Below are 57,671 nucleotides of genomic sequence, written 5' to 3'. Positions count from 1 at the left end.
GTATCGGCAAAAGACGTGAGCGACGTGCGTAAAACACTGGCGCACTGACGTTTTGAGTGGCAAGTCAGACAGCAAAACGGCCTTCCGAAAGGGAGGCCGTTTTTTTATCAGTTTTAAATATCAGTTTAAATATCAGGTTAAACAGTGCAAGGGATTAACCCGTTGTCGGATCAGAACATCAGCACCATCCACGGATAGCCGATGAGCATCAGGCCGCCGAGGAAGATAGCGCCGAAGATGGTGCCCAGACGCCAGTAATCTTTCGTCGGCAGGTAGCCGCTGCCGTAGTAAATCGGGCTCGGGCCGGTACCGTAAGGGGTGATGATGCCCATCACACCCAGCGAGGTCACCATCATCAGGCAGTAAACCGGCATGTTGATGCCGGGGATCGCCGCCGCAATGGTCAGCATCGCTGGTAACAGGGCGGTGGTGTGTGCGGTGGTACTGGCAAACAGATAGTGCAACAGGAAGAAGGCAATCAGCAGCATGACGGCGGCGACCTGCGGGTCGAAACCGTCGAGCAGTTGCCCGCCTTCTTTACCCAGCCAGGCGATAAAGCCAACGCGGGCCAGACCATCCGCCAGCGCGACCAGCGTGGCAAACCAGGCGAAAGTATTCCAGGCCGGTTTGTTGCTGATAATGTCGTTCCAGTTCAGCACGCCGGTCCACAACATCAGCACCACCACCAGCAGCGCGGCCAGCGCCGGTTCGATCCAGGCGGCGGCGAAAATCCACATCAGCAGCGCAGAACAGACGAAGACCAGCAGCAGGATTTCGTTACGCGACAGCTTGCCGAGTTTTTCCAGTTCACTTTTGGCCCAGCGCGGCACTTCATCATTGATCTTCACTTCCGGCGGATAGAACCAGTAAGCCAGTAACGGCATGGTGAGGATCAGCAAAACGCCGAGCGGCAGGAAGGCGAGGAACCACATGCCCCAGGAGATTTCGAATCCGGTAATGCTTTTCACCAGCGCCAGCGCCAGCAGGTTTGGCGCCAGCGCCGACAGGAACATCGAGCTGGTAATACAGGCGGCGGTAATCGCGACCCACATCAGGTAGGAACCGATTTTACGGGCGCTCGGGTCATTGGGTTTGGAGCCGTATAGCGGCGGCAGGTTGGCGATGATCGGGTAGATGGTCCCGCCGCTGCGCGCCGTGTTGGACGGCGTGAACGGTGCCAGCAGCAGATCGGCGAAGGTGATGGCATAACCCAGCGTCAGGCTGCGACGGCCAAGGTATTTCACCAGAATCAGCGCCAGACGGCGGCCAAACTGGGTCTTGTCATAGCCTGCGGCGAACATAAATGCGCCGAAGATCAGCCAGACCGTGGAGTTACCAAAACCGCTCACCGCCCATTTAAACGACTCGCTCGCCATCTTAAATTTAGGATCGGCGATTTCCGCCGGGCTGAACAACAGCCACTGGCTGAACAGGGCGATCACCACCACACCGGTCAGGCCGATCACCGCGCCAGGCAGGGGTTCAAAAATCAGCCCCACAATGACCCCGACAAAGATGGCAAAGAAATGCCAGGCATACGGCTGAAGGCCGGAAGGTACTGGTGTGAGCAGCAGGATAATTGCCACCAGCACCGGAAGGAACAGCATGATCAAACGTTTTTTCACTCCGGCAGAGGCAGGAGCGGCCTTTGCGGGGTCATTCAAAGTGGATGTGGGTTTCATAGTTTTTTCTGCCAGTTATTGAAAGTGAGCATCGCGCCCCCGGATATCTATGATGTTTTTTACGCTTGCGTTTGGGTAATAAATGACTGCTGTGGATATTTCACGATGACAGTTGAAATACATTAATGTTTCTTCGTGAACAGGGAGACGTAATACTCTCATTCAGGCGTTATGGCACCCGGCGGATATTATCCTCAGCCAGAATGACGCCCGGATGAATTCCTATTTAACTTAGTAGCATTACATTGTGTAAGGTTATTATTTTGATCAGAAAACCTGCTCTATGAAATGTAGAGTAAATTTTGGCAAAAGCCAAACTGAGGGCATAACCTGCTGATTTTGTTCGTGGGTTTTTCCATGTTAATCAAAAGTTGATTTTTGTCAACTCATGGTTAACAATTGGAGGGGATATTCGCATTAACGCTGGGTAATTAAACAACTCCCGTCCATCAGACCTTTTACATCACATTATTTCTGCTATATGAGCAGAAAGCAGCAAAGCATTTCTATATTTATCACCTGCACCGGATAACTTATTTTAGCGGTAAGTCATTCGCCCACGAAAAGAAATCCAGGCGTTTACATTTTGGAGTTGATTACAATGAATAAGCTCACCCCGGTTCTTAAACCGCTCACGTTGCCCAACGGCGCTGTGCTGAAAAACCGTTTACTGATGGCACCGATGACCACCTGTACCGGCTTCTACGACGGCACGGTGACCAGTGAGCTGGTCGAGTATTACCGCGATCGCGCTGGCAGCATCGGCACTATCATCGTTGAGTGTTGCTTCATTGATCGTCTGGGACCGGCGTTTCCCGGCGCGATTGCCATCGACAGCGACAACAAAATCGCCGGTCTGAAAAAAATCGCCGACGCCATCAAATCAAAAGGCTCTAAAGCCATTTTGCAAATTTATCACGGCGGCAGAATGGTGGAGCCGGAGCTTATCGGCGGCAGAACGCCCGTCGCACCCAGCGCCATCGCCGCGCCGCGTGAAGGCGCGACCACGCCTAAAGAGCTGTCCGGTGAAGAAGTTGATGTGATGATCACCAAATTTGGTGATGCGGTGAACCGCGCCATCAAAGCCGGTTTCGACGGCGTGGAGATCCACGGCGCCAACACTTACCTGATCCAGCAGTTTTACTCGCCAAACTCCAACCAGCGCACCGACAAATGGGGCGGCGACCGCGATAAGCGCGCCACATTCCCGCTGGAAGTGCTCGAGATCACCCACAAAATGGCGAAGCGCTTCGCCGACGACAACTTCATTATCGGTTACCGTTTCTCGCCGGAAGAGCTGGAAGTGCCCGGCATCCGGTTTGACGACACTATGTATTTGCTGGAAAAACTGGCTGCGCGCGGGCTGGACTACGTGCATTTCTCCGTCGGCCAGTTGCTGCGTCCTTCTATCGTAGACACCACCGACCCGACACCGCTCATCACCAAATACCGCGCCATGCGTTCTGAAACGCTGGCAAAAGTGCCGGTGATTGGTGTTGGCGGCGTGGTTAACAAAGCGGATGCGGAGAAAGGGCTGGAGTACGGTTTTGATCTGGTCGCGGTAGGCAAAGCGTGCATCGCCTATCCGGACTGGGCCGACCGCATTATCAACAACGATCATCTGGAACTGTTCATCGACAGCAACAAACGCGAGGCGCTGAACATTCCTGAGCCGTTGTGGCGCTTCTCACTGGTTGACGCCATGATCCGCGACACCAGCGTGACAGGCCGTAAATATAAAGCCGGCGTATATCAGGAAAAAGTGGAAGCCGAAGCGCTGAAGCTGAAAATCAGCGTTACGCTCGATACCGACCGTATTACCGATATTACTCTGGTGAAAGATGACACCCTCGACGTCGATTTCACCACCACCTTTGAACAGTTGCGCACACGTATTCTGGTTGCCAACAGCCCGCACGTTGATGCCATCACCGGCGCGACCACCCAGAGTGAGGCGCTGAAAAAAGCCGTTTCCCGCGCCTTAACCACCTCCAGCAAAGAGCACGTGATTGAAGAAGGCGGTAACCCTCAGGCACCGCAGAACTTCGATGTGGTGATTGTCGGCAGCGGCGGCGCAGGTCTGGCGGCCGCCATTCAGGCGCATGATGAAGGCGCGCATGTCGTCATTATCGAAAAAATGCCTACCATCGGGGGCAACACCATTAAAGCCTCTGTGGGCATGAACGCGGCAGAAACCCGGTTCCAGAAACTCAAAGGCATCGAGGACAGCAAAGAGCTGTTCTATGACGAAACCCTGAAAGGCGGCAAGTTCAAGAACAACCCGGAACTGCTCAGGGAGTTCGTTGAGCTGGCACCGGAAGCCATCGAGTGGCTGGCGGCGAAAGAGATCGAGCTGAACGATATCACCATCACCGGCGGCATGAGCATTGACCGTACCCACCGTCCGCAGGATCGCTCCGCCGTCGGCGGCTTCCTGATCAGCGGTCTGGTGAAAAACGTCAATAAGCGCGATATCGAAGTGCTGCTCGAAACCTCTGTGGCGGAAATCCTGTATGAAAACGGCGCAGTGACCGGCGTGAAAGTGGTGGATGAATACAACGACAGCCGTATTCTGAACGCCAAAAGCGTGATTGTGGCGACCGGCGGTTTCAGTGCTAACCGCGAAATGGTGGTGAAATATCGCCCTGAGCTGGACGGCTTTGTGACCACTAACCACAAAGGCGCCACCGGCAGCGGCATCGCCATGCTGCAAAAAATCGGGGCGGATACCGTCGATATGGGCGAGATCCAGATCCACCCGACCGTTGAACAAACCACGTCATACCTGATTTCTGAATCCATTCGCGGCGGCGGGGCGATCCTGGTGAGCCAGGCGGGCAAGCGTTTCTACAATGAAATGGAAACCCGCGACAAAGTGTCGGCGGAAATCATCGCGCTGCCGGAGAAAAGCGCGTGGGTGATCTTTGATGAACAGGTACGGGCAAACAACAAAGCGGCTGACGAGTATATCGCCAAAGGCTTTGTACTCAGCGCGCCGACGCCGGAAGAACTGGCGGTGAAGCTGAACATGAACCCGCATGATCTGGCCGAAACGCTGGAACGTTACAATCTGTTCGTGGTGGCCAAAAAAGACGAAGATTTTGGGCGTACCACTGCGCTGCGTCATCCGCTTAATCAGGGGCCATTCTTTGCCATCCGCATCGCGCCGGGCGTGCATCATACGATGGGCGGCGTGGTCATCAACACTGACACGGCGGTGCTTGATAGCCAGAAACAGCCGATTACCGGCGCCTGGGCGGCCGGTGAAGTGGCGGGCGGTATCCACGGTGCAAACCGCATCGGCGGTAACGCGGTGGCCGATATTATCATCTTCGGTATTCTGGCGGGACGTAACGCGGCCGCGCTGGCGCGGGGATAAATTCATAAGGTGAACAATGAAAAACCACGCTTCGGCGTGGTTTTTTTATGACGGGGCAAAATGCCTGTGCCTGCCGCAGAAACAAAAACGTCCACCCGGAAGGGCGGACGTTTTCAGACGTTCCGGGCGTTTATCTTAACCGATTAACGGTAGACCAGACCCACGATGGACGCCGACAGCAGGCTGACCAGCGTCGCGCCGACCAGCAGGCGGAAAGCAGCACGGGCCACCATGTTGCCCTGAACTTCTTCGATACTTTTCACCGCACCGGCAATAATACCGACGGTAGAAATGTTAGCGAAAGACACCAGGAAGACGGACAGGATCGCCACGGTACGGGGCTCGAGATGCGCAATCAGATCTTTCATCTGCAACATCGCCACGAATTCGTTGGCGACGATTTTCGTCCCCATGATGCTGCCTGCGGTGAGGGAGTCCTGGCTGACAATGCCGGTTAACCAGGCGATCGGGTAGAACAGATAACCGATGATGTCCTGGAAGCTCTTACCAAAACCGCCCATGAAGATGGCATTGATCATCGCCAGCAGGGCGTTGAAACCCACCAGCATGGCCGCCACGATCATCGCCATTTTGAAGCCCGCCATGATGTACTCGCCCAGCATTTCTACGAAGCTGTGTTTCGGTACATTGAGTTTAGGCATTTCGTTATCGGCTTCATCGGAATACGGGTTCACCACCTGTAAAACGGCAAAAGTGGACAGCATATTCAGGATCAGCGAAAGCATCACATAACGCGGCTCAAGCAGGGTCATGTAAGAACCGACAATGGACATGGACACGGTGGAAATGGCGGTCGCCGATAATGTATACATGCGGCGTTCATTCAGGTGCGGAACAATATCTTTAATAGCGATAAAGTTTTCAGACTGACCGACCAATAAAGAACTCACGGCATTAAAAGATTCCAGGCGTGGCATTCCGTTAATCTTAGATAACAGATAACCGATCCCTTTAATCATTAGCGGTAATATACGCAGGTGCTGGAGAATACCAATCAGCGCGGAAATAAAGATGATTGGACATAATACGAATAAGAAGAAGCTGAACTGATTATCATTAACCAGACCGCCGAAGACGAAATCAGTCCCTACACGCGCGTAGCTCATCAGGTTAGTGAACACGCCGGAGAGGCCTGAAATCAGGTAAACGCCCGCCTGGCTGTACAGCAGAACCCAGGCCAGCACGATTTCGATCACCAAAATTTGCACGACGTAGCGCAGCTTAACACCGCGTTTGTTGTAGCTAATCAACCAGCCAATACCGAATATCATTATAAGGCTAAGTAAAAAATGCAATATATTTGACGTCATCGAGATTCCAATGGATGTGAGTGGTGTTTTAAAGCGCGAACTATAACAGCAACCTCACAAAACTCATTCTATTTTTTCATTCCGTTGCGCACAGGTAATCGATTGCGTTCAAAAAAGAAACAATCGGCGTCGGCTATTTAAAATAACGCACCGAAGTGGTGAGATTTTTATTACCACGCACTCATTTGGTGACAGGAATTATATTATGCGGTGCAATTTTCCCTGAAATACTGCCGGCACATCGCGGGGCTGGCCTTCTTATTTTACCGGCATATCAGCGTGCCGGGCGCTTTCGGGGATCAGCCAAACGCAGCGTTTAATGCTTTGATAAAACTGCGTATTTTTACCGTCTGCCGTAAGCCGGGTGATGTCAGAACGTGCATCGGGCGTGAAGGGCATGCGTAATCTGGCAGCACCTGAATCAGCCGTCCGGCACTGATTTCACCTCTTAATACGTCTTCCGGCCCCTGCGTCACGCCATAGCCTTTGATTGCGGCGTGCAAAAGCGCCCGCCAGTCGTTGGACCTGAAGCGGCCTTCAGGGTGAACTTCCCAGGTTTTTCCGTCTTTTAAAAACAGCCAGCGGCAGGGCGATTGCGGCGACCAGACGCCGTACACCAGGCAGGCGTGAAGTGCCAGGGCATCCGGCGTCGCCGGGGTGCCGTGCTGTGCGAGATATTCCGGCGAGGCGCAGGCAATCAGGCGGTAAGGGCGCAGGGGATGGGCAATCAGCGGGCTGTCTTGCAGTTCACCGATGCGCACAATCACCTCATAACCCTCCTCGATCGGATCCACCCGGCGATCGGTCAGCGTCAGCTCGACTTGTGTGCCGGGATACTGATCCAGATATTGCGTAATAAAAGGCGCCAGCATGGAGGCGCCAAACGTCACCGGAGCATTGACGCGGATAATACCGGAGGGGGTGGCCTTCATTTCCATCGCGATGGCATCTGCTGCCTCGGCCTCCGCGAGCACGATTTTACAGCGTTCATAATAACTGCGGCCAATGTCCGTCAGGCTCTGGCGACGGGTAGTGCGATTGAGCAGCGTGGTCCCCAGTCGCAACTCCAGCCGGGAAATATGCTTCGCCACCATCTGCGGGGAGAGGCGCAATGCCTCCGCCGCCGAAGCGAACGAACCCAGCTCAGCGGCTTTGACGAAAACATTCATGCTGGTCAGTCGGTCCAAGATTCACTCCTGTTTGTTGTTTGTCTGTGCCGATAATGAGTATTTATCAACTCCGGGTGTCGAATTATTCTTAACCTTCTGACCAACAATTGAAAGGTGAAATCATGAAAATCGGCATTATCGGCGCAGGGTTCGTGGGACGTGCGGTGGCAAAACTGGCGATCAAGGCCGGCCATCAGGTCATGCTCAGTAATTCACGGGGGCCACAGACGTTGTTCAGTCTCAGGCCGATGCTCGGATGCGAAATTGGCACAACCACGCAAGCCGCGCTCTTTGGTGACATTGTGGTGATTGCCGTGCCGCTGACCGCCATCGGGCAACTTCCGGCGGAGGAGCTTGCGGGGAAATCACTCATTGATGCCGTGAATTATTATCCTGAACGCGACGGGCAGGTGCCTGAACTTGATTCGCAGTCCACGACGACCAGTGAATATCTGCACAGTTTTCTGCCACTTTCACACATCACCAAGGCCTTCAACGCCATTCAGATGACGGATCTTGAAAGCGACGGTCTGCCTGCCGGTGACCCGGCACGTCGCGCATTGCCGCTGGCCGGTGACGATGAGGCAACGAAACGTCTGGTCGCCGGGCTTTACGATGAATTTGGTTTTGACGCCTTCGATGCAGGTGCACTTTCCGAAGGCTGGCGCTTTCAGCGCGGCATGCCATGTTATTGCGTGCGGATGACTACAACGGAACTGAAAAAAGCCATAGAGAATGCGCAGCGGCCAGAGGCGGTTTAACGGGGAATGAGGGAGAGTGTGCCGGGCAGGCAGTGGTGTGCGTTGTTATTACCGGGGTTCTTAATTCATTAGCTTAATAAAAATCCACGCCCAGACGTGGATTTTTATTTTCAACCTGTGCTCTGGTTTACTTAATTTCAGTCACGAAGTTTTCACGGCTGCGACGGACTTTTTTCAGGTTTACCAGCCAGTCACCTTCGTTGGCACGGTATCCCAGCGGCAGCATGACGACGCTGCGTAAGTTCTTCGATTTCAGATCGAGGATTTCATCAACGACGGTAGGATCAAACCCTTCCATCGGCGTGGCGTCGACTTCTTCAAACGCGGCGGCGATAAGCGCAGCACCCAGCCCGATGTATGCCTGACGGGCAGCAGCCTGATAGTTGGCTTCGGTTCCACGATCGGCGACGATGCCCAACAGCATCTGACGATAGTTTTCCCACCCTTCATTTTTGAAACCACGGATGTCATTGGTCAGATCGAACATCATATTCACCCGCTCTGCGGTGATATCGTCCCACGCCGCAAACACCAGCAGGTGAGAACAGTCGGTGACCTGCGCCTGATCCCAGGCCACGTTTCTGATTTTTGCGCGGATATCCGGGTTGGTCACCACGAAGAGTTCAAAGGGTTGCAGCCCGCTTGAGGTTGGCGCCAGGCGCACGGCTTCTACGATACGGTCGATTTTTTCGTCAGAGACACTTTTCGTCGCATCAAATTTTTTGGTCGCGTAGCGCCATTCCAGTCTTTCGTTTAAGGTCGTCATCTTGTTTTCCTGAAGGATAAATGCAGAAGCAGTGCGTTGATACGATGGGGGTTTCAGTCTCCCAGCGCGTGGAAGATAATCGCATGATCCGATGGCGAAATTTTATGAATTTGAGCCCTGCGGCGGTAACACCGGGTAAACCGTATTCTCTTCCTAAGCTGCTGAATAATGTCGCGCTAATTCACTGTGCCCCTTTACATTGACCCCAGGTGGGTCTGTTTAATTTTCAATGTCTGTTGTTACAATGAGATGAATTATCCCGTTAATAACGCATGGGTAATTTATCTGAAAGAACGGCGGATTTTCTTTTGTGATAATGGATATTGTCACCCGCTGAAGTGAGCTATTTATTTCAAAAAGTTGATGAGTTTACCACGGCGTTTTGCTTTCAATTTTATGTAGCTTGCTTCCTTTTAGATGCGGCCTGAACGCGGCTCTTGTGTTGAATAATATCGAATGATCGTCTAAACGTTTAAGTGCAGGTTAAGCGCTATTTGAGTCTTAATACAAAACAAAGGTGAGTTATGGTTAATAATACGCAACAGGATATCTCTGACGATCTTTCTGCGTTCGTTGGAACCCATTTCGTATATACCTATGATAATGGGTGGAAATATGAATGGTACGCACGTAACGATAATACCTGCGATTACCGTATTCATCAGGGGCTGGTGGGTGGCCGTTGGGTAACCAATCAAAAGATGAATGCCGTGCAGTTCGCGCCGGGGATTTACAAGGTTGACTGGCACGAGCCGACAGGAACTTGCGTCAGCTTGCTGTTTGATCTGCAAAGAGAAATTGTTCATGGCACCATCTTCTTCCCGCAATGGATCGCAGGTGAAGGTCAGCATCCGGAAAAAACCATCTGCTATCAGAATGAATTTATTGAAGATATGCACAGATTCCGTGATGAAGGCCCGGCATATCCTTACGTCGTTATCCCGGAATTTGCCACGGTGACCTACATGAAAAATGAAGGGCCTGATAACGATGCCGTTATCAACATGCCACCGGGGCAAATGCCTGCCGATTTCTTTGATGGCAAATAATTTCCCCAACCAAACGTTTGGATATGTCATCTTCTGAACGTCAGAGTGACTCAGCAGCCTTTCGCACTGTCTGAGCGGGCATTACCGTCCTGTACGGAAATGCCCGGCTAATTGAATTTACGTCCTCAAAATCCAGTACACATACTATTTCCCTTCCGCAGACGGGTATGACCTAAATAATAATGTGTGCGGGTTCCTTGTCCCTTATTTGGCATTTCCCGGAAGAGGGCTTCTTCGTATTCAGGCCGCAGAATGGCAACAGAAAAATCTTATTCTACACAATGTAATGAATATGTTTTTTGCCATGATAAGGGGAGATCTCAATTCTGGTTTCCACCCGAAAAACATCCCGCAGAAGTGACTCTGTCAGTATTTCATCCGGTGTTCCTCTGGCAACAATTTCGCCTTGTTGCATAACAATCAGTGCATCGCAAAACATCGACGCATGGTTGAGATCGTGGATAGCAACAAGGCTGGTCACCGGTAATTCGCTGATCAATTTCATCAGCTGAATCTGGTGGTGAATATCCAGATGATTTGTCGGTTCATCCAGCAGAATTTCGGTGGGTGACTGCGCCAGTGCTCTGGCGATGTGCACGCGCTGACGCTCGCCCCCGGACAGACTCTGCCAGCCCTGATCACTGTGATCCAGCATACCCACTCTATCCAGTGCGCCATTGACGGTTTCATCATCATGGGCGCTCCAGTTAGAAAAGGGTGTGTGGTGGGGGATACGGCCCAGTTTTACGACATCACGAACGCGCATATTCGCTTCCGTCATCCCGTGCTGCTCTACGAAGGCAATGCGGCGGGCCAGCTGCTTTTTAGCAATCTGACTGATGTCTTTGCCATCCAGCGCGACACATCCGGAGTGAGGGCGGCGTAATCCTGCCAGGAGGCGCAACAGTGATGATTTCCCCGAACCATTCGGGCCAAGCAAACCCACGGTTTCGCCACGGTTAACCCTGAGAGAAACGTCGTTGACGATGATTTTTTTCCCTGCCTTCCAGGTCACGTTTTCCGCGCTGATACTCATCACTTACTCCTTGAGCGGTAGATAATAATGGCAAAGAACGGCACGCCAACCAACGCAGTGACCACGCCGACAGGCAAGCTTTGCGGAGCAATCAGCAGCCGCGAGGCGATGTCCGCCAGCACCATCAGAATGGCGCCTGCTAACGCACTGGCAATCAGCAATACTCTATGCAGCGGGCCAAAGAAGAATCGCATAACGTGGGGAACAACCAGGCCGACAAAGCCGATGGAGCCCGCCATACTGACAATGGTTGCAGTGATAAGCGCAGTGGTGGTGAACAGGATAAACCGAACCCGCGGGACAGAGATCCCCAGCGAGGCCGCCGCGTCGTCACCAAAGGTAAACGCGTCCAGCGCGCGGGAATAGAAGAGGCAGAGCGCTAAACCCAGCATGACAACGATCAGCACTAACTGAAACTCCGGCCATCGCACGCCGCTAAAGCTGCCCAGCAACCAAAACAAGACGTCGCGTGCCTGTTGAGCACTGGCAGAAGTGCTGATGGTGTAAGCGGTAATCGCGTTAAAAAGCTGCGAAGCGGCTACGCCCGCCAGAATGGTGCGATCGTTGCCACCGCGTGCGCCATTGCTCAGAAAGGTCACAAAGGCAAAGGCCGCGAAGGCCCCGGCAAAGGCGCCCATGGAAAGGGAGATGGACCCGGTGCCGATGCCGAGCACGACCACAGACACCGCGCCGGTTGAGGCTCCGGCTGACACACCCAGTACATAAGGTTCTGCCAGGGCATTTTTCAGCAGGCTTTGCAGTACCGCCCCGCAGATGGCCAGCCCGGCCCCACAGCAGGCAGCCACCAGGGCTCTGCTCAGACGAAAATCCCAGATGACGCTTTCATAAATGCGACTCAGCGGGACATCGGTCATCCCGGTTTTATTCCCGATAGCCTGGAACACGCTTGTCATCGGGATCGACAGCTCGCCGACGCTGACCCCAAAGGCAATCACCAACACCAAAAGCAGCACGGAGAGAACACACGAGGTCGTCAGGATGAGCCCTTGTCGTGTGGGATGAACTGCTGAAGCCATTAATTCAGCCCCATTTTTTTAAGCTGTTCGCCAACCTGCTCAGCGCCGTAAAGCGTGCGGATAGTCGGATTCATTGCCTGCCCGTCCATGACGACAATATGATTTTTCCGCACGGCATCCAGCTGGCTGACGGCAGGATCGCTTTTAAGGAATTTGATTTTTTCCTGTGCGTTATCAAGCGCCCAGCGGTTACGGTCGAGGCTTGAAACAACAATCACATCCGGGTTTGCCGCAATAATGCTTTCCCAGCCGACGGTTGGCCATTCCGTTTCCGATGTAATGGCGTTATGGCCGCCTAACACATTGGCGATAAATCCTGATGCACTGTTTTTACCGCCAACATACGCATCAGAGGAAGGTGAGGCGCTGGAAAACCAGAAGACAAAAGAGAGATCTTTAGGGTTTTTACTGAATGCCTGACGCAGGGTGGCTTCCCGGTTTTTAAAGTCGGCGATGAGCACCTGACCGCGATCTTCAACGTTGAAAATAGTGGCCATATCCTCGATTTCTTTATACAGATAGGTCATGTCCCATAGCTTCTGGCGGCTGCCATACATATCGCCAATGTCTTTTTTGGTCGCACACATCCCCGGAGACATATAGCTATTTACGCCGACGGCATCAAAATCTGCTCTTTTGGCGACTTTACTTTCCGGCCCCAGCAACAGGGGTAACTGCGCGGGGACAAAATCAGGATCCTGAGCCAGGATGGATTCCAGTGTAGGAATTTCTACCGTCAGGGTTTTCACTTTAGCGTTTTTTTCAGCCAGAGACGGCAGGACTTTCGATGGCCAGAATGCGCTTGCGATGACCTTATCCTGTAACCCTAACAGCAGCAGAATTTCGACGGTGTTTTGACCTAACGCGACAACGCGCTCAGGGGCTTTGGTGAAAGTGAGCTTATAACCACAGTTGTCGAGGGTTAACGGGTAGGTGGTCGCGAAAGCGGGGCTTAACGAGGCGCACAGCATACCCGCAACGCAGAGGATTCTTTTCATGCAACATATTCCTTCACTGAAATCATTTATTTGAATGGTGTGATAGTTACCGCTCGCAATGATAATGAAAATTATTATTGAAGCGATACTTATTTGAGTTCAGTGAAGTGACAACACGCCGGGAGGAGACTCTTCGCGTAAATAATAGCCTTGGCGGAGGCTGTTTCCCTTTACCAGACGGCCGGATAATTTGCCGAAGTGTCTGTCTGTGAAGTGTTATCCGTTGAGAACCAGAGACATGTCCGGGTACCGGGCGCACATAAAATCGACGAATGCGCGAACCTTTGGGGCCGCAAGCCGCCTTGAGGTATGCAATACCCAGAGTGCACGATCCGGACCCGACACGATGCCCCACTGAACCAATTCGCCGCGGGCAAGCTGACTCCATGCTATGGACTGCGGGATGAGGGCCGCACCGCCGCCGGCGATAGCCGCATCCCGGACCATCAGTAATGATGAGAATCGCAGTCTGGGAACCGGCTCAAGCATCAGTTCGCCTTCATTCAGCGCCCAGTGAGTGGGCTGAAAACCCGACGTGACAATGGCGGGCACTGACCTTATTGCACCGGGGAGTGGCCTGGCGAGTTGAGGCGCCGCCACGACAACTAACCTGTCTCTGGCGAAACACCGTCCGACTAAATTGCTGTCGGGGCTCGGGTTGATTCGGATCGCGACGTCAAATTGTTCCTCGACGAGATCTACCATGCGATCTTCCGCCACGATTTCAATTTCAATTTCAGGGTAGGCCGCACAAAATTCGGCTCCAATACGCCCCATCGCAAGGTGGGAAAATAGGGCGGGAGCGGCGACGCGCAAACGTCCGCGAGGGGTCGAAACACCGTCACCGACCGCCGTCATGGCTTCGGTCATCTCACTCAGCAGGCCTTCAGTCCGTGACATCAGCGTCGCGCCGGCTTCGGTAAGCTTCAGACCGCGAGCGCTGCGCTCGATCAGCCTCACTCCCAGTTGCTCCTCAAGATCGGCAATGCGTCGCGATAATGTGGCTTTGGAAATGCCGCTCGCACGGCTTGCCTTCCCCAGCCCCTCATTGGTGGCGACGAGTATAAAATCGGACAGCGCGTTCAGATTCATAGTGTTCCATTTATGAGACAAGGTATCTCTGTTTTAAGGTCTTTGTTTATTTATTGCAACGGAATACTGTCTCGTTATCAAAACCTGAAACGAGGAACTGCAATGAACAATACACAACGCGCTGTACTGATCAGACGCCACGGCGGGGCTGATGCGGCGGAAGTGGCCGGGATCGAGATACCCGCACCGGGAGAAGGTCAGGTTCTGGTTCGGGTTCTGGCCGCGGGCGTGAACGGCATTGACTGGAAAGTCCGCGAAGGCCAGGTCCGGAATGCCTTTCCGCTCCCGCTACCCATTATTCTGGGCGCTGAAATGGCGGGCGTTGTCGTCGCTGCCGGAAGCGGTGCCTCTCGCTTTCATGCCGGCGATCGGGTCATGGGCGCAATGGGAGGGCTGGGCGCCTACGCGGAATTCGTGGCAATCAATGAAGCAAGCCTTTCCCCGACACCGGAAGGTCTGGGTGATGTTCATGCTGCCGGCATCCCTGTCGCCGCAGTCGCGGCCTGGAACAGCTTACATCACGCAGGATCACTCTATGAGGGCCAACGGATCCTCATTCACGGCGCAGCCGGCGGACTGGGGGCTTATGCTGTGCAGTTTGCCAAACGCGCCGGTGCCGAGGTCTTTGCCACGGCGGGCCCGGCAGATCTGGATTTCGTGCGCGGCCTTGGGGCCGATCATGTCATTGATTATCAGTCACAGCGTTTTGAGGACGTTGCCCGGAACATAAATCTGGTGCTGGATTATGTCGGGGGAGACGTGCTGGACCGCTCCTGGCAGGTTTTGGCCGCGGATGGCGTCATCACCGGCACCACCTCACCGGACATTCTTGCCCGAAAACCGGCAAATCGCCGGGGACTCTGGTTTATGAACAAGCCCGACCCCGTATTGCTGGAGACGCTGGCGAAAGAAGTCGCCAGCGGCACGCTTCAGTCCAGAATTGGCGGCATCGTGGGATTCGCTGATCTTCCGGACGCCATCGAACGTCATCGCACGGCCTCCCGGACCGGGAAAGTCGTTGCAGATTTTTCACGTTAATCTTTCTTTGTATTTACAGGAGTCAACTATGAGCATTCTCGTTACAGGTGCCACGGGTACGGTGGGTTCACTGATCATTCAGAGGCTGGCTGACGCCGGTGTCGCCGCTAAAGCCCTTGTCCGTCAGGCAGGTAAACGTGAATTCCCCGCAGGGGTCACGGAGGTCGTTGCAGATCTGAGCGATGTCGCTTCAATGCGCGCGGCATTGTCATCCGTACGCACGCTATTTTTGATCAATGCGGTCACGCCCGACGAGGTGACGCAGGCCCTGATCGCGCTCAATCTGGCTCGCGAAGCGGGCATCGAGCGTATCGTCTACCTGTCTGTCATTCATTCTGACAAGTTCACTAACGTGCCGCATTTCACCGGCAAGCATACGGTTGAACGCATGATAGAAAGCCTTGATATGCCTGCCACCATTTTGCGTCCGGCTTACTTTATGCAAAACGACCTTATGGTTCAGCAGACCATTCAGAGCTATTCGGTCTATCCAATGCCGATCGGATCGGCTGGCGTCTCAATGATTGATGCACGGGATATCGCGGATGTCGCTGTGGCTGAGCTGCTGCGACGCGACACAGCCACGTCTGCGCTGGAACGCGTCACGCTGGAACTGACCGGGCCGCAGCCGCTCACCGGCGCATCCGTTGCGCAAATCTGGAGTTCCGTTCTGGGCAGAGAGATCACCTATGGCGGTGATGATGTCGCCGCTTTTGAAGAACAGCTCACCTCATATTCTCCGGGCTGGCTGGCCTACGACATGCGCCTGATGATGGCAGGTATCCAGATGCACGGCATGCACTCAGCAGAGGGAACGACTGAAAAGTTACAATCCATCACAGGGCATCCGCTGCGCACCTATGAAGACTTCGTACGCGAATCTGTCGCAGGGAACTAAAACAGCAGGCACCGGGGCGGTTTACTGCCAGGCAGATAGCCGCCCCGATCTGATTATGCCTGTCTGCGTTTCAGGCCAATAACGACGGCCAAAAGTAAGGCGGCAATCGCTAAGGCACAGGCCAGCCAAAGGGTGTCAGTTAACGCGAATGTATCGACAATGTGGCCTCCGGCCCATGATCCCAGCGCAATCCCTGCATTGAATACACCGACATACAGCGCAGCCGCGATCTCCACGGCGCGGGGTGCCGCTTTTATCATCCAGGTCATCAGTCCGACAGAAAGCCCGCCGTAAGCCAGCCCCCAGAAGACGAGAACGGCACCTCCGCCCGTGACTGATTGCCCGGCGGTAATGAACAGCACCGGGGTTAACACCAGCCCTGTCGCAATCATCATCAGCGTGATTGTGGTATGGCGCGCGGCAGTGATACCCGCCAGAAAGTTGCCGCCGATACCGGCAATACCATAGGCAAACAGGATGGCTCCTGTCCATTGCGCATCAAATCCTGACACGTCGGTCAGCAGCGGGCGCACAAAGGTAAAGGCCATGAAATGGCTTGTCACCAGCAACAACGTCAGGAGCAAGCCCGCTTGTATTTTGCGGTTGCCAAGTTGATCCATGAACTGGCTGATGTTAGCCGAACCCGCCACGTGCAGCGCCGGAATGACGGCAAGGTGGAGTGCCAGCACCAGTGCGCTGAAAATTGCCATGATGGCAAATGCCCAGCGCCAGCCGATGACGTCGCCAATAAACGCCCCGAGGGGCACGCCCAGTACCGAAGCCGCAGCAACACCGCCAAAGATAATGGATGTCGCCAGGCCAGCCGCGCGCTCCGGAACCAGACGCGATGCCAGACCGCCCGCGATGGCCCATACTCCGCCCATGCAGAAGCCAACCAATATCCGGGCGGCCAGCATGATCATCAGATTCGGTGCCAGCGCGGAGGCAAGGTTTGCTATCACCAGCAACGTCAGCAGACCACAGAGTATCCGGCGACGATCTATTCCGCCCGAGGCAATGACCACAAAGGGCGCGAATAAAGCGGCCAGCAATGCTGGCAGGGAAATCATCAAACCCGCATGGCCTGTGGAGATATTGAGCGTTCCGGCGATAGACGTCAGTAAACCCACCGGCAGCATTTCGGTTGTGACCACAGAGAATGTCGCCAGACCCACAGCGAGGACGGGCGTCCACGATGCGCGAGCAGAGGTCATGGTGGAAAATGTATTCATCATTCAGATCCTGTAATGTGCAACGCGCTCAGGCGCGACTGTCCTGCTTTGGCAGGGTTAAATGACTTAAAAATGCCATAAGCACCACCCCGGCTCCGGCACATAAGGCGACGTAGGATCCAGCCCGCGCTCCGGCGTTATCCACAACCTGACCGGCGATGACGGCACCCAGCGCAACGCCCACGTTTAGCCCGGCCAGCAGCCAGGTCATGCCTTCTGTTAACTGATTTTCTGAAACCTGGCGTTCAACCAGCGACATGGCCACGATCATGGTCGGGGCGAAAAACAGGCCTGCCATCAGGAGGGCCATCGCTAACGCCGTAAGATTCGTGACCAGTATCAGCGGGAGAGTGGTGGCCGCGGTGGCCAGCCCGCCCAGCCACAACAGCCGGTGAAGTGGGGTTTTCAGCCTGAGTGAGCCATACAGCAACCCGGACGCACACGACCCCGCGGCATAGGCTGATAACACCAGGCTGGCCGCAGCCGGGCGGCCGAGCTGTTCCGCGAAAGCGACGCTGACGATATCAACCGTACCGACAATGACTCCCATCGCCACCATCAGCAGCGTCAACAGTTGCACGCTTGTCATACGGATAACCGAACCCGAGCGAGATATGGCGGAACCGGCCGCGACAAGGGGAGGTTCTGTCCTGCGCTGCATCACCAGAGCAAACACGCCCACAAACAGCAAAAGCGCAGCGAGCAGCAGACCCGCCTGGGGAAACAGCGTAACGGAAAGGCCGATTGAGAGGGGCGGTCCCACAATGAACGTCAGTTCATCAAGCACCGTTTCCGTGCCGAGATGGAAGAGACACGAGCCACATTGTTAGCGACGGCCCGTAAAGTCTTTTGCGAATATGGCTATGCTGAAACCTCGATGGATGATCTGACTGCGCAGGCAGGGCTGACCCGTGGGGCGCTTTATCATCACTTTGGTGACAAAAAAGGGTTGCTGGCGGCGGTCGTGGAGCAGATTGATGACGAGATGGATCAACGCCTGCAGGCGATTTCCAATAATGCCGGGGAGCCGTGGGAGGGGTTTTGCCACCGCTGCCGGGCTTACCTTGAGATGGCGCTCGAACCTGAATTTCAGCGCATTGTTTTGCGCGATGCAAAAGCGGTGCTGGGCGGTTCCTCACCTGAATCGCAACGCCATTGTGTTGAATCCATGCAAAGCCTGATTCGCAATCTGATTCAGCAAGGTGTCGTTGAGGACGTTGACCCTGAGGGACTGGCTTCGCTGATTTACGGCAGCCTGGAAGAAGCGGCGTTTTGGATTGCCGACGGTGATGATAGCAAGACGAGGTTGGAACAGGGCATTACCGCGCTCAACCTGCTGCTTCGCGGATTGCGACGTGTCGGCTGAAACGCATTTTCTTTAGGTGCTGCGCGTTTACGCGACAATCTCAATCAGCTATTTGGTTTACGAAGTTGTGCTTACGGTGCCCTCCCGGCAGAAGCTGGCAAGAAACATCAATTGGCATCATTTCTGAATGGGCAGCAATTTCGACTAAAGGAAGAATTAATGTCACATTCATCATCAAGAAGAAAAGTTTTAGACATAGAAGGCCTTCTTGCGCACAGAGCGTCACACGCACGGAGTTGCGCTAACCACGTAGCGAATAGATTGGGAATCACCCGAAGCGAGCTATTGATGAAGGTCGAGAAAGATACCGGCGCAAGTCTGATATCGCCGCTTACAGAAGATGAGTTAATGAAAGCGTTTCATTACATGGAAAACCTTTAGGTGCGACTACTATGAGCGAGGAGCGGAAGTTCGCAATTGTTCTTATATTGTCGTGTTTTAATTAACGGGGAGCAGGTCATAGTTTCACCAGATCGCGGGGCTTTATCTGCTATGAATTCACGCGGTGTTAATCCTTACGGTTATGGCGCCTCAAGCATGCCCTTCCCACCTGATAATAAATCAATCTAAGTTTAACCAGACAAGGCACAACATGGGATTATTAAAAGCAGGGCTTCGCACCGCGAATGCCATCGTCACACTCGGTGGATCGTTGGAATTAGAGCATGCGAAAGCAAGTTTCGAATCCACTCATGCTACCTACAAAATAACGCATGACGAAGTAACGCAAATAAAAACCAAGATTGATAATCACATTAGTGAGTTGGGTGACATGCTAAAAACCGTAAAAGCCAGACTGGATCATATCGAGCAAGTGCTAGAAACCACGCCCCTCTCTCTAGATAAACAGTCACGGCCAATTGTATGTGCATCGCAAAGTATTGATCGATTTAATCAACAGTATTCCGGCGTACTCAGTATGGGATTTGGTGGGGTTGTGGGGGGGTCAATGGCATTGGGCGCGTGGGCGCTTGTTTCAGCCATTGGCACCGCGTCTACCGGTACGGCCATCGGCGCGTTGTCTGGTGTTGCAGCAACCAATGCGACACTTGCCTGGTTCGGAGGTGGTGCGCTCGCTGCGGGCGGAGCGGGAATGAGCGGCGGTATGTTGGTACTGGGGGGTATCGTCGCGGCACCCATTATCTATTTCGCAGCCAAAGGTGCCTGGACCAAAGCTCGCGCTTTTCATGACAAAGAAGTACTCGTTGAGCAAGAGCATGAAAAACTGCGCGCACTAAAACCTGAACTTGAGAAGCAATATAACGACGTATTAGCGTACACCGTTCAATTAAATCGCCATTGCCACACATGGTTTGAACAAATGGATAATGGGTTAGCGATTCTTTATCCTTGGGGGAAATTCAGTATTTTTTACCGGGACTTGCTGCATATTATCGGTATTAAGTGGAAAAAGCCTGATCATCTGGCGGCCATTGAAACCATGAATCAACAAACCGTTCATTTTTTGCATTTTTTCCAAAACGAAAACCCGTGAACCTCTCCCCAATAATTAATTCAGTGCGGACTTTGCAAATTCAGCTTCTGGCACTCAGCAGACAAAAACGTGACGCTGAAGGTCTGCTAAGAGCGAAAAGCGGACGTTTTTTCAATGGTGTAGTATTGCGAAATACTTCACTGATTGGCAATTTAACGCCCTATTTATTCAGATCAGACTATGAATGCAATATCGATTTTTAACTATTAAGGAAGACCGTTGTGACGAGGCGATACACACCAGAACAAGCTGACAGGATGCGTAAAAGACGATACTGGTTTTACATTGATGGTGAGCGATTCAGCAGTGCAGGTGCAGCGAATAAACACGTAGGTGAACGCATCTTTCATGCTGCCTGGAGAGCGAACTTAATTGCAAGTTCAGGCGGTGAGTCAATGCAAATTGGCGATCGGACTCCGCCCGTCCAGAGAGGAAAATATACCGTCGTGCTTGAGCGACGTAAGGATCTCTCTGATAAATCCGTGCGTGATTACGCAGCTGCACGGAAGAAACTTCAAAGCGCTGGCTGGCCGGACGATGAACTTGATGAAATGGATGATGGTGAGATTTGGCTTGAGTACAAGAGTGAACTTGAGCGGGAAAAGCTCGACGTACCTCATTATTCCGGTCAAAAAAAATATACCCGGGCTGAAGTCAGGCAAGTTCAGGGACGATTCAGGTGCGCAGTCCTGACCAACTGGGAAAATAAATGCGCAATTTCAGGTACACGACTCGCGCTTGAAGCGGCACATATTATCAGCTACGCGAGTGGAGGGTCTTCAAGTGTAGAAAACGGCGTCTGCCTTGCGGCCGATTTGCACAAGCTTCTTGATAAAGGCCATATGCAAATTGAGACGGGCTGCGTCAGATTCTCCGATGAGGCAAAAGCCGATCCCCGCTATGCAGATCTCGAAGGAAAGCCGCTTCGTAAGCCACTTATTAACGTTACGTTTTAATGGCTGGGTCTAATCCGTCTTTCTTGCCCTGTCAGAAGTTGCATTAAACAGTAAGCGTAGCCACTTTCAGCATTTGTTCTTTCCCATGTTTTTTGGACTGCCGAATATTATGTAAAAAGTGCCATCCGAAATCACTTTCGGATATCCAACTTCAATACGAGATGAGTTGAGACTCTATGAAATAAAAAATCCACGCAATTGCGTGGATTTTTGTCGGAGCATCAGAGCAATGTTGCCCTGAAGCAGAGGTTAGACGTTGAACTGTGATTTAAATTTTATATCATTGATTTATATATTTTATTTTATTCTTTGTTTTATTTGTACTCATAGCTGTACTCATTTTGGAGTTGGTTCGCATTCATGATGCGCAGGTCGTAGGTTGGACTCCTATTATCGGCACCATTTCAAACTCTTCCCAAGTCTACCGAAATTAACTCAAAGCCCGTATGCTGCGGTTTCTGGCCCGTATATTATCTCCTGTTGCCTTTAAGCGTGAGCTGATCATTCATCTGAAAGCGGCGGAATGGCCTATGAACCGTCAATTGCTGCGCTGGTTGAGTCAATAGCGAAGGCTAGTGGCATGTTTGCCAAGCGAGAAGAACAATTATGATTAATTTTCTCCCGATTACCCATTCGGAACTCATAAGAAGGAGCAATGCGCCCCGAGTAAACTACGGCAAGAATCCGGGTTACTGTAACAACTTGTATACGACCCGCAGACGTCGCGCTGATGAATACGGCCTGGCGCATGCTGTAGTAACTGGCGCAGATCCTGATAGTCTGCTTTGGTTGTCGAACAATCACCCCTTGGAATGTTATTAGTAAACCTCAAACCCGCTGCGGCGGGTTTTTTATCCCTGGATTAACACCACCTCTTATTGAGGTGGTCAGCAGCAGGTGTTGGTTTTGAAATGGACCTAAGTATCTTTTTGCTGTGCGAAAATTGAGCGCTTATGTCCCTTTTAAAATATTCTCAAAATCAGCGCTGCTTAGATCCCGTGCAGAGCACAACATATCCCTCGCCAATGCCCGGCGACGCTGAAGGAGTTCATCTAGCGTTTCTTCAAACGTCGTGATTTCAGAGTCCATTACCGTCGGATAATACACATACACATCTTTTGTCTGGCCGATACGGTAAGCGCGGTCGGTTGCCTGATCTTCTTTTGCCGGATTCCAACAGCGGGTGAAATGAATAACGTGGTTTGCTTTCTGCACGTTAACTCCAAATCCAACTGCGACGGTGGAGAGAATAATCACGCCAAAGCCGGGTTGGGACTGGAAATCGTCAATCAATCGCTGGCGGCTATTCTGGCTCTGACTTTTAGTGCTGGTGTCGCCGTTGATGATCACCGGACGAAAACCGAATCGCTGTTGAATAGCATGCTGTATCTCGCGCTGGAGATCGCGCAGCTCAGTAAAGATGATTACTTTATCTTTGCTGGTGTGCTTAATTTCATCCAACGTTTTCAACATCCAGTTCAGCTTTGGCGACCCTTCCCGATAGCGAGGCTCCGGGTTAACGACTGCTGGGTGCGCACAAATGAGTTTAAGACGATGTAATAACCCCAACATACCCGCGCCTGCTTGCTGCATTCCTTCACTAAGTGCCTGCTGTTGTTGCCAGTTCGCTATCGAAGAAAGATACAGTTGCTTTTGAGGGCCAGAAAGCGGCAGTTGTTTACAGCTGACGACTTCGATTTTTTGCGGCAAATCACGCGCAACCTCTTCTTTAGTCCGGCGTAATGTTTGTGGTTCAATCAACGCTCGTAAACTTTCAAGCTGCCCTGTATCCCGACCCGCTTCGTTCTCTATAGGGCGAACATAGTGTTTGCCAAATTCATTGAGTGCGCCTAACAGACCCGGCTGTGCGAAATCAAAGAGGCTCCACAGGTCTACAAGCGTGTTTTCGACAGGCGTGCCGGTACATGCCACTTTGAATCTTGCTTGTATCGCATTGGCTGCATGAGTGATTAATGCCGCCGGGTTCTTTATTTTTTGTGCCTCGTCGCAGACCATGATGGACCATGGTTGGCGCGCCAGTGAGAACTCCTGATCGCGAAGCGTTTCGTAGGTTGTCAGAATGATTTTCGCCTCACCCTGCCAGCCTGGTTTAAGCAGATTTTTGATCCCCTGAGATTGAAGATGTGCAGGAATAGCCTTTTTTGGGTATTTCACCGCTTTAATAGTGTCGCCATACAATTTCATCACCGAAATCCCGGAGGTGTAGAAGAAATTGTCGAGTTCACGCTCCCAGTTATCCAAAAGAGAGACGGGGGCAACGATGAGGCTTGGTGGCTCGTCAGGGAATTTTTCAATGAACCAGACCAGGAAGCTCAGGATCTGCAGCGTTTTCCCCAGCCCCATATCATCCGCGAGCAGGCAACCTGCAGTTTCCTTAGGTGAACGAAGGAAAAGCTGTTGAAGCCAGGCCACGCCTTCACGCTGATGATCTTTGAGCTGGATGTGCTCTTTCAGGCTCAGTGGAATTTCAGGTTCAGCATGGCGTGCATTCAGGAGTGAATTTCGGCGCTGTTTAATATAAACCGCTTCTTCAATATTCTGTTCAATTTTGAGCACTGCCCGGACTGCTTTTTCAACAACATTGCCCCCTGATTCATGTGCTGCATTTTGCTGTTTTTCCCAGTTCTTACTGAAGGTTTTCGCCGCATCCAGTGGCAGTTCAGTCTCATTCCAGGGGGAGATGATATGCGTTTCGCCAGTTGCTTCTGCCTGGGTTATTCTCTCCTGCAGTTCATCGAAATGCTGCAGGTTATCAGGTTGCCAGCCCGTTAGCGTCTCAACCGAAAATGCGGAGAAGTCGGCGTCATCAGGGAGCCAGTCTTCACTTTTTGCCTTGGTTAGCCAGGGCGAGGATATTTTTTCGAACTCACCAATACCGATGACGCGATCGCCATATTTGCTCAGATCCAGGACATCGTTAAACTCTCTACCCTCGACTTCCTGTTGCCAACGCAACAACAGCGACTGGCAATCACGCCATTGCTGTTCAGTGAATTGGCTCAGTTCCAGCTCGTATCCCTGCCAGGAACCTGCAGGCATTTGCGCGGCAACGCTGATACCTACGGCCTGAACAAATTTTTCCAGTTCCCATGGCGCAGAGAAGAGGAATGACACCTCCGGTTGTGGCATCGGTGAGACAGGCTCCAGAACCAGCGTAATACTCTCTATCTTATTCTCATCATTGATTTGGGGTTGAAGCCTGAAATGATGAAAGAAAATATGGGCATCAAACAGTGCCTGTTCGTGTTTCTCAGGTGCAATAACACTGGCTGCATCTTCACCCAGGAAAGTATAGGGATTGCGAACAAAGGAAAGTGCTTCACTTCCCGCCACCCGACGGCCTGGGATTGAGTGAATTGAATTCAGAACTTCTTTCACTTCGGGAGGTATGATGACATGGCTGAGTTCACCGTTCTCTCCGGGTATGCGATAACTATCGTGGACCTGTGAGTTCTTGTCGAAACTGCCGAGCCAGTTAGCGGGCTGGTCCTCAAAGTGTGGCTCAATCTCGATAACGGCAGTATCAGCAACCGTTGCCTTACGTAAGCGTAATGACAACGACGTCGGTTTGATAACGTGCGTCTTTTCTAAGTAGTCATCAAATTTTGCGGAAGCTTGTTTTGCACATTTGCGAATAACGGCCCATCCCAGCTGGTTAGTGGTTTCGCTAGGCGTCTGAAGTTGCTGGGTACTAAGCTGCTCTATTGCTTGTAAGAGTAACCAGTTTTCCCGCGATAACAGGTGCTGTTGATTTTCATAAGTAAAAATAGCGCCGGTACGACTGAAACGAATCGACTGGCGGGAAGGTATCGAAGACCAATCAGAAATCCAGACACGAAAATCGCCATCGTTTAATGCCCCTCGGGAGCTCAGGCTTGCACGTAATGGTAATATCTCTGGGACGCCAATAAGAGGCAGACTGCTGGAGTGTTCCTCATCTTCCAGTAGCCGATACATGGCATCCCAGCTCAACAACCAGCGGTCTGTTAGTGATATCAGATAGTCTTCTTCAGCCAGTTGCTCAAGCCAGGATGCCAGCGCCCAAAGTTCGGGATCATCCACCAAAGATTGAGGGAAGCTGAGCCCGTTTTCCTCAACCTGGTACTGATTCTTCAGATGGCGTTCTATCTGCTGACGGTTTCCCGTCAGTCTACTTAACAGACGTTTCAGCATTATTTGATCCAGTAGCGATGCGGTTCTTTAGTCACGGGGGCGAAACCGAGTCGTAGCAACTCTCTTTCCGTTGTGTCGTCCGGGGATGTGAGCTGAACGGACAGCACACCCCCTTTTTGTCGGTTATCACTGACGATGCATGCGGTGTTTTCAACCAGCCGCTGTATTGCCGTATCCCGCAATGGATTGATGATTTTGATATCAGAAAGTGTGGCGGAGGAGGGCACTTTCTTGTCGATAAATTTGACGGGTTCTTCTGCCATCCAGCGAATACCCAGCTTGCGCAGTTCATCGTCGTATTTCAGCATCCAGCCGGTGATTCTGACTTTGTTGTAACCTTCAGCTCGAGGTGCATGGGGGAGTCGCAGAATACAGCGCCCCTGGCTTTTTAAGTGAACGTTGATTTCCAGAGCGCCAGACTCAGGATTAAACGGTGCCTCGCCAATACGATAAGCGTACATGGCGTTCCCCGTGCCAGAAAACTCAACGAAGATATAATCGTTAATCTGCATAATCATGGCGTTATCAAAGCTACGCCCACCGCGCAGATGACTCAATCGTCCTTTGTTCTCTTCGCGGAATTTCACAAAATCGCTGCCGCGATCGTGCCAGGCATCTGGCCCCATCACAATACGGGTGAACCCCATCTGGTTGGCAAAACGCAGCCAATAGTGCAGTCGTGCCTGGTCAACGTCGCCGTTTCCTCGCAAGAGTTCGAAGAAATGCATCAGATCCTGTTTTGCCAGCCAGCCCCGCACCATGGCGGCAACCGGTTCAGAAACATACTGGTGCCACTTATTCTGCTGGCTTTTTAGCTGCGGGTTATCCCAGTACTCCAGAGCGGCCTGTTTCAGGGCGGAATGTGCCTGATCGCGATAAGTAGAATGATAGTAACGGGTCAGCGTCGCCGTCAGGATGTCATCGCGAAAACGTACCCACTGTGTCGCTAGGCCTAATAGCCAACTGATTTTGTCCAGATATTGAGGATCGTCCAGAGTATCGAGCTGCGCCAGCAACACCGTGAAAATACGCTTCCATAACCAGCTGCTATCGGGGATTTGCGCTATTTTTTCTAATGATGATAACGAGTTACTCTCTCCGGAAAGGAGCTGCTGGGATATCACACCGCCAGCCTGAGGCGTAAAAATATCGTGATAAAACTCAATGGTTTTCATCCACGACTTTTCTCTGCGGATAGCGGCTTTTACTACGGGGTATCCCCTGGCGATATGACCACGCAGCACACACCAGTGCGGGTTAATTTCTGGCGATTCGTGTTTGTAGGCAAAATAACTTGAACAGAGTGCTGCCCAATCCTTGCGTTTCAGTGTTTTGGATTCAATCTGTTTTTTGATAGCACTGTCGACATGGGGAAAGAATGTATCATCCTCCAGTAATACTGGCCTGTCAGGGTAGAGCGGATCGGTATCGGCGAGGCCATAAAACACCATCCGCCATTCACGTTCACTCAGTTCTTCTGCAAGACGAAAACGACGCAGGGCTGCCAGCCGCATTTCGTGTGGAGGCGTGGGGATTTTCTCTGCTTTATCGAATCGCTTTTCCATCTCACGGCCAGCAGAAGCCAGCGCGTGGAAATCATTACGCAGATAATTATCATCCTGCTGGCTGGAAGATAGCTTCGCTGCAATACGCTGCGATAGAGAACTGAGCGCGTGCGTCATTGCGGCATTACCAACTGGCAAACTTCTTTATTAACGACCGGAGGGAAATCCACCTCTTCAGCACCATCACGTTTATCCTTAAGCCCAAAGAACTGCATGCGCAACTCAACGCGGCGGCTGGCTTCTTTGCTTTCTTTCGCGTTATTAAACGAGACGCCCCCCGCCAGGAAAAGTTTGCGGATTTGGATCTGCTGCTCGGCAGAAATGCTCTTTTGCAGAGGACTGCGGCTATCAAGCAAACTGCACATCACCCATTCGGAACGTTGCAGTGAGAGGTGTAAATTGTAGAGGTAAGAGCCATCGGTATCGGTAAATCCTTCAATAACGATTTGTTTAAACCACTTTTTGCCTTCGTCACTGTCGGATGCCTCCAGCACAAGTGGAACGACATCCTGCAACGCTTTTTGCCCTTCGGCGTTCAGGAAAAAACGGTTGTGGTCAAAACGCCCAGCTTCGCCAAAGCTGATACGGTTATCGTGGCAATCCACCTCGATGGTTTTGTTCATCCTACGAGCATGCAACTCCAGGCGCTCACATAATCTGGCAATATCCTGCCCCCTGACTTTTTCCCCTTGCTCCGCGCGTTGAATGCGTTGTGTAACGGAGCTCAGCGACGCGACCATCACCACCAGAAATAACACCATCATGGCGGTCATTAGATCGGCGTAAGAAATCCAGAAGGGCTTCTCAGCTTCATCACTGCGGCGCTTTTTAACGCCAAATGCATTCCCAAACATCAGCTGTCACCCCCTCAGGCACGCACGCGAGACAGAACATCATCAAGCTCGCTGACGCTCTCACCGATCTGTTCGACAGAGCCTGCAAGCAGATTAGAGGCTTTCGCCATTTCGACGTCCAGTTTGCCCAGCGTTTTATCCAGGCTGCGTGAAACACCTTCTGAGAAATCTTCAAAACCTTTTCCGAGCACGCCACTGACATTTTCCATAAAGGTCTGCGCTTCACGGTTATAGCTCTGCAAGCGCTCACCGTGCTGCTTAAGATCGGTGATGAACTGGCTGCGGGTGGTTTGTTCAGACTGCGTATTTGCGGCGAGCAGCTCCAGCATGGCAATGGATTTGCTAACAGCTTCCCGATTGTTACGATAATCAGCCACAACGGAAGTGAGTTCGCTGGTGGCAAGGGATAGTGATGAACCTGCTGATTGCGCTTTATTCAGCACTTCAGCGGTAAGGTGGTTGGCCTCCGATACCCGCTCTCCTGCGTGTTCAAAGCGCTCCGCCGCCGCACGCATTTTTTCTGCGCCATTTTGCATATCCTGAATCTGGCGGTTGGTCTGTTCTGCAAGTTTGTTAAGGGTATCAGTCGTACCCTGATGCTGGCTGGCAACGGTTTCGATCAGCTGTTTGATCTGATCGTCTACTTCACTCATCACTTGTTGTGTCTGTTCGTGCAGGGACTGCTGGTTAGCCTGCTGGTTCGCTGATATCTGTTGCTGGCCCTTATCAATCTGACCAAACAGACTGCCCAACTGATCCCCGAGTGCTTCGACAGAAGCCGCCATTTTTTCCATTGTGGCACTTTGGCCCTGCTGTACTGAATTCTGAATGGCTTCAATAAAGGCGGACATATGTTCTGCCTGGGCTTTTTCTCGCGCTTCGCTGTCGGCAAACATTTTCTCAAGCTGTCGAGCCATGCGCTCGCCAGCGCCTTCACCTTCAGCACCAATTTTGGCGACGGAGGCCTGTAAGCTAGTAAGCATGTCATTCATGCCCGCCTGCATGGCCTGCTGGCCCGACTTCATTTCAGAGAGCAGCTGTTCAATCAGCTGTGCGCTGCCCTGCCGGGAGTCATCGCTGACCTGCCGCATATCCTGTAGCAAGGCAGAGAACCCACTTTGCATCGTCTGAATCGCACCGACGGTTTGCCCCATCATTTCGTTGAGATTCGTAAACTGCTGACCAAAGGTAGTATCGAGCTTCGCCATAAATGCAGTCAGTACATCCTGCAGCATGTTTTGTACCATGCCGCTTTGATCGCCGCTGGCGGTCTGAACTGCACCCGCAATTTTATCCAGTGGCGATTTAAGGCTATTTTCGATTGCGCCGCTCACCTGGTCAGCAAATTGTGCGCCTGATTCACGATAGGTGTTGCTCAATGTATTCGCGAGGCGTTCATTTTCAACTTTCTGGCTTTCGGCAAGATGCAACAGCATATCGCGAAGATCGGTGACCAGGCTCTCTTTCAGGTGGCGCGCCTGAGTGGCGCTTTCGTTGCTGGATTTAACCAGTGAGGCGAGATATTCCTCACCCACGCCGCTGATATAGAGCTTGTCGATTGAAGCGGTAAATTTTTCCAGATATTTATAACATTTCGCTAGAGAGAATTTCTCCAGCCACGTGACGACAATGGAAGCAAAAATAGCAACTGCAGAGCCAAGGAAGGCGTAAAGCACATCGTGCAGCAGATTATTGACGCTGCTGGCCACCTGCTCCGGCGTGCTGGGGTCAAAATGGTTTAGGCCAATCATCAGCCCATAGAACGTGCCGATAATCCCCACACCAGTCAGAATGCCGGGTAAATGCTTAAAGAATTCAGTATTGAGCGGAATATCCACTAACTGTTGTTCTGAGAAAAAATTAGCGCTCGGTGCAGTGGCGCGAATTTTGACGATTTTCTCTTCACTGCCGACCAGTTCGTGCTGGGGATGCAGGGATTCCGCAAATTCACTCCAGGCATGCTTTATCTCAGGCTGAACAAACAAATTTTTCAAATGCTGGATTTGATTCTCAGGCTCATCATTTTCAATGTGATTAATTGACTGTGTATATTTTTTCAGTTGGTTAACAATTTTAACCGACCTGTAGAGATAGAAGAAAATAAAACAGAAAAATGCAACACTGACGAGGCCAATAACGGTTGCTGGCACCATATAAGGTTGTACAGAAGTAAGCGCCAATAAAATGGAATTAAGCCAGGACATAGTTTTACCTGTTTCACATAAAAAAAAGCCAAAGAATAACCATCGACAACTTTCTGATTACCTTTAATCAAAAGTTATGCGCAATTACTCACTTTTAATACTTTGCTAATTTATCGTTTCGGTGCTGCAGGACGGCTCTCACAGTTCAAAGGATGAACTGCGTATCTGGTGAAAGCGCTGAAGTTGCAAACGGAACGGCAGTTTAGTTTCCTACTATTCACCTCTCAAATGCAAATTTCTTTACGCAGTGGCGTTTGTAATCATTACCGTTCCGGGTATCATTTTGCGAACTGCATTCCAAAAAATAATTTGCGATAGGGCATTTTTGCTCTTTCTTTGCGATTTACCCCGAGGATTTTCATGAACAACGCCGAACAACAGTTCCTGAACGAGCTGGATAATAAATTCTGGAAGGCCGCTGACAAGCTGCGATCCAATATGGATGCCGCCAATTACAAACATGTGGTGCTGGGGCTCATCTTCCTGAAGTATGTTTCCGATGCCTTTGAGGCACGCCAGCAGGAGCTGACGACCCTGTTCCGCGATGTTGGCAACCCAGACAATATCTACGCTATGTCGCGCGACGATTACGACTCTGATGAAGAGTATGCACAGGCGATCCGGGACGAGCTGGAAGTGGAAGATTACTATACCGAGAAGAACATCTTCTGGGTGCCGAAAGCCGCACGCTGGGAGACGCTGAAAAATAAAGCCATGCTGCCAACCGGCACCGTGCTGTGGGTGGATGAAGCCACCGGGCAGGACATCAAACTGCGCTCCGTTTCCTGGCTGGTGGATAACGCGCTGGATGAAATCGAAAAAACCAACCCGAAGCTGAAAGGCATTTTGAACCGCATCAGCCAGTACCAGTTGGGCAACGAGGTATTAACCGGGCTGATTAATACCTTCTCTGATGCCAACTTCAGCAATCCGGAATATAACGGCGAGAAACTCAGCTTAAAGAGCAAAGATATTCTCGGCCACGTTTACGAATATTTCCTTGGCCAGTTTGCGCTGGCGGAAGGTAAGCAGGGCGGCCAGTACTACACACCAAAAAGTATCGTGACCCTGATTGTAGAAATGCTGCAACCGTACAATGGACGCGTGTATGACCCGGCGATGGGCTCCGGCGGGTTCTTTGTCTCCAGCGACCGCTTTATTGAAGAGCATGCGGGGGAGAAGAATTATAACGCTGCCGAGCAGAAACGTAATATCTCCGTCTACGGCCAGGAGTCCAACCCGACCACCTGGAAGCTGGCGGCGATGAACATGGCGATCCGTGGCATCGACTTTAACTTCGGTAATAAAAACGCCGATACCCTGCTGGACGATCAGCACCCGGATCTGCGCGCCGACTTCGTGATGGCTAACCCTCCGTTCAACATGAAAGAGTGGTGGAACGCGAAGCTGGAGGGGGACGCGCGCTGGAAATACGGCACGCCACCGCAGGGCAACGCCAACTTCGCGTGGATGCAGCACATGATCCACCACCTGGCGCCGAAAGGCTCGATGGCGCTGCTGCTGGCCAACGGCTCGATGAGTTCCAACACCAACAACGAAGGCGAGATCCGCCGCAATCTGATCGAAGCCGATCTGGTGGAGTGTATGGTGGCGCTGCCGGGACAGCTGTTTACCAACACCCAAATCCCGGCCTGCATCTGGTTCCTGACCAAAGACAAATCCGGCGGCAACGGTAAAGTCCACCGCAAAGGCCAGGTGCTGTTTATCGACGCCCGCCAGATTGGCTATATGAAAGACCGCGTATTGCGCGATTTTACCCGTGAGGATATCGCCAAAATTGCCGACACCTTCCAGAACTGGCAGGCGGATAAAAACTACGAAGACGAAGCCGGGTTCTGCTTCTCCGCAACGCTGGAAGATATCCAGAAAAACGACTTTGTGCTAACCCCAGGCCGTTATGTCGGTGCTGTCGAGCAGGAAGAAGACGATGAACCCTTTGCCGAGAAGATGGCGCGACTGACCGAGCAGTTGAAAGAGCAACTGGAAGAGAGCGCTGAGCTGGAGAAGCAGATTAAGGCGAATCTGGGGGGATTGGGTTATGAGTTTTGAGTTATATGAATACAAAATTGAGGATCTAGGTAAAGTTATCACTGGTAAAACACCGCCTTCCAAAATTAGTGATGCTTTTAGCGCACAAGGTATTCCTTTTGTAACGCCAAAAGATATGGACGGTCGTAGACTTATAGATAAAACCGAAAGGTATTTGTCTTCCCAGGGTGTCGAAGCGGTGCGGAATTGCTTACTGCCTCAAAATAGTATTGCGGTATCTTGTATTGGTTCAGATATGGGGAAAACGGTTTTATTACCCGGTGAAAGCATTACTAATCAGCAGATAAATGCCATCGTTGTAGATTCAGAACATTTTGATTACAAGTATGTCTATTATTATCTTTCAACTCTGCAGGATGATTTCAAAGCAATTGCTGGAGGAAGTGCAACCCCAATTTTGAATAAGGGGCACTTTAGCCAATTTAAGGTTTCATTACCCGTTAAACCCGTGCAAAATAAAATCGCTTTAATACTTGACTCCTTGGATACAAAAATAGAAGTAAATACCGAAATCAACCATACTCTCGAACAAATGGCGCAAGCCCTGTTCAAAAGCTGGTTTGTCGATTTTGAACCGGTAAAAGCCAAAATCACAGCACTGGAAGCGGGCGGTTCGCAGGAAGACGCGATGCTTGCCGCTATGACAGCGATTTCCGGGAAAGATGCTGATGCGCTGGCGGTTTTTGAGCGTGAACACCCTGAACAATATGCCGAGTTAAAAGCCACGGCAGAGCTGTTTCCGTCTGCGATGCAGGATAGTGAGTTAGGGGAAATTCCTGAAGAGTGGAGTGTTGCGTCAATTAGTGATATGGGAAAAATTACTTGTGGCAAAACTCCGTCCAAAAAAGAACCAGAGTATTTTGGCGATGATATTCCATTCATAAAGATACCAGACATGCACGGACAACTCTTTGTGCTTAAAACCAATGAATATTTAAGTGCGGCAGGTTCAAACTCGCAACTAAAAAAACTTGTGCCCGCAAACTCTATCTGTGTTAGTTGTATAGCTACCATTGGTGTCGTTTCTATCACTAATGAACCATCTCATACCAATCAGCAAATAAATTCTGTCACACCTCACAAGAGTTCATTTCTCTATTACATTTATTTTTGCATGTTAGGATTGAAAGATTATCTTCATGTTCTAGGTAGCGCAGGCAGTGCAACGTTAAACGTCAATACGTCTACTTTCTCGGGCATTAAAATTGCTCAGCCTGATGATAAAGTATTGGATTTATTTCATGCTAAATGTACACATTTATTTAATGAGATTAAGTCGCTCAGTGTACAAACTGAGTCACTAGCCCAACTCCGCGACACCCTTCTCCCCAAACTTCTCTCCGGCGAAATCACCCTGCCGGAAGCCGAGCGGGCGCTAAGCGAGGCGGAAAATGTATAAAGTCGATACGCCGACCAACAGCCTGCACTCTCTGCAAGAAGTATCGTTCAGCAGCCTCGGTTTTACAGAGCGCTATCACCTGCAGGAGTGGTTGGCGAAAAACCCCCAGGCATTAACCCGCGACAACGACGACGAACTGCTGATTATCCAGAAAGAATTCGCCGGTTTTGACGACACCAAAGAACGTCTCGACCTGCTGGCGATCGATAAGCAGCGTAATCTGGTGATCATCGAAAACAAGCTCGATGACTCCGGGCGCGACGTGGTGTGGCAGGCGCTGAAATATGCCGGTTACTGCGCCAACCTGCGCAAAGATCAGATCCTCGATATCTTCCAGCTCTATCTTGATAAATACGAGCCGGGAGAAACCCGTCCGGCGGCGGAAGTGATGGCGGAGTTTCTGGAGTGCGAAAGTCTGGATGAAGTGCAAATCAACCTGAGCCGCACGCAGCGAGTGATGATGGTGGCAGCCAGCTTTCGCAAAGAAGTGACCAATACCGCCCTGTGGCTAATGCAGTTTGGCCTGCGGGTGCAGTGCTTTAAGGTTAAGCCATACAAATTCAACGACGATGTGTTTGTTGATATTCGCCAGGTGATCCCGACGCCGGAAGCCGAATCTTTCATGATTGGTATGGCGCAAAAGGAAGCGGAAGAGCAGTCCACCAGCGGGGAATTGAAAACCCGGCATCAGTTACGCAAAGCCTTCTGGACCAAAGCGCTGGAACGCCTGAAAGCCAGCCATTGCACGCTGTACAACAATATCAGCCCGTCGACCGACCACTGGCTCAGTGCCGGATCTGGTATCAGCGGCGTGTCCTATAACCTGATTTTCAGCAAAAAAGAGAGCCGCGTTGAGCTGTGGATTGCCAAATCCTCGGCGGAGAGCAATACCTTTGCATTTAACTGGCTCTATGAGCATAAAGAGGCGATTGAAAATACCTTTGGCCATGCGCTGAAGTGGGAGCCTTTGCCAGGCAAAAAATCGTGCCGAATCTCTTTCGCCACGCCTGCCACCAGCCTCGATGAGAGCAACTGGCCAGCGATGATTGACTGGCTACTCATCAATCTGACGGCGTTTGAAAAAGCGCTCGACCCCTTTATTGCCCCATTAAATATGGCGCTCAAAGACATTTCCAACGCGCCGGAAGAAACGGAAGAACCTGAGACAGAGGAAGCCTGATGCTGAGTGAAGACGATTTAGAACAGCAGTGCCTGAAATGGTTTGCTGAACAGGGCTGGGAAGTGCTACACGGGCCCGATATTGCGCCGGATGGCGACAACCCGCTGCGTGCCTCATTCCATGATGTATTTCTGTGCCCGGTAATGCTGGAGCAGTTGCAAACCATCAATCCCCATCTCCCTGTTTCTGTGCTGGAAGAGGTGGTACTGCATATTACCCGCCCCGAAAGCCCGGATCCGGTCGTCAGCAATAAAGCATTTCATCATCTGCTGCTTGACGGCGTACCCGTTGAGTACAAACGTGATGAAAAGGTTATCCACGACAAAGCATTGTTGATGGATTTTAACCGCACAGCCAGCAACCGCTTTATGGTGGTGAATCAGGTTGCCATTCAGGGGATAAAGCAGGTGCGTCGCCCGGATGTGATTGGTTATATCAACGGCCTGCCGGTGGCGGTGATTGAGCTGAAAAGCCCGATTGATGCCAATGCCGATATCTGGGCCGCCTTTAACCAGCTACAAACCTATAAAAACGAACTCAGCGACCTGTTTATCTGCAACGAAGCGCTGGTGGTGAGTGACGGGCAAAATGCCCGTATTGGCTCGTTGACTGCTGACGAAGAGCGTTTTCTGCCGTGGAAAACTGTATCTAACGAAGATGATAAACCGCAGTTTGACTGGCAGCTCAAAACCGTGGTGCAGGGCTTCTTTAACCGCGAACTTCTGCTTGATTACATCCGTTACTTTGTCCTTTTTGAGTATGACGGCAAACGACTGATCAAAAAGATTGCCGCCTATCATCAGTTCCACGCCGTGCGTGAAGCCGTCACGGCAACGATTGTGGCGTCTACCGGCAAACACCTGCCGTTGCGCAGCAACATTACTCCCGGCAGTAAAAAAGCGGGCGTGGTATGGCATACCCAGGGCTCCGGCAAAAGTATCTCCATGTGCTGCTACGCCGGGAAGCTGCTGCAACAGGCAGAGATGAACAACCCGACCATAGTGGTAGTGACCGATCGTAACGATCTCGACGGGCAGCTCTACGCCACTTTCTGCCAGGCGCAGGATTTGCTGAAGCAAACACCTTTGCAGGCTAATGACCGGGACGAATTGCGTGAGCTGCTCAATGCCCGTGAATCCGGCGGCATTATTTTTACCACTGTGCAAAAGTTTGCGCCGCTGGACAATGAACAGAGCCACCCGGCACTTAACTCACGCAGCAACATCGTGGTGATTTCCGATGAAGCCCACCGCAGCCAGTACGGTCTGAGCGCCACGCTGGACCGTGAAACCGGCGTCTATAAATATGGCTACGCCAAACACATGCGCGATGCGCTGCCGAATGCGTCGTTTATGGGCTTTACCGGGACGCCGATTGCGTCTGAAGATAAAGATACCCGTGCCGTGTTCGGCGATTATGTCTCTATCTACGATATTCAGGACGCGGTGGATGACGGTGCAACCGTGCCGATTTACTACGAATCGCGACTGGCAAAACTCGACCTGAATCATGAGGAGCTGGAAACACTCTCCGACCAGGTGGATGAGCTGGTGGAAGATGAAGAGACCGGCCAGCAGGAGAAAACCAAAGGTGACTGGAGCCGTCTGGAAAAGCTGGTGGGGTCAGAGCCTCGTATCCGGCAGGTTGCCGCCGATCTGGTTCAACATTTTGAAACGCGCAATGCGGCCATGAACGGCAAAGCGATGATTGTCGCCATGAGCCGTGATATCTGTGTAAAGCTCTATAACGCCATCACTGAGATCCGCCCGGACTGGCACAGCACGGATGTTGAACAAGGCGCTATCAAAGTCATTATGACCGGCTCGGCATCAGATAAAGACCAACTCCAGGCGCATATCTATAACAAACAGACCAAAAAGCGTCTTGAAGCGCGTTTTAAGGATTTGAACGACCCACTGAAGCTGGTGATCGTCCGTGATATGTGGTTAACCGGTTTTGATGCACCGTGTTGCCACACTATGTACATAGATAAACCGATGCGTGGTCATAACCTGATGCAGGCAATTGCGCGTGTTAACCGCGTGTTCCGCGATAAGCCCGGCGGGCTGGTGGTGGATTACATCGGTATCGCCAACGAGCTGAAGCAGGCGCTAAAAACCTACACGGATTCGAAAGGGAAAGGGCAGACCACGGTGGATGCGCGGGAAGCCTTTGCCATTCTGTTAGAAAAAATCGACGTCATTCACGGGATGTTCGCGCCGTCAGCAGGAAAACCCGGCTTTAGCTACGAAGGCTTTTCTCGCGATCCATTAGCGTTTTTACGTGATGCCGTGAACTACATTTTGGGTCTGGATGACGGTAAAAAACGCTACCTCGACGTTTCACTGGCGATGAGTAAAGCCTGGTCACTCTGTAACACCCTGGACGAAGCAAATCCCCTGCAAGAAGAGTTCGCGTTTCTTTCGGCGGTCAGAGTGGGACTTATCAAGCTTGATCCCAAGGCAAAATTTAGCCAGTCCGAGAAAAACTCTCTCTTGAGTAAGATTCTCGATAACGCGGTTGTCGCTACAGGGGTTGAGGATGTTTTTGCTCTGGCCGGGTTGGATAAACCCAATATCGGGCTACTGTCGGATGAATTCCTGGAAGAAGTGCGGGAGATGCCGCAGCGCAACCTGGCGGTGGAACTGCTGGAAAAACTGTTGAATGACGGTATCCATGCTCGCTCTGGAAACAACGTCGTGCAGCAGAAGAAATATTCTGACCGCCTGAAAGCGGTTCTGCTCAAATACAATAACCGCGCTATTGAAACCGCGCAGGTGATTGAAGAGCTGATCCAGATGGCAAAAGCGTTCCAAGATGCGATGGCGCGCGATGATGCGCTGGGCTTGAACCCGGATGAAATCGCTTTCTATGACGCGCTGGCCGAAAATGAAAGCGCGGTGCGTGAACTTGGCGACGAGACGCTCAGAAAGCTGGCCATCGAGGTCACACGGCAACTGCGTAAATCCACCACTGTCGACTGGCAGGTACGTGAAAGCGTGCGTGCGCGGTTGCGTATTCTGGTACGCCAGACCTTGCGTAAGTATAAGTATCCTCCAGATAAAACGCCGGGTGCCGTGGAGCTGATTTTGAAGCAGGCAGAAGTGGTGTCGAATAGTTGGACGTCATAGCGACGACCAACTTTTGATAGAGAGGGCAGAGTATCGCCCTCCGTTGTACCTGAAGAGTGAAAATAGTTCTGATTTAGCAGGCGAGGACCTCATTGCCAGGACTCAACGGCGGTACTGCATGCTCCTTTTGATTCAGTTATTTTAAAACTTCTCCATTTACGATTTTTTTCCATCAAAAATGAACAAATTGTCCCCCACAGTTGCAAAGTGAACGCAACTGTTTAACCCAGCGTGTCATGGAAGAAAGTCCGATATCCATCGCTTTAGCCGCTTCAGCAACGGTGTAATTCTGATCGACAACAAGTTGGGCTGATTCGCGTTTGAACTCTGCACTGAAATTTCTTTTTTAATTGGGGCACCTGTATTGTTCTGAGGCAAGCATATCACCTCTTTTCAGGTGGCCAAATTCAGTAAACCACTACAACCCGACGTCTGTTGAATCGTGAGTTAGGCAAGCTCGAGGCTGAACGAGTACTGAAACGTTGGAAACGCCTTCTGAAACCTTTACGAGGTGATTTGGGGTTGCTGCTTGATCACTATGAGGGCACAGCTAAAACCAATCGTTACGGTAAATGCGTTACCAACGCGGTAGGGCAATCTTTCAACATTACCTGGAAAGATGTGGCAGCGCGTAAACGCTGGAAGTCAGATGTGATGCGCCGGAAGCTGCTGTCGCACATGTTACAGGGGCTGGAAAGTCAGGCTGTATACGATTATGTTGCCAGCCATAAGGGTGTTTGCGCACTGGAGCATGATGGGTTTGTTTCATATGAGGAGGTAACGGACTGGTCACATCCATACCTGTTGATTGAGAAAAAACATTAGGGAAGGTTATGTCATTTACTGTCCGGGGAGTTGGGCTGCTTTGAGCGATTAGCAGATGTTGCCTGTCATGGAAACCGTAAGCCCCTTCCCCATAGAGGAACATGGTCTGGTAAAAGTGTAACGATATTACACACGGTTATTTAGGGGGTCGCTTGGAAAACGGAAATTATCCCACGTTAAGACTGCTTTTTGTACAATTTGGCATCGACTGTGCGTAATGGCTGATATTTCCCGGATCCCAGCTTAAGATTATTACGCCAGACGTAATCTCCACTTAGATTGATATGTTCCCAACCCAGGGGAGAAAGATGAGATACCAGTTGCTCATTAATCGGGATGCCTTTTCGTTTCAATGACTCAATGGCTCTTTCTATAGATGCATGGCTGAAGATTCCAACGTAGAATCAACTCAAACTTGATAAAATCAACAGATTGATTACCCGTAACGGACCTGAACACCTTCACTCGGAGCCTGCCATTCGAGTGCTTTCGTTATTTTATAGGCCTTTCATCCACAGCTAGAGAGACACACCATTATGTCATCACCTACCATGGTTCAGGAATATCCGGAACTCAATACTCTCAACCCCCTACTGAACAGTATTGTTGATAAAACCGTTGATAATGTTGCACGAAAACTGATTGGCGGTTTTCGTAATAAACGAAATTCTCAACCGAATGCCAAGGCCCCCAACTTCAGTACAACGGTGGATGATACGCTTAACGCCACGTCGTCTGCGAGTGTGCTTGCCGTAGCGAATCGGGGTGTTCAGTGGAAGGAAATGATAAGCAAAAGTTTCACTCATGGCATTTCATCTATTTCCACCATGAAGTTTGATGGCCAGTTCACGATCAAGAATGGTGTGCCGGAAGGCCTGAAAGATGTTCCTAATTCCCCGGGTGTCTATGTGGTTTATGACAGCGCCGGTGAGGTACGGTATATCGGCGATGCTAAGGATTTACAGAAACGGTGGCATGCCGGGCATCTTAATGAAAATAAAAACGCCAAAAAGAATGGCACCGAATACAAAATGGAGGCGGAGTTTGAAGAGGGCTGCACCGTCAAATTTATGGTGATGGATTCAGCAGAGACGGCTGCAGCGGTCGAGGCTAACATTTTAAAAAATGAGAAACCCCCGGTAAATAAGAAAGAAGAGCTGTGCAAAGAACAGGGTACGCGTTCTAATATCGAAGCAAAAAAAATGAAAGATGCGGCAAACGAGGCGGGAGGTCTGGCCTTTGGCGCAGGGAAAGAGGCATTAAAAAATGTCGGGTGGGATGTGTTTGAAACGCTCAGTACCACGATGATTAAAGCATTGAAGGATGAAGTTGTTGACCTGTTTATCACCCAGAAAGCGCAGGTGAAAATCCGTCTGAAACGCTTTTTTGATAAAATATGGCAGGTTATCGTTAACCTGATAAAAGCCCCGTTAAATCTGCTTAGAGGTTTATTCGAGTTCGTGTTGAATGCACTGTCTCAGGCCATCGGCAAAATTTATCAGTTAGCAAAAAATATCTATGATCTGGGCATGGCGGCACTCTCGCTGATGAAGGGTAGCAAAACCATGACCAAGGAAGAAACCATCTATAAAGTCTCTGAGGTCATTATCACCAGCGGGACTCTGGTGTTCTGGGACGCGGTTGAACCGGTGATTGAATCCGGTATGGTGGCTCTTTTTGCTCCACTGGCTCCCTTTGCCCCTTATATTTCTGCCTCCCTGTGCGCGATGGGATTTGGGCTGAGCAGTTACCTTTTGGCCGATATCGTCCCTAAAGCCGTCAGCCTGATACTCTCAACGGAACCTGCCTATACCGCAAAAGGACGGGAGGCTTTCCAGCAGTTGATTACTAACCATGAAAGCAGTGTGGGTATGGTGGCTGAACTGCAAAAATATGCAGGTAGCACGGTGAATCTGATGAGTGAAACCCGGGAGCATACTGCAGAACTGAACAATGATGTCATCAGACTGACTCGTTTCTCTCTTGCCGAAGAGATTCAAAAGCTGGGAGCGCACTAATATGACGGTTGTCACGATTGTTGAGAAGAACAAAGATCCCAGCATCGCCAGTTTCAAAAAAAATCTCCACGAAATAGGCAAAAAGCTGAAAGAGGAACAAGAGAGAAGTAAAGGGATACAAAAAGCGGCAGATGACTTCAATAATCGTGGTTTTTTGGGGCGTTGGGCTGGCAGTCTCACCTCGAGTAATGACACTGACTTAGCGACGATGATTGCAAACCTGGGCGGCAGTCTGAATATCACCCAGGAAGTGATCGAGTGTTTATTACAAATCCAGTCAGAAAAAAATGTCGTGCTGAAAGAGTTTCATCTGGCGTTAATGAATACGATTCGAGACTTGAAACACAACGACACGATGCTGGATCTCAGCAGCCGCGAAAACTCACTGGCTATTCTTGAACATCTGAAATCCCAGGTGGAAGACAAACTGGAACAGGCACAGCGTGTCGAGGAACATGAAGAGGAGATTAACCGGTTACAGTCCTTAAGCTGGCAGCAGGAGGAGATACTTCAACGTTTGCAGGCAAGTCAGGATGAGCACGCAACACAGCTTGCCCTCCTGAAGCAGGTTGTCCCAAAATTCGAGCGACAGCAGCAGGAGCAATGGCAACAGTCAGGGAAGCTGGCTCTGGCCCTTGAAGAGCAGGCGGATCAGTACCAGCAACAGTTGGCCTTACTGATGGACAAGCTGACCTTGCAGGAAAACGTCGCAACAGGCATGGCAGCGCGGGTCAGCGAATTAGAGAAGACGTCTCGATTAAAACGTGCAGGACTGCGCGATTACTTGCTGTTTGCGACTAGCGCTCTTGCCGCCGGACTGGTCGTTATCGAAGTGATGCGTTTTAACGGCGTTATTTAACGGCGAGGTTTACACATCTATCTCCGCTGGGATGGGAACACATCAACCTGAGTGGAGATTGCGTCTGGCGAACAAACCTCAAGTTGGGACAGGGAAAATACCGTTCGTTATGCTCAGTAGATAGCAGTCTGTACAAAAAATAGGCTTAACGTATGATGTTTTCCGTTTTCCAAGTGGACCCCATTTAGAACCATTTAAGCAGCGGTAAACAGCGGTCATTCGGTCTGAGTGTCTCAAAGTTTTTTGCAACATATGGACATTGCTAATGAGCCAGTTATTAGACATTCCTATCGAGCCTTAATAATCTATGTAACAGCAAAGTTGTAATGTCCGTTCTGGGCTAGGTTTAAGACGTCCGTCACGAGATTTACCATCAAGGGATTCTGATAACGGCTCATGCAGCGGAGTTTTTTACTTTAGATGACGTCAACCGACTTAAAATCATTCAGGGTGTTGTAGACCGGCACCTGACAACGCAGATGGCCGCGTAGCGCCAGGGTGCCTCCTATCAGCTAAATCAAGCCAGGGCATGTGAAAATTTCGGTTGCTTGATAATGAGGTTAATCAACATCCGTTATTCATGCTTTATACATAATATAGGTTGAATTGTAGGTTGTTTTAAATAATCACAAATTTAATATATTAATCAACGGTGAAACACAAACGCATCAGCGTTTACGAAACATCAGTGCTGTTTACCCATTCATCAAGTTTATTAGCCCACTCCTGCATCATCACCTTACGTTCATCAAGATAGGTCGCATGGTTATATGTGCGGCGGACATTGTTAGTATCAGCATGTGCAAGTTGAGCTTCAATAGCATCTGGTCGATAGCCCATCTCGTTTAAACGTGTACTGCCTGTAGTTCTGGTAGCATGTGGGCTATAAGTACCACTCCAGCCGAGGCTTTTAAGTAGCTGACGCAGTGAGTGCGATGTCATTGGCCCTAGCGGATTATCTCTGCCTGGAAATAGATACTGACGATGCCCGGTTAATCCCTGCAGCGTTTTGAGCATTTTGACTGCTTGGGAGGGAAGGGGAATAACATGTTCCTTACGAGCTTTCATACGCGTTGCCGGAATGATCCATAATGCGTTATCAAGATCGAATTCGGCCCATGCTGCTTCGGTGGCTTCGGCTGGACGCGCTAGCGTCCACCACATTAACCACATGCAATAATTAACTTGGTATGAGCCGCGACTGTTGTCAAAACAGCTCAATAACTTCCCGATTTGCTGCGGAGACAATGCCTGTTTGTGCTGCGTTTTATTTGCCGGAATCGCCTTACGCACTGGCCAGACAGGATCGCTATCTGCTCTGAGCGTCGCTACTGCTAGCTCAAAAACGGATGAAATGGTGCGGCGGGCTTCAGCGGCAACGGTCGGAGCGCCGCGCTTAGACGTTTCCTGAAGAATTTTCAGAATGTGATGTGGAGTGATTTCTCTGACTGGGAGCTTACCGATTGCAGGGAAAACCACACGTTTAAGCATATCTAGTCGCCGCGTTTTGGTGATTTCGGCCCAGTCTTTCATCTGCAACCACTCTTTAGCGACTAGCTCAAAGGTGTTGGATGCGTCATTGAACTTGCGGATCTTATCTAGCTGTCGAACCTGAGTAGGGCTAACTCCATTTGCGACTTGTTTACGCGCTTGCTCGCATTTCTCGCGAGCTTCGGCAAGTTTAACCGCCGGGTACTCACCCAGCGCAAACATGCTGGATTTACCGTTAAGTTTAAACCGATAGCGCCACGCCTTTTTGCCATTAGGTTTAACTTCAAGGTATAAGCCATTGAAATCGTTGAGACGATAGAGCTTTTCTTTCGCTTTTGCTGTGCGGCATTGAGTATCAGTGAGCATAACGATTCCTTGTATATTTATTATACCGTTGTTGTACTCACTAAAAATAAAGATGAAAGTTTGATGTACTCACCTACGTACTCATTTTTGACTGCGCTTCTACGAAATCATTTGAGACGCTATGAAATGAAAAATCCACACAACTGCGTGGATTTAATCAGTTTTGGCGAAACTCATGAGATTCAATGAAACCTCATGAGACAACACGTTTTATTTAGACGTTGAACAGGAAGTTCATTACGTCGCCATCTTTAACGATGTAGTCTTTGCCTTCTGAACGCATTTTGCCGGCTTCTTTCGCGCCTTGTTCACCTTTGTAGGTGATGAAGTCTTCGAACGCGATGGTTTGTGCGCGGATGAAGCCTTTCTCGAAGTCGGTGTGGATTTTACCTGCGGCTTGCGGGGCGGTTGCGCCGACAGGGATGGTCCATGCGCGAACTTCTTTTACGCCCGCGGTGAAGTAAGTTTGCAGGTTCAGCAGTTCGTAACCGGCGCGGATCACGCGGTTCAGACCCGGCTCTTCGATGCCCAGTTCAGCCATGAATTCTTCACGGTCAGCGTCGTCGAGTTCTGCAATGTCAGACTCCACGGCGGCACATACTGCTACCACCACTGAACCTTCGGCGTCTGCGATTTTACGCACGATGTCGAGGTAAGGGTTGTTCTCGAAACCGTCTTCGTTGACGTTCGCGATGTACATGGTAGGTTTCAGCGTCAGGAAGCTCAGGTAGCGGATGGCCGCTTTGTCTTCTTCGGACAGATCCAGCGCACGCAGCATGCCCGCGTTTTCCAGCTGTGGCAGACATTTTTCCAGTGCGGCCAGTTCTGCTTTCGCATCTTTGTCGCCGCCTTTGGCGCGTTTCTGCACACGGTGAATTGCACGTTCGCAGGTATCGAGGTCAGACAACGCCAGTTCGGTGTTGATAACGTCGATGTCATCAGCCGGATCCACTTTGTTGTTAACGTGAATGATGTTGTCATTTTCAAAGCAACGTACCACGTGGCCGATAGCTTCGGTTTCGCGGATGTTGGTCAGGAACTGGTTGCCCAGGCCTTCACCTTTAGACGCGCCTTTCACCAGGCCCGCGATGTCCACGAATTCCATGGTCGTTGGCAGGATGCGCTGCGGTTTTACAATCTCGGCCAGCTGGTCGAGACGCGGATCGGGCATTGGTACCACACCGGTATTCGGTTCGATGGTGCAGAACGGGAAGTTTGCTGCTTCGATACCCGCTTTGGTCAGCGCATTGAACAGAGTTGATTTACCGACGTTCGGCAGGCCGACGATACCGCATTTGAATCCCATGTTTTTCTCACCTTAATATCTTAATAATCAAACGATTAAGTATAATCGCACGATGTAATGACCACAATTCCCCGCATTATACACGAGAACCACATTTATCTCGATCCGCTTGTGACCGGCCCGCCGCGGTGCAGCGGATTAAACCTTGCCTCGGTTCCGTCATTTTTAGATACTTGTCACAATTTTTTAACTGAACTGGAAATGTACCGGATGTTTTATGTTTAGCCCGCGTGGTCTGAAGTTATCGCAAGTGAAGAATGAAACGCTGGCCGGATTTGTGGTGGCCGTGTCGATGATCCCGGAAGCGGTGGGTTTTTCGCTGGTGGCCGGATTGTCTCCCATTGTCGGTTTGCACACGGCGTTTATTATCGGGCTGGTGACTGCGCTGTTCGGCGGCAAGCCGGGCATGGTGTCGGGCGCGGCGGGTTCCATCGTGGTCGTGCTGATGAGTCTGGCGGCGCAGCACGGCATGGGATATGTGCTGTGGGCGACGATTTTTGCCGGTGTGATACAAATTCTGATTGGCGTGTTTCGCCTCGGGAAGTTTATCCGCCTGGTGCCGCTGCCTGCGGTACACGGCTTTGTAAACGGTCTGGCGATTGTCATTATGCTGGCGCAGTTGCACATGATTGCCGGGCAGGGGCCGCTGATGTACGGGCTGGTGCTGCTGGCAATTGCCGTCGTCGTGCTGTTCCCGAAACTGACCAAAATTATCCCGTCTTCGCTGGCGGCGCTGATTGTTGTCTCCGCCGTAGCGATTGGTTTTAACCTGCATACGCTGCGCGTCGGGGATCTGGCGGATATCTCCGGTGCCTTGCCGCACTTCAGCCTGCCGGTGGTGCCGTTCAGCGTGGAGATGCTGAAAGTTGTTCTGCCTTACGCTGTCGTTATCGCCCTGGTCGGGCTGATTGAATCGCTGCTGACCATGACGGTGCTCGATGAAATGGGCAATCAGAAAGGCAACGGCAACCGTGAAAGCATCGCGCAGGGCGCGGGCAATACGATCTGCGGGCTGTTCGGTTGTTTCGCCGGTTGCGCGATGATCGGGCAATCGATCATCAATTTCACCTCCGGCGGTCGCGGGCGGATTTCCGGTACGGTCGGCGCTATTTTGCTGATCCTGTTTGTGGTCAGCCTTTCCGGTTACATCGGTCTGCTGCCGGTGGCGGCGCTGGCGGGCATTATGCTGGTGGTCTGCTACAACACCTTTGAGTGGAGTTCGCTGCGTCGTCTGCGTCGTATGCCAAAAGCCGATGTACTGGTGATGCTGATTGTTACCGTCATCACCATTTTTACCGATCTGGCCGTGGCGGTGATCAGCGGCGTGATTATTTCGGCGCTGGTCTTTGCCTGGCAACAGGCGCGTATCCGTATCCGTGAGCACAAAACCAAAGGCGATCTGGCAGTGTATAAGCTGGACGGGCCGCTGTTCTTCGGCTCTGCCGCGACCTTTGCCGAACTGTTCAACCCTGAAAATGATCCGCAAAACGTGGTGCTGGATTTTGCCGGTACGCGGGTGATGGATTCGAGCGGCGTGGAGGCGATCGATAAGCTGACCGCGCGTTATCTCGACGCCGGTAAAACCATTCGTCTGCGCCATCTGAGCAATGACTGTGTCAGTCTGCTGAAGAAAGCGGGGCCGTTCTGTTCTCATGAACTCGACGATCCGCAGTATTACGTCGCAGAAGACAGTCTCTGAAATCCCGAAGGTGCCGCTTAATCACGGCACCTTTTTTCATCATGCGTCCCGCCGCTGCGCCTTTAAGATAAACGCTTACAATTCGTGCCAAAAAAGCCACCAAATTCATATCGCTGAAAATTCTGTAATGTTATACCGTTACGCCCGGTTCATTCCGCACACAGGGCTCACCGCCCGCGCTGCGGATGATTATTTCCTCTGCCGGAGCGGACATGAGCATAAACACAACATCTCCTGCTGATGATGCCAGCAAACCGCTGCGCTTTCAGGCCGCCGCCTCCCATACGCGCTGGCTGAACGGGCTGATCACCGGCGTGATGGTGATCAGCAGCGTGATGTACCTGATATTGCTGATGCTGTATATGGTTGCGCCGGCGTCGGTGTGGCCGTGGGTGACCGGCAATATGATGGCGGCGATGTGGGTATGCGCCGCCTCCCTGCAATGCGCGCGGCGCATCTCCCGCTGGCGTGCGCAACAGTTTGCGCCGGGGGTGGAAGACATCACGCCGCCAACGCCCGCCGGATTTTCTCACCGTCTGATTTCCCGCCCGTGGATGCGCCCGGTTATGCGTTATATCGACGCGCACGTCTTCTTTCAGGCATTCCCCGCGGCAGCCGCCTTGCTGCTTATCGCGCTGCTATGGCAACTGCCGCTGCCGGTCAGTGACACCGGTGACGCGGGCTATTTCGCCGGTTCGGTGTTGCTACTCTGCGCTTTTGCGGTGCTGGTGCTGGAACGCCACTGGACGTTAAAAAATCCGCTGGAATGGCCGGAGGCGGCAAAACTGGCGCTGATGATGCGCATGATGATTGCCGTCTTTTTACTGAGTGCGCTGGCCCTGATGTTCGCCCGTGGTCCGTCGGTATGGCCGGCACAGCTGCTGCGGCTTACCGGGCTGTTACCGGCGCTGGTGGCGCTCGAGCTTTTGCTGCGTGCGCTGATGGCGATGTTTTCGCCGCCGCGTGAGGACAAAGAACCGGCGTTTATTGCGGGCAGCCTGCTGGCCGCGCAAATATGCTGGCCACCGCGTACGTTACAGTTTGTGCAAAACGAACTGCATCAGCATTTTGGTATCGATTTGCGCCAGATCTGGGCATTCCATTTTATCCGCCGCGCGCTGTTGCCGCTGGCCGCGTTCCTGATCCTGACCGGCTGGCTGCTGACCGGCATCAGCGAAGTGCCGCTGACCCAGCGCGGCATTTATGAATCTTTCGGTAAACCGGTGGCGGTCAGACAACCCGGTTTACACCTCGGACTGCCGTGGCCGTTTGGCCGCACGCAGTTTGTCGATAACGGCGAAGTACATGAACTGACCACCGGTTCTGAAGAGCCGTTAACCGCGGTGCCTGCGCAAGTGGCTGACACCGCCGAAGGCCCGGCGCCGGAAAGCGCTAACCGGTTATGGGATTCCGGCCACAGCAGCGACAAATCGCAAATCATCGCCAGCGCCGCCAGCGACCGGCAAAGTTTTCAAATCATGGATATGGATGTGCGCTTCGTTTACCGCGTGGCGATGAACGACGACGCGGCGATGGCGAGCCTGTACCACACCGAAAACATGCCGGTGCTGATCCGCAGTATCGCCAATCAGGTGCTGGTGCATGATTTCTCCTCGCGCACGCTCGACAGTTTGCTGGGCAGCGAGCAGACCCGACTTGCCGCTGATATCGGCCAGAAAGTGCAACGCCAGCTGGACCAGTTTCACAGCGGCGTGGAACTGCTGGCAACGGTGATTGAATCGATCCATCCGCCTGCGGGCGCGGCGGACGCGTATCACAGCGTGCAGGCAGCACAAATCCTGGCGCAAAGCGCGATTGCCGGTGAGAAAGGACAGGCCGCGCAGCAGCTTAATGCCGCGCAGCAATTTGCCCGTCTGGCGCTCGATGCCGCCAGCGCACAAAGCCACGAAAATATTGTCCGGGCGCAGGTCATGGCGCTGCGCACGAACGCCGATAATCAGGCGTATCAGGCTGGCGGACAATCCTTCCTCACCGAGCGTTATTTCAGCCAGCTGACGCTGGCGATGAAGCCACATCCGAAGGTGTTGATTATCGATCACCGTATCGGTGACGGGACGCCGCCGGTGCTGGATCTGAGAAATTTTACCCTGCCATTTACGCCCGGAGCGGATAAAGCGGCACATCCTGTTAAAGCGGAGACTACCCGGTGAGTGATTCCCAACACCCTGACGGCCACGATCACGACGCACATGGCGGGCATCACCACGCTGCCGGACATCATCACCATCACCATCATCATCATGGCGGACCGGCCGCGCCCAAACTCTGGCGGCGGGCGGCGGTGGCCGTCGTGCTGGTGGCGCTGATTGTCGCCACGGCCTGTCTGGTGCAGGTGCGTTCCGGTGAAGCGATGGTCATCACGAGATTTGGTGACCCGGTGCGTGTGCTGTTGCAGCCGGGGCTGGCGTGGCATCTTCCGGTGCCGCTGGAAACCGCCATCCCGGTGGATTTACGGATCCGCACCACGTCGAGCGGTTTGCAGGATGTCGGCACGCGCGACGGCCTGCGCATCATCGTGCAGGCGTATACCGTCTGGCAGGTGAAAAACGATCCTCAGCATGTGCAGCGGTTTATCCGTGCGGTTCAAAATCAGCCGGATATGGCGGCTGCGCAGATACGAACCTTCATCGGGTCGGCGCTGGAAACCACCACCAGCGGGTTTGCGCTGGCCGATCTGGTGAACACCGACGCCAGCAAAATCCTCCTCTCCGGTTTTGAACAGCATCTGCATGACCAGATTGCCCGCCAGTTGCTCGACAGCTACGGCATCGAACTGGTGCAGGTGGGCATTGAACGCCTGACGCTGCCGTCAGTGACGTTAGATGCCACCGTGGATCGCATGCGGGCAGAGCGTGAAACCATCGCCACCGAACGTTCAGCCGAAGGTAAACGTCAGGCGGCAGAAATTCGTTCTTCCGCCGAGCGCGAAGCCCGCGTGATGAAGGCCGATGCGTCCGTGAAAGCCGCCAATATCGACGCGCAGGCGCAGGTGCAAAGTGCGGCGATCTACGCCAGCGCCCGTGCCGGTAACCCCGAACTTTACGATCTGCTGCGCTCGCTCGACACGCTCAGCAGCGTGATCACGCCGGGCACCCAGATGGTGCTGCGCACCGATGCCGCGCCGTTCAAGCAACTGGTGGAAGGTCCGCCGGTTTTACCCGCCGCCACTCACGGGCCGCAGCCATGAATCCGTTAGCCCGTTTTCAGGGGAATGCCTGGTTTCAGGCGGGGCGCTTGGCGTATCTGGCGCTGTTTGCCATGACCCTGATTGCCGCCGCTGACTGGCTGTTCTCCAATGTCCGGCAGATTGAGCCGGATAAACGCGCGGTGGTGATGCGTTTTGGTGCGGTTTCGCGCACGGCGGGCGCCGGGCTTTTACTGGCATGGCCGGAGCCGCTGGAGCAGGTGGATATTCTGCCCGCCGCTGACCGGGTGATTGAACATCACGTCACCGCCTTGCTGCGCTCAGACATTATCCCCGCCTGGAACAATACCGGCAGCGAGAAAAGTGACGCGGTCGCCGGTGCGGGGTATTTACTGACCGGCGATGCCGGTGTGGTTCAGCTGGATGTGCAGGTGTATTACGTCATCACCGATCCGGTGGCGTATGTGTTGCAGGGCGCGCACGTGCTGCCTGCGCTGGACAGATTAACCGAACACGCGGCGGTGGCGATTTGCGCCTCACGGGATCTGGATACCATTCTGGTCGCCAGGCCGGAAATGGCCGGAAACGGCAGCCAGATTGCGCAAAGCCGTGAGCGGTTGCGCGGGGATTTACGTCAGGGGATCAATCAGCAGCTCGCCGCCCTGAGAGCGGCAGGCAGCGATCCGGGTATCGAAGTTCGCCGCGTTGACGTGCAGTCATCGCTGCCCCCTTCAGCGGTGGATGCGTTTAATGCAGTGCTGACGGCCAGCCAGCAGGCGGAACAGAACATCGCCAGCGCCAGCAATGAGGCTGCCCGCGTGCATCAGGACGCCGTGCAGTCTGCGGACCGTGCCTTACAGGTTTCCCATGCCAGAGCCAGCGAACAGATTGCCCGGGCTTCCACCGACACCGCGACCATTGTGCAACTGGCGAACGATCATTCGCCCGAACTGCTGTGGCGTTTATGGCGTGAACGGATGCCGCCAATCCTCGCGCAGGCTGGCAGCGTGACTGCCGTTAATCCTCACGACGACGCGCATCTGATCCTGCCGGGGCCAGACCGTTCATCCTCTCAACCCTGAGGTATTTACCCTGTGACTTCGATCTCTTCTGAAGAACCGTCAGCGAAAAGCGTGCTGCTCACGCGCCATGAGCAGCGGAACATGGCGGTGCAGCTGCTTCTGGCGATGACCGCATTCGGCCTGTTGCTATGCGGCTGGATCTGGCAGTGGGTGTTTCCACAGCAGCGCGACGTCGGGCAGATTCTGTTTGGCGTGGCGTCCCTGCTGGTGGCGGTGCCGGTATTACGCTCGGCAATGTACAGTCTGCGCAGCCCGAGTCTGCATGGCGTGACCGATCAGCTGATCGCGCTGGCGATGCTGGGTGCCTGGGCGACCGGCGACCTGATGACCGCCGCCTTGCTGCCGGGCATCATGATTTTTGGTCACATTCTGGAAGAGCGCAGTGTGATCGGTTCGCAGGAATCCATTGATGCACTGAGCCGTCTGACCCGCAGCCGTGCGCGACGCATTCTGCCGGGTGGCGGGATTGAAGAAATCGATAATCATCAGCTGCAAACCGGCGATTGCGTGGAAGTGCGTGCAGGCGACCGTTTGCCCGCAGATGGCCGCGTGTTGTCCGGCAGCGCCAGTCTGGATACCGCGCCAATCACCGGTGAATCTGTGCCGCAGGAAGCCCGCGCAGGGGACGACGTGTTTGGCGGTGCTATTAATCTGGACGGATTGTTGTCTGTCGAAGTCACGCGAACCGGCGCGGATGCCACGCTGGGCAAAGTGATTGCGCTGATGCAAAAAGCCGAACATGCCAAACCGCCGATCACCCGTCTGCTCGAACGTTATGCCGGGCAATATCTGGTGCTGATTTTGCTGATCGCGGCGGCGACCTGGTTTATTACGCGTGATGCCCACGCCATGCTGGCTGTGCTGGTGGCGGCCTGTCCGTGTGCGCTGGTGCTTTCCGCACCCGCGACGGCCATCGCCGGTATTGCTGTCGCCGCGCGCCACGGGATTTTGATCCGAAGCTCTGCATTCCTTGAAGAGCTGGCCGATCTCAACGCCATTGTGGTCGATAAAACCGGCACGCTGACCCACGGTGAACTGCATCTGCAACGCACGGTGCTGGAGGAAAACGAATCCCCGGCAGCGGTGCTTGGCCTGGCGGCCAGTCTCGGCGCGGCGAGCAGCCATCCGGTCAGCCGCGCGCTGGCGAAGTTACTGCCGCGTGAGCAATATTTGCCGCTGGAAGAGGTGTCAGAACAACAGGGCATGGGCGTGCGGGCGCACACCGCGCAGGGCGAGGCTTTGCTGGGACGTCCGGCATTTTTCAGCCACAACAATATCGCGGTCAGTGATGTGCCTGAACATGACGGGCCGCTGGTCGGGCTTTCGCTGAACGGGCATTTTCTCGGCTGGCTGTTGCTGGCGGATTCGTTACGCCCTGAAGCGCAGACCGCGCTGGCCGAACTGCGTCAGCTCGGGCTGCAACGCCAGCTTTTACTGACCGGCGACCGCGCCAGCGTGGCACATCGCATTGCCGGTGAACTGGGCATCAGCGACGTGGTCGCTCAGGCTTTACCGGAAGATAAACTGCATCAGGTGTCTGCGGAAATTGCGCAGGGCTATCGCCCGATGGTGGTCGGTGACGGCATTAACGATTCGCTGGCGCTGAAGGCGGGTGTGGTCGGGGTTGCAATGGGCGCGGGCGGCAGTGATATCGCGCTGGCTTCCGCCGATGTGGTACTGATCGGCAGCGATTTGCGCCGTCTCGGCACCTGTGTGCGCCTCAGCCGGGCGTGCCGCAGAACGTTGAAAATCAATGTGTTCATCGGGCTGGGCTGGACGCTGGTGGTGATGGCGGCGGCTGCGATGGGGTTGCTCGGCGTGGCGGGCGTGTTAATTGCCGCACTGCTGCACAATCTCAGTACCTTGCTGGTACTGGGCAACGCCGGGCGGTTACTGCGTTTCGACGAGCCGCTCTGAACATTATTGCGTCAGAATAAAGAAAATTGCGTCAGAATAAAGAAAATTGCGTCAGAATAAAGAAAGGTGCCGCTGAAAAACGGCACCTTTTTTTACGTTTTTGGATTTATCACACCAGCACAAACATGCCGTACGGATGGATTTGCAGGAAGAAATTGTCACCTGCGGTCGGTTGCAGTTGTGTGGCGTTGACCTGCAACAGCAACGACTGGCCATGCCATTCCACCGTCACTTCATACTGCGGCCCCATATAGGCCACGTGGGTGATCACGCAGCGCTGGCTGTCGTCGCCCTGTAAACCCAACGTGATCGCCTCAGGGCGGACGCCCACCGTACATTGCTGCATGCCCGGTGCGAACGCGGCGGGTTTCGGGATGTGATAGCCGAAAATCTCCACGGTATCGCGGTGCAAATCCGCCGGGAAGACGTTGGCGTCGCCCATAAAACTGGCCATAAAGCGTGACGCGGGCTGGCGGTAAAGCTCCTGCGGCGCGCCAATCTGCATGATTTTGCCTTTGTTCATCACCAGCACGGTGTCGGAAACCGCAAAGGCTTCGCTCTGATCGTGCGTCACGTACAGCGAGGTAATGTTGAACTGCTGTTGCAGCTCGCGGATTTTCTCGCGCATGCTGCGGCGCAGGTTGGCGTCGAGGTTACTCAGCGGTTCATCGAACAGCAGCACTTTCGGTTTGAGGATCAGCGCACGGGCCAACGCCACGCGCTGCTGCTGACCGCCGGAAATCTGATCGACGTAGCGATCTTCAAAGCCCTCGAGATCAACCAGCGACAGCGCCTCGCGCACCCGGTCGCGGATTTCAGCTTTCGGACGGCCAAGCATTTTCAGCCCGTAACCGATGTTTTCCCCCAGCGACATGTGCGGAAACAGGGCGTAAGACTGAAACACCATGCAGATGTCACGCTGCTGAATGGAACGATCGGTAACGTCTTCGCCGTCGATAAAAATGCGGCCTTCAGAGGGTTTTTCCAGCCCGGCGACCATGCGCAGTACCGTGGTTTTACCGCAGCCGGACGGGCCGAGCAGGGTGACCATTTTCCCTTTCGGGATCGCCAGGTTCAGGCCTTCCAGCACCGTATTGTTGCCAAACCGTTTGGCGACATTTTTCAGCTCAACAAAGCTTTTGGTGGTTTCTGCCGGTGCGGTGTTAACCGGGTATTCAGTGGTCATTGTCATGTCAAAGCGCTCCAGAATTATTGGCCGGTTTTGGCTTTTGAGCGGGAAATTCGCGCTTCGCCAACCAGGTAGTCAAAGATGAAAATGATTGCCAGCATCACGACGATAAGGATTGAGCCGTAGGCAATCGCCACGCCGTATTCGCCGTCTTCCACCCGGTTGAGGATGTAGGCGGTGGCGACGCGGGTGTCCGGCGTGACCAGGAAAACAATGGCGCTGACGGTGGTGATGGCGCGCACGAAGCTGTAAATCAGCGCCGACAAAATGGCTGGGCGCAATAACGGCAGCAGGATGTACATCACCGTACGCATCGATCCGGCGCGCAGGCTGAGCGAGGCTTCATCCAGCGATTTATCCAGCTGACCCAGCCCGGCGATCCCGGCGCGGATACCCACCGGCACGTTACGCATCACCATGGAAATGATCACGATGGCCGCCGTACCGGTCAGATACACCGGCGCGCTGTTAAACGCCAGAATGTAGGAGATCCCCGCGACCGTGCCCGGCACCGCAAAGCACAGCATGGTGCTGAACTCGATGGTTTTTTTGCCACGGAACTGCTGGCGTACCACGATGTAGGCGATGAGCAAACCAAACAGCGCGGTGATCGGCGCGGCAATTCCGGCGTAGAGCAGGGTGTCGAGCAGCGAAGGCCATGCGCCGTCGGAGAAGCCCTGTCCGAACAGTTTGGTGAAGTTGTCGAAGGTCAGGGTGTAATCCACGCCCCAGTTGACGGTAAAACTGCCGTAGAAAATGCTGCCGTAAAGCAGGGCGTTGAAGGCTATCCACACCGCCAGCAGCGCGGTCACGCCCCAGACCAATGTGACCGGCAATGGCTGAACGTCGCCGCGTGAGGTTTTGCCGGAAATGGTGACGTACGATCGTTTGCCGATCCACATATATTGCACGCAGAACACCAGCAGCGAGAACACCAGTAAGATCACGCCCAGCGTACTGGCGGCCTGATAATCCAGCTGTGCGCCGGTGATGTAGAAGTAGATTTGCGTGGCGAGCACGTCGAAATTGCCGCCGAGCACCAGCGGGTTACTGAAGTCCGCCAGCGACTGGACGATGACAATCAGAAAGGCGTTCGCCAGCGCCGGTTTCAGCAGCGGCAGAAACACGCGGTGAAAGGTCTGCCAGCGGCTGGCGCGCAGCGTATACGACGCTTCTTCCAGCGACGGATGAATGGTTTTGATGGCCCCGTCGAGGATCATAAACGCCATCGGCGTGAACGCCAGCACCTGTGCCAGCCAGATGCCGGTGAAACCGTAAAGCCAGTTGGTGTTGGTCAGCCCGAACCAGTCAACCATCAGTTCGGTGACATAGCCTGAGCGGCCCATCATCAGGGTGACGCCCAGCCCGACGATAAACGGCGGGGTGACAATCGGCAAAATCGAGAAAATACGCCCGATAATCGCCGAGCGTTTGGCAATGCGCGTGGTGTAAATCGCCAGCACCAGCCCGAAGAAGGTACAACCGATCCCGACGGCGACAGAGAGCAGGAACGAGTTCCAGATCACCTGCAAAATATGCGACTGACCGAGTACCGCCATAAAGGCCAGCGGCGCGAAATCTCCGGCGTCGTTGGTGAACATCGGGATGAAAATCGCAATGCTCGGATAAATGATGAACACGCCAATCAGCGCGATGATGCAAATCAGCGAGCCGAGGACGAAGCGGTCACCGCCCAGCCACTCAAGGCGTGACAGCGCCAGCGAGCAAATCGCGCCGAGGGCAATAAACATCACTATGCTGCCGTAGCCCAGCCCGCGTCCGATAAGCGTGGCACTGACGATCATAAACAGTGCACAAAACACCGACCAGGCGGCATCAAACTGATGACGGCGGCGGGCTTCCAGCCGTTGTGCATGGCGCGGACGGAACAGTAACGCCATCGGCAGGATCAGCCACAGCAGGCTGAGATTCAGCCCCGACCAGCCGTACGCCGCGAGAATTTCATCCTGCGTGGATTCCAGCAGACCGTAGTCCAGACTCCAGGACGGCAGCAGCACAAAGGCGAGCAGAATAAGCCCCAGCCAGCCGAAAACCGGGTCACGGCGTCGGGTGTCAGGCAGGGTTAATGAATGAGACATAGCGTCTCCTTATTAAGAGAAAAAAGGTGTTGGCGAAAATAATGCTGAGTGCGTTAACTCCCCCTTTGCAGGGGGAGGCGCAAAGCGCGTTCACTCAATAAGTACGCGGGCTTTTATTGAGACTCTTTGCCCATCTTCACTTCGTTGACCCACTTGGTGATGAGCTCTTTACGCATATCGGATGCGCCGTACTTGTCCATGTCGTAATTGATGAGCTTCAGGTCGCTCATTTTCAGCGAGTTCGGGGAGGTTTCTGCGGTGGTGTTGGTCAGGATTTGATAAGACTGGCCTTTTTTCCATGCCAGTTCCTGCGCTTCTTTGGACAATGCCCAGTCAACGAACAGTTTGGCGTTATCCAGGTTACGTGCGCCTTTCAGGATGCTGACGCCGCCGATTTCATAGCCGGAACCTTCGCACGGGGAAATCAGTTTCAGCGGTGCGCCGCTCTCTTTTTCCTGAGCGTAATCGTGCAGGAAGCCAATGCCGATGGCAGTTTCACCGCGTGCGGCGTTACGCGCCGGGGCGATACCGGATTTGGTGTACTGGGAGATATTGCTGTTGAGTTTTTTCAGGTAATCGAACGCCTGATCTTCGCCCCACAGCTGCGCGAAGGTCGCCAGCGCGGTGTAGGCGGTGCCGGAACTTTGCGGATCGGCAATCTGGATTTCGCCTTTGTAAATCGGGTTGGTCAGGTCTTTCCAGCATTTAGGTTCGGGCAGATTTTTCTCTTTCAGGCGGTTGGTATTCACGCCGACGCCCAGAATGCCGATGTACACGGCGGAAGAGTAGTTACCTTTGCGCTTAGCCGGATCCTGGAAGGCAGGCATGATTTGCGCGAGGTTAGGGGATTTGTACGCCTGCAACAGATCCATTTCACCGGCCTGTGACTGCGGATCTAAGGTGCCGCCGTACCAGACGTCAGCCTGCGGGTTCTTTTTCTCGGCTTCCACTTTTGCCAGCGTGCTGCCGGAACCGTTGCGGATGAAGGAGGTTTTGACGTCGTACTTTTCCCCGAAGGCTTTGGTTTCTTCTTCACACATGGCGTTGGTGGCGCTGCAATACACCACCAGACGGCCTTTGGCCTGAGCGGCTCCGGTGAACGCCGTCATGGCGACCGCCGCGGCGAGGAGAGAGTAAGTCAGAGTCGTTTTCATGGTGTTTACCTTTTTCTAGTTATGTTGCAGGACAGAGAACCTTGTCAGTTGTCCGGCGGAGCGGACTGTAATTCGCGTTTGCTGATCCCGGCCATCATCATGGGCATCAGCAGCAGCCCGACGAACGCCGAAGCCATCGTCAGCACGGCAAAAAATCCGGACCAGCCGTAATGTTGCATCACCACCGCCAGCGGCCATCCCGCCAGCGCCGCGCCGAGGTAGGCAAACAGCCCGAGAAATCCGGTCACCGTGCCCGCCGCGTCTTTGTGTGAGTATTCGGTTGCCGCCAGACCAATCAGCATTTGCGGCCCGAACACAAAAAATCCGATGCTGAAGAAACTCAGCGCCAGCAACCCGAAATGATGCACCGGTGCCAGCCACAGGGCGGTGACGGTCAGAAACAGCCCCAGTGAAAACAGTAAAATCATCGGTGCGCGCTGCCCGCGAAACAGCAGGTCAGACCCCCATCCGGCAAACAACGCGCCGAGCAGGCCGCCGAGTTCGAAAAGTGACAGTGTCGCGTTTGCGCTCAGTAAATTGACCCCGTGATTCTCCGCCAGCCAGATATTCCCCCAGTCGTTGAGCGCAATGCGGATGAGGTACACCAGCACATACGAA

The 57,671-nt window shown here is 52.8% G+C and carries 40 protein-coding genes and 3 pseudogenes (1 of these 43 cut by a window edge); 21 read left to right on the top strand and 22 right to left on the bottom strand.

The genetic code is table 11. The annotated features are described in order from the left end of the window. Nucleotides 1-48, top strand: partial view of a cytochrome c gene (locus ED901_RS06410; RefSeq protein ID WP_371414288.1) — the end only. Its footprint begins 1,224 nt before the window's first position; only the last 48 of its 1,272 coding nucleotides appear in the window; the start codon falls outside the window, past its left edge; its stop codon occupies nucleotides 46-48. 122 nt (nucleotides 49-170) lie between these two features. Here the strand turns inward: ED901_RS06410 and ED901_RS06405 are convergent, their stop codons facing one another. Then, entirely contained in the window at nucleotides 171-1,682 is a 1,512-nt protein-coding gene (locus ED901_RS06405) for an anion permease (protein WP_122095350.1), read from the bottom strand. Nucleotides 1,683-2,283: 601 nt separating this feature from the next. Here ED901_RS06405 and ED901_RS06400 point away from each other — a divergent pair. Then, entirely contained in the window at nucleotides 2,284-5,061 is a 2,778-nt protein-coding gene (locus tag ED901_RS06400) for a flavocytochrome c (RefSeq protein ID WP_056777777.1), read from the top strand. Between the two features lie 143 nt (nucleotides 5,062-5,204). On the opposite strand, the gene ED901_RS06395 is transcribed toward ED901_RS06400, so the two are convergent. Together ED901_RS06395 and ED901_RS06390 are read right to left on the bottom strand one after the other, a co-directional pair. After that, nucleotides 5,205-6,392 carry a NupC/NupG family nucleoside CNT transporter gene (locus ED901_RS06395; protein ID WP_122095349.1) on the bottom strand — a complete coding sequence of 396 codons (1,188 nt, stop codon included), beginning with the start codon at nucleotides 6,390-6,392 and terminating at the stop codon, nucleotides 5,205-5,207. Between the two features lie 299 nt (nucleotides 6,393-6,691). After that, on the bottom strand, nucleotides 6,692-7,579 hold the full coding sequence (locus ED901_RS06390) for a LysR family transcriptional regulator (RefSeq protein WP_056777769.1): 888 nt from the start codon (nucleotides 7,577-7,579) through the stop codon (nucleotides 6,692-6,694). A 104-nt stretch (nucleotides 7,580-7,683) separates the two neighbouring features. On the opposite strand from ED901_RS06390, the gene ED901_RS06385 reads away from it, so the two are divergent. Beyond that, nucleotides 7,684-8,322, top strand: a complete 639-nt coding sequence (locus ED901_RS06385) for an NADPH-dependent F420 reductase (protein ID WP_122095348.1) — start codon at nucleotides 7,684-7,686, stop codon at nucleotides 8,320-8,322. Between the two features lie 127 nt (nucleotides 8,323-8,449). Here ED901_RS06385 and ED901_RS06380 read toward each other — a convergent pair whose 3' ends face one another. Continuing rightward, the gene (locus ED901_RS06380; RefSeq protein WP_122095347.1) at nucleotides 8,450-9,088 is read right to left on the bottom strand and encodes an NAD(P)H-dependent oxidoreductase; all 639 of its coding nucleotides are present in this window, start codon (nucleotides 9,086-9,088) and stop codon (nucleotides 8,450-8,452) included. A 524-nt stretch (nucleotides 9,089-9,612) separates the two neighbouring features. Between ED901_RS06380 and ED901_RS06375 the strand changes: the two genes are divergently transcribed. Then, entirely contained in the window at nucleotides 9,613-10,137 is a 525-nt protein-coding gene (locus tag ED901_RS06375; protein WP_056777759.1) for a phenolic acid decarboxylase, read from the top strand. 274 nt (nucleotides 10,138-10,411) lie between these two features. Here ED901_RS06375 and ED901_RS06370 read toward each other — a convergent pair whose 3' ends face one another. The 4 genes from ED901_RS06370 to ED901_RS06355 all read right to left on the bottom strand — a co-directional run bounded on the left by ED901_RS06370 (nucleotide 10,412) and on the right by ED901_RS06355 (nucleotide 14,300). Next, nucleotides 10,412-11,173 carry an ABC transporter ATP-binding protein gene (locus ED901_RS06370; RefSeq protein ID WP_122095346.1) on the bottom strand — a complete coding sequence of 254 codons (762 nt, stop codon included), beginning with the start codon at nucleotides 11,171-11,173 and terminating at the stop codon, nucleotides 10,412-10,414. Beyond that, a complete protein-coding gene (locus ED901_RS06365; RefSeq protein ID WP_122095345.1) occupies nucleotides 11,173-12,210 on the bottom strand; it encodes an iron ABC transporter permease in 1,038 nt (345 codons plus the stop codon). The genes ED901_RS06370 and ED901_RS06365 overlap by 1 nt, the downstream gene beginning before the upstream one ends. Further along, on the bottom strand, nucleotides 12,210-13,208 hold the full coding sequence (locus ED901_RS06360; protein ID WP_056777749.1) for an ABC transporter substrate-binding protein: 999 nt from the start codon (nucleotides 13,206-13,208) through the stop codon (nucleotides 12,210-12,212). The genes ED901_RS06365 and ED901_RS06360 overlap by 1 nt, the downstream gene beginning before the upstream one ends. Before the next feature lie 216 nt (nucleotides 13,209-13,424). Further along, nucleotides 13,425-14,300, bottom strand: coding sequence for a LysR family transcriptional regulator (locus ED901_RS06355; protein ID WP_122095344.1), 876 nt, complete (start codon nucleotides 14,298-14,300; stop codon nucleotides 13,425-13,427). 102 nt (nucleotides 14,301-14,402) lie between these two features. Between ED901_RS06355 and ED901_RS06350 the strand changes: the two genes are divergently transcribed. Both ED901_RS06350 and ED901_RS06345 read left to right on the top strand, forming a co-directional pair. Next, on the top strand, nucleotides 14,403-15,338 hold the full coding sequence (locus ED901_RS06350; protein WP_122095343.1) for an NADP-dependent oxidoreductase: 936 nt from the start codon (nucleotides 14,403-14,405) through the stop codon (nucleotides 15,336-15,338). 28 nt (nucleotides 15,339-15,366) lie between these two features. After that, a complete protein-coding gene (locus tag ED901_RS06345; RefSeq protein WP_122095342.1) occupies nucleotides 15,367-16,236 on the top strand; it encodes an NmrA/HSCARG family protein in 870 nt (289 codons plus the stop codon). A gap of 53 nt (nucleotides 16,237-16,289) precedes the next feature. Here the strand turns inward: ED901_RS06345 and ED901_RS06340 are convergent, their stop codons facing one another. Together ED901_RS06340 and ED901_RS06335 are read right to left on the bottom strand one after the other, a co-directional pair. Then, entirely contained in the window at nucleotides 16,290-17,468 is a 1,179-nt protein-coding gene (locus tag ED901_RS06340; RefSeq protein WP_122095341.1) for an MFS transporter, read from the bottom strand. 28 nt (nucleotides 17,469-17,496) lie between these two features. Continuing rightward, nucleotides 17,497-18,261, bottom strand: a pseudogene (locus ED901_RS06335) (MFS transporter); the annotation flags it as partial. On the opposite strand from ED901_RS06335, the gene ED901_RS06330 reads away from it, so the two are divergent. The 3 genes from ED901_RS06330 (at nucleotide 18,247) to ED901_RS06315 (ending at nucleotide 21,285) form a co-directional block, all read left to right on the top strand. Continuing rightward, on the top strand, nucleotides 18,247-18,834 hold the full coding sequence (locus ED901_RS06330) for a TetR/AcrR family transcriptional regulator (protein WP_122095339.1): 588 nt from the start codon (nucleotides 18,247-18,249) through the stop codon (nucleotides 18,832-18,834). The pseudogene ED901_RS06335 and the gene ED901_RS06330 overlap by 15 nt on opposite strands. A gap of 592 nt (nucleotides 18,835-19,426) precedes the next feature. Continuing rightward, entirely contained in the window at nucleotides 19,427-20,329 is a 903-nt protein-coding gene (locus ED901_RS06320; RefSeq protein WP_122095338.1) for a hypothetical protein, read from the top strand. Between the two features lie 257 nt (nucleotides 20,330-20,586). Beyond that, a complete protein-coding gene (locus ED901_RS06315; RefSeq protein WP_240993878.1) occupies nucleotides 20,587-21,285 on the top strand; it encodes an HNH endonuclease in 699 nt (232 codons plus the stop codon). Between the two features lie 951 nt (nucleotides 21,286-22,236). Here ED901_RS06315 and zorD read toward each other — a convergent pair. Genes zorD through zorA1 form a run of 4 tightly spaced genes read right to left on the bottom strand, consistent with a single transcriptional unit; the run spans nucleotide 22,237 to nucleotide 30,102 of the window. Then, on the bottom strand, nucleotides 22,237-25,479 hold the full coding sequence (gene zorD, locus ED901_RS06310) for a type I Zorya anti-phage system protein ZorD (protein ID WP_122095336.1): 3,243 nt from the start codon (nucleotides 25,477-25,479) through the stop codon (nucleotides 22,237-22,239). Further along, a complete protein-coding gene (gene zorC / locus ED901_RS06305; protein ID WP_122095335.1) occupies nucleotides 25,479-27,161 on the bottom strand; it encodes a type I Zorya anti-phage system protein ZorC in 1,683 nt (560 codons plus the stop codon). Before zorC ends, zorD begins: the two co-directional genes overlap by 1 nt. Beyond that, nucleotides 27,158-27,898, bottom strand: a complete 741-nt coding sequence (zorB1, locus tag ED901_RS06300; RefSeq protein WP_024472146.1) for a type I Zorya anti-phage system protein ZorB1 — start codon at nucleotides 27,896-27,898, stop codon at nucleotides 27,158-27,160. Before zorB1 ends, zorC begins: the two co-directional genes overlap by 4 nt. 14 nt (nucleotides 27,899-27,912) lie before the next feature. Next, nucleotides 27,913-30,102 carry a type I Zorya anti-phage system protein ZorA1 gene (zorA1, locus tag ED901_RS06295; protein WP_122095334.1) on the bottom strand — a complete coding sequence of 730 codons (2,190 nt, stop codon included), beginning with the start codon at nucleotides 30,100-30,102 and terminating at the stop codon, nucleotides 27,913-27,915. Nucleotides 30,103-30,462: 360 nt separating this feature from the next. Between zorA1 and ED901_RS06290 the strand changes: the two genes are divergently transcribed. From ED901_RS06290 to ED901_RS06275, 4 genes are read left to right on the top strand one after another with little or no spacing between them, the layout of a single operon-like run. Next, nucleotides 30,463-32,172, top strand: coding sequence for a class I SAM-dependent DNA methyltransferase (locus ED901_RS06290; protein ID WP_122095333.1), 1,710 nt, complete (start codon nucleotides 30,463-30,465; stop codon nucleotides 32,170-32,172). Then, on the top strand, nucleotides 32,162-33,571 hold the full coding sequence (locus ED901_RS06285) for a restriction endonuclease subunit S (RefSeq protein ID WP_122095332.1): 1,410 nt from the start codon (nucleotides 32,162-32,164) through the stop codon (nucleotides 33,569-33,571). Before ED901_RS06290 ends, ED901_RS06285 begins: the two co-directional genes overlap by 11 nt. Next, on the top strand, nucleotides 33,564-34,751 hold the full coding sequence (locus ED901_RS06280; protein ID WP_122095331.1) for a DUF4268 domain-containing protein: 1,188 nt from the start codon (nucleotides 33,564-33,566) through the stop codon (nucleotides 34,749-34,751). The genes ED901_RS06285 and ED901_RS06280 overlap by 8 nt, the downstream gene beginning before the upstream one ends. Continuing rightward, nucleotides 34,751-37,882, top strand: coding sequence for a type I restriction endonuclease subunit R (locus tag ED901_RS06275; RefSeq protein ID WP_122095330.1), 3,132 nt, complete (start codon nucleotides 34,751-34,753; stop codon nucleotides 37,880-37,882). Before ED901_RS06280 ends, ED901_RS06275 begins: the two co-directional genes overlap by 1 nt. Before the next feature lie 211 nt (nucleotides 37,883-38,093). On the opposite strand, the pseudogene ED901_RS06270 reads toward ED901_RS06275, so the two are convergent. After that, nucleotides 38,094-38,228: pseudogene (locus ED901_RS06270) on the bottom strand (transposase); the annotation flags it as partial. An 89-nt stretch (nucleotides 38,229-38,317) separates the two neighbouring features. On the opposite strand from ED901_RS06270, the gene ED901_RS25050 reads away from it, so the two are divergent. After that, nucleotides 38,318-38,707 carry a hypothetical protein gene (locus ED901_RS25050; protein ID WP_162997805.1) on the top strand — a complete coding sequence of 130 codons (390 nt, stop codon included), beginning with the start codon at nucleotides 38,318-38,320 and terminating at the stop codon, nucleotides 38,705-38,707. Nucleotides 38,708-38,883: 176 nt separating this feature from the next. On the opposite strand, the pseudogene ED901_RS06260 reads toward ED901_RS25050, so the two are convergent. Next, nucleotides 38,884-39,084 (bottom strand): annotated as a pseudogene (locus tag ED901_RS06260) (Tn3 family transposase); the annotation flags it as partial. A 159-nt stretch (nucleotides 39,085-39,243) separates the two neighbouring features. Between ED901_RS06260 and ED901_RS06255 the strand changes: the two are divergent. Then, nucleotides 39,244-40,725 carry a GIY-YIG nuclease family protein gene (locus tag ED901_RS06255; protein WP_122095329.1) on the top strand — a complete coding sequence of 494 codons (1,482 nt, stop codon included), beginning with the start codon at nucleotides 39,244-39,246 and terminating at the stop codon, nucleotides 40,723-40,725. A 1-nt stretch (nucleotide 40,726) separates the two neighbouring features. Further along, on the top strand, nucleotides 40,727-41,584 hold the full coding sequence (locus ED901_RS06250) for a hypothetical protein (protein WP_024472165.1): 858 nt from the start codon (nucleotides 40,727-40,729) through the stop codon (nucleotides 41,582-41,584). A gap of 675 nt (nucleotides 41,585-42,259) precedes the next feature. Here ED901_RS06250 and ED901_RS06240 read toward each other — a convergent pair. Both ED901_RS06240 and ychF read right to left on the bottom strand, forming a co-directional pair. Next, on the bottom strand, nucleotides 42,260-43,441 hold the full coding sequence (locus tag ED901_RS06240; protein WP_122095327.1) for an integrase arm-type DNA-binding domain-containing protein: 1,182 nt from the start codon (nucleotides 43,439-43,441) through the stop codon (nucleotides 42,260-42,262). Between the two features lie 214 nt (nucleotides 43,442-43,655). After that, nucleotides 43,656-44,747, bottom strand: coding sequence for a redox-regulated ATPase YchF (gene ychF, locus ED901_RS06235; RefSeq protein WP_056770762.1), 1,092 nt, complete (start codon nucleotides 44,745-44,747; stop codon nucleotides 43,656-43,658). Nucleotides 44,748-44,964: 217 nt separating this feature from the next. Here ychF and ED901_RS06230 point away from each other — a divergent pair, with 217 nt between their 5' ends. The 5 genes from ED901_RS06230 (at nucleotide 44,965) to ED901_RS06210 (ending at nucleotide 52,611) form a co-directional block, all read left to right on the top strand. After that, nucleotides 44,965-46,446 (top strand): SulP family inorganic anion transporter, encoded by a 1,482-nt coding sequence (locus tag ED901_RS06230; RefSeq protein ID WP_122095326.1) that lies wholly within the window; start codon nucleotides 44,965-44,967, stop codon nucleotides 46,444-46,446. 212 nt (nucleotides 46,447-46,658) lie between these two features. Next, a complete protein-coding gene (gene hflK / locus ED901_RS06225) occupies nucleotides 46,659-48,617 on the top strand; it encodes a protease modulator HflK (RefSeq protein WP_122095325.1) in 1,959 nt (652 codons plus the stop codon). After that, a complete protein-coding gene (gene hflC / locus ED901_RS06220) occupies nucleotides 48,614-49,654 on the top strand; it encodes a protease modulator HflC (protein WP_122095324.1) in 1,041 nt (346 codons plus the stop codon). The genes hflK (ED901_RS06225) and hflC overlap by 4 nt, the downstream gene beginning before the upstream one ends. Beyond that, a complete protein-coding gene (gene hflK, locus ED901_RS06215; protein WP_122095323.1) occupies nucleotides 49,651-50,694 on the top strand; it encodes a protease modulator HflK in 1,044 nt (347 codons plus the stop codon). Before hflC ends, hflK (ED901_RS06215) begins: the two co-directional genes overlap by 4 nt. A 12-nt stretch (nucleotides 50,695-50,706) precedes the next feature. Continuing rightward, nucleotides 50,707-52,611: a cation-translocating P-type ATPase gene (locus ED901_RS06210; RefSeq protein WP_122095322.1), complete on the top strand. Its 1,905-nt coding sequence runs from the start codon at nucleotides 50,707-50,709 to the stop codon at nucleotides 52,609-52,611. A 109-nt stretch (nucleotides 52,612-52,720) separates the two neighbouring features. Here the strand turns inward: ED901_RS06210 and fbpC are convergent, their stop codons facing one another. The 4 genes from fbpC to ED901_RS25330 form a co-directional block, all read right to left on the bottom strand. Continuing rightward, a complete protein-coding gene (gene fbpC, locus ED901_RS06205; protein ID WP_122095631.1) occupies nucleotides 52,721-53,797 on the bottom strand; it encodes a ferric ABC transporter ATP-binding protein in 1,077 nt (358 codons plus the stop codon). Nucleotides 53,798-53,820: 23 nt separating this feature from the next. Beyond that, nucleotides 53,821-55,899 carry an iron ABC transporter permease gene (locus ED901_RS06200; RefSeq protein WP_122095321.1) on the bottom strand — a complete coding sequence of 693 codons (2,079 nt, stop codon included), beginning with the start codon at nucleotides 55,897-55,899 and terminating at the stop codon, nucleotides 53,821-53,823. A 113-nt stretch (nucleotides 55,900-56,012) separates the two neighbouring features. Next, the gene (locus tag ED901_RS06195) at nucleotides 56,013-57,053 is read right to left on the bottom strand and encodes an ABC transporter substrate-binding protein (protein ID WP_056770744.1); all 1,041 of its coding nucleotides are present in this window, start codon (nucleotides 57,051-57,053) and stop codon (nucleotides 56,013-56,015) included. A gap of 44 nt (nucleotides 57,054-57,097) precedes the next feature. Further along, the coding region (locus ED901_RS25330) for an MFS transporter (protein WP_240993877.1) at nucleotides 57,098-57,671 on the bottom strand (574 nt) is incomplete at its 5' end.

It is taken from the genome of Rahnella sp. Larv3_ips, assembly GCF_003697865.1.
In the GTDB taxonomy this organism is placed as follows: Bacteria; Pseudomonadota; Gammaproteobacteria; order Enterobacterales; family Enterobacteriaceae; genus Rahnella; species Rahnella rivi.
Note: the sequence above shows the minus strand (reverse complement) of the source record. Positions and strands in the feature narration are given on the sequence as shown.

Coding starts and splice junctions, on each gene's coding strand:
- zorD (WP_122095336.1), bottom strand. CDS start 25,479: ATGCTGAAACGTCTGTTAAGTAGACTGACGGGAAACCGTCAGCAGATA.
- ED901_RS06340 (WP_122095341.1), bottom strand. CDS start 17,468: ATGAATACATTTTCCACCATGACCTCTGCTCGCGCATCGTGGACGCCC.
- ED901_RS06345 (WP_122095342.1), top strand. CDS start 15,367: ATGAGCATTCTCGTTACAGGTGCCACGGGTACGGTGGGTTCACTGATC.
- ED901_RS06240 (WP_122095327.1), bottom strand. CDS start 43,441: ATGCTCACTGATACTCAATGCCGCACAGCAAAAGCGAAAGAAAAGCTC.
- ED901_RS06250 (WP_024472165.1), top strand. CDS start 40,727: ATGACGGTTGTCACGATTGTTGAGAAGAACAAAGATCCCAGCATCGCC.
- ED901_RS06280 (WP_122095331.1), top strand. CDS start 33,564: ATGTATAAAGTCGATACGCCGACCAACAGCCTGCACTCTCTGCAAGAA.
- ED901_RS06230 (WP_122095326.1), top strand. CDS start 44,965: ATGTTTAGCCCGCGTGGTCTGAAGTTATCGCAAGTGAAGAATGAAACG.
- zorB1 (WP_024472146.1), bottom strand. CDS start 27,898: ATGTTTGGGAATGCATTTGGCGTTAAAAAGCGCCGCAGTGATGAAGCT.
- ED901_RS06375 (WP_056777759.1), top strand. CDS start 9,613: ATGGTTAATAATACGCAACAGGATATCTCTGACGATCTTTCTGCGTTC.
- ED901_RS06275 (WP_122095330.1), top strand. CDS start 34,751: ATGCTGAGTGAAGACGATTTAGAACAGCAGTGCCTGAAATGGTTTGCT.
- zorC (WP_122095335.1), bottom strand. CDS start 27,161: ATGACGCACGCGCTCAGTTCTCTATCGCAGCGTATTGCAGCGAAGCTA.
- ED901_RS06315 (WP_240993878.1), top strand. CDS start 20,587: ATGCGTAAAAGACGATACTGGTTTTACATTGATGGTGAGCGATTCAGC.
- ED901_RS06400 (WP_056777777.1), top strand. CDS start 2,284: ATGAATAAGCTCACCCCGGTTCTTAAACCGCTCACGTTGCCCAACGGC.
- ED901_RS06360 (WP_056777749.1), bottom strand. CDS start 13,208: ATGAAAAGAATCCTCTGCGTTGCGGGTATGCTGTGCGCCTCGTTAAGC.
- ED901_RS06405 (WP_122095350.1), bottom strand. CDS start 1,682: ATGAAACCCACATCCACTTTGAATGACCCCGCAAAGGCCGCTCCTGCC.
- ED901_RS06380 (WP_122095347.1), bottom strand. CDS start 9,088: ATGACGACCTTAAACGAAAGACTGGAATGGCGCTACGCGACCAAAAAA.
- ED901_RS06350 (WP_122095343.1), top strand. CDS start 14,403: ATGAACAATACACAACGCGCTGTACTGATCAGACGCCACGGCGGGGCT.
- ED901_RS06385 (WP_122095348.1), top strand. CDS start 7,684: ATGAAAATCGGCATTATCGGCGCAGGGTTCGTGGGACGTGCGGTGGCA.
- ED901_RS06365 (WP_122095345.1), bottom strand. CDS start 12,210: ATGGCTTCAGCAGTTCATCCCACACGACAAGGGCTCATCCTGACGACC.
- ED901_RS06290 (WP_122095333.1), top strand. CDS start 30,463: ATGAACAACGCCGAACAACAGTTCCTGAACGAGCTGGATAATAAATTC.
- ED901_RS06320 (WP_122095338.1), top strand. CDS start 19,427: ATGGGATTATTAAAAGCAGGGCTTCGCACCGCGAATGCCATCGTCACA.
- fbpC (WP_122095631.1), bottom strand. CDS start 53,797: ATGACCACTGAATACCCGGTTAACACCGCACCGGCAGAAACCACCAAA.
- ED901_RS06370 (WP_122095346.1), bottom strand. CDS start 11,173: ATGAGTATCAGCGCGGAAAACGTGACCTGGAAGGCAGGGAAAAAAATC.
- ED901_RS06255 (WP_122095329.1), top strand. CDS start 39,244: ATGTCATCACCTACCATGGTTCAGGAATATCCGGAACTCAATACTCTC.
- ychF (WP_056770762.1), bottom strand. CDS start 44,747: ATGGGATTCAAATGCGGTATCGTCGGCCTGCCGAACGTCGGTAAATCA.
- zorA1 (WP_122095334.1), bottom strand. CDS start 30,102: ATGTCCTGGCTTAATTCCATTTTATTGGCGCTTACTTCTGTACAACCT.
- hflK (WP_122095323.1), top strand. CDS start 49,651: ATGAATCCGTTAGCCCGTTTTCAGGGGAATGCCTGGTTTCAGGCGGGG.
- hflK (WP_122095325.1), top strand. CDS start 46,659: ATGAGCATAAACACAACATCTCCTGCTGATGATGCCAGCAAACCGCTG.
- ED901_RS06195 (WP_056770744.1), bottom strand. CDS start 57,053: ATGAAAACGACTCTGACTTACTCTCTCCTCGCCGCGGCGGTCGCCATG.
- ED901_RS06355 (WP_122095344.1), bottom strand. CDS start 14,300: ATGAATCTGAACGCGCTGTCCGATTTTATACTCGTCGCCACCAATGAG.
- ED901_RS06395 (WP_122095349.1), bottom strand. CDS start 6,392: ATGACGTCAAATATATTGCATTTTTTACTTAGCCTTATAATGATATTC.
- ED901_RS06200 (WP_122095321.1), bottom strand. CDS start 55,899: ATGTCTCATTCATTAACCCTGCCTGACACCCGACGCCGTGACCCGGTT.
- ED901_RS06285 (WP_122095332.1), top strand. CDS start 32,162: ATGAGTTTTGAGTTATATGAATACAAAATTGAGGATCTAGGTAAAGTT.